General features: G+C 40.8%; 46 protein-coding genes and 1 pseudogene. 19 read left to right on the top strand and 28 right to left on the bottom strand.

Annotated elements, in window-relative coordinates; translation table 11 throughout:
* The first annotated feature begins 248 nt into the window (after positions 1–248).
* A complete protein-coding gene (locus tag F8S12_RS29145; protein WP_196519757.1) occupies positions 249–1,118 on the top strand; it encodes a DUF5895 domain-containing protein in 870 nt (289 codons plus the stop codon).
* A gap of 99 nt (positions 1,119–1,217) precedes the next feature.
* Here F8S12_RS29145 and mltA read toward each other — a convergent pair whose 3' ends face one another.
* Together mltA and F8S12_RS29135 are read right to left on the bottom strand one after the other, a co-directional pair.
* Positions 1,218–2,477: a murein transglycosylase A gene (mltA, locus tag F8S12_RS29140; RefSeq protein ID WP_196519758.1), complete on the bottom strand. Its 1,260-nt coding sequence runs from the start codon at positions 2,475–2,477 to the stop codon at positions 1,218–1,220.
* Between the two features lie 3 nt (positions 2,478–2,480).
* The gene (locus tag F8S12_RS29135) at positions 2,481–2,735 is read right to left on the bottom strand and encodes a hypothetical protein (protein ID WP_196519756.1); all 255 of its coding nucleotides are present in this window, start codon (positions 2,733–2,735) and stop codon (positions 2,481–2,483) included.
* A 339-nt stretch (positions 2,736–3,074) separates the two neighbouring features.
* On the opposite strand from F8S12_RS29135, the gene F8S12_RS29130 reads away from it, so the two are divergent.
* Positions 3,075–4,436, top strand: coding sequence for a serine/threonine-protein kinase (locus F8S12_RS29130; protein WP_196519755.1), 1,362 nt, complete (start codon positions 3,075–3,077; stop codon positions 4,434–4,436).
* 164 nt (positions 4,437–4,600) lie between these two features.
* Here the strand turns inward: F8S12_RS29130 and F8S12_RS29125 are convergent, their stop codons facing one another.
* Positions 4,601–5,515: a c-type heme family protein gene (locus F8S12_RS29125; protein ID WP_196519754.1), complete on the bottom strand. Its 915-nt coding sequence runs from the start codon at positions 5,513–5,515 to the stop codon at positions 4,601–4,603.
* Between the two features lie 181 nt (positions 5,516–5,696).
* Here F8S12_RS29125 and F8S12_RS29120 point away from each other — a divergent pair, with 181 nt between their 5' ends.
* Positions 5,697–6,551 carry a phosphate/phosphite/phosphonate ABC transporter substrate-binding protein gene (locus tag F8S12_RS29120; RefSeq protein ID WP_196519753.1) on the top strand — a complete coding sequence of 285 codons (855 nt, stop codon included), beginning with the start codon at positions 5,697–5,699 and terminating at the stop codon, positions 6,549–6,551.
* A 315-nt stretch (positions 6,552–6,866) separates the two neighbouring features.
* Positions 6,867–7,442, top strand: a complete 576-nt coding sequence (locus F8S12_RS29115) for a Uma2 family endonuclease (protein WP_196519752.1) — start codon at positions 6,867–6,869, stop codon at positions 7,440–7,442.
* A 78-nt stretch (positions 7,443–7,520) separates the two neighbouring features.
* On the opposite strand, the gene F8S12_RS29110 is transcribed toward F8S12_RS29115, so the two are convergent.
* From F8S12_RS29110 to F8S12_RS29100, 3 genes are all read right to left on the bottom strand, one after another.
* Positions 7,521–8,291, bottom strand: coding sequence for a hypothetical protein (locus F8S12_RS29110; protein WP_196519751.1), 771 nt, complete (start codon positions 8,289–8,291; stop codon positions 7,521–7,523).
* Between the two features lie 271 nt (positions 8,292–8,562).
* Positions 8,563–11,286 (bottom strand): GAF domain-containing sensor histidine kinase, encoded by a 2,724-nt coding sequence (locus tag F8S12_RS29105; RefSeq protein ID WP_196519750.1) that lies wholly within the window; start codon positions 11,284–11,286, stop codon positions 8,563–8,565.
* A 542-nt stretch (positions 11,287–11,828) separates the two neighbouring features.
* Complete coding sequence (locus F8S12_RS29100) at positions 11,829–12,305, bottom strand: NADAR family protein (protein ID WP_196519749.1); 477 nt, start codon at positions 12,303–12,305, stop codon at positions 11,829–11,831.
* A gap of 212 nt (positions 12,306–12,517) precedes the next feature.
* Between F8S12_RS29100 and F8S12_RS29095 the strand changes: the two genes are divergently transcribed.
* On the top strand, positions 12,518–13,321 hold the full coding sequence (locus F8S12_RS29095) for a prohibitin family protein (protein ID WP_196519748.1): 804 nt from the start codon (positions 12,518–12,520) through the stop codon (positions 13,319–13,321).
* A 216-nt stretch (positions 13,322–13,537) separates the two neighbouring features.
* Here F8S12_RS29095 and F8S12_RS29090 read toward each other — a convergent pair whose 3' ends face one another.
* A complete protein-coding gene (locus tag F8S12_RS29090) occupies positions 13,538–13,954 on the bottom strand; it encodes a hypothetical protein (protein WP_196519747.1) in 417 nt (138 codons plus the stop codon).
* 386 nt (positions 13,955–14,340) lie between these two features.
* On the opposite strand from F8S12_RS29090, the gene F8S12_RS29085 reads away from it, so the two are divergent.
* A complete protein-coding gene (locus tag F8S12_RS29085; RefSeq protein ID WP_196519746.1) occupies positions 14,341–15,132 on the top strand; it encodes a sulfite exporter TauE/SafE family protein in 792 nt (263 codons plus the stop codon).
* A 101-nt stretch (positions 15,133–15,233) separates the two neighbouring features.
* Here the strand turns inward: F8S12_RS29085 and F8S12_RS29080 are convergent, their stop codons facing one another.
* From F8S12_RS29080 to F8S12_RS29070, 3 genes are all read right to left on the bottom strand, one after another.
* Positions 15,234–15,812: a pentapeptide repeat-containing protein gene (locus tag F8S12_RS29080; protein ID WP_196519745.1), complete on the bottom strand. Its 579-nt coding sequence runs from the start codon at positions 15,810–15,812 to the stop codon at positions 15,234–15,236.
* Positions 15,813–15,887: 75 nt separating this feature from the next.
* Entirely contained in the window at positions 15,888–16,559 is a 672-nt protein-coding gene (locus F8S12_RS29075) for a cadmium resistance transporter (RefSeq protein ID WP_196519744.1), read from the bottom strand.
* Positions 16,560–16,954: 395 nt separating this feature from the next.
* The gene (locus F8S12_RS29070) at positions 16,955–17,614 is read right to left on the bottom strand and encodes a cadmium resistance transporter (protein ID WP_196519743.1); all 660 of its coding nucleotides are present in this window, start codon (positions 17,612–17,614) and stop codon (positions 16,955–16,957) included.
* 96 nt (positions 17,615–17,710) lie between these two features.
* Between F8S12_RS29070 and F8S12_RS29065 the strand changes: the two genes are divergently transcribed.
* Positions 17,711–18,388 carry a cadmium resistance transporter gene (locus tag F8S12_RS29065; RefSeq protein ID WP_196519742.1) on the top strand — a complete coding sequence of 226 codons (678 nt, stop codon included), beginning with the start codon at positions 17,711–17,713 and terminating at the stop codon, positions 18,386–18,388.
* A gap of 23 nt (positions 18,389–18,411) precedes the next feature.
* Here F8S12_RS29065 and F8S12_RS29060 read toward each other — a convergent pair whose 3' ends face one another.
* Complete coding sequence (locus tag F8S12_RS29060) at positions 18,412–19,347, bottom strand: LysR substrate-binding domain-containing protein (protein ID WP_196519741.1); 936 nt, start codon at positions 19,345–19,347, stop codon at positions 18,412–18,414.
* Between the two features lie 262 nt (positions 19,348–19,609).
* On the opposite strand from F8S12_RS29060, the gene F8S12_RS29055 reads away from it, so the two are divergent.
* The 3 genes from F8S12_RS29055 to F8S12_RS29045 all read left to right on the top strand — a co-directional run bounded on the left by F8S12_RS29055 (position 19,610) and on the right by F8S12_RS29045 (position 21,903).
* On the top strand, positions 19,610–20,362 hold the full coding sequence (locus F8S12_RS29055) for a cadmium resistance transporter (protein WP_196519740.1): 753 nt from the start codon (positions 19,610–19,612) through the stop codon (positions 20,360–20,362).
* A gap of 182 nt (positions 20,363–20,544) precedes the next feature.
* Positions 20,545–21,102 carry a hypothetical protein gene (locus tag F8S12_RS29050; protein ID WP_230968351.1) on the top strand — a complete coding sequence of 186 codons (558 nt, stop codon included), beginning with the start codon at positions 20,545–20,547 and terminating at the stop codon, positions 21,100–21,102.
* Between the two features lie 375 nt (positions 21,103–21,477).
* Positions 21,478–21,903: a YidH family protein gene (locus tag F8S12_RS29045; protein WP_196519738.1), complete on the top strand. Its 426-nt coding sequence runs from the start codon at positions 21,478–21,480 to the stop codon at positions 21,901–21,903.
* A gap of 105 nt (positions 21,904–22,008) precedes the next feature.
* On the opposite strand, the gene F8S12_RS29040 is transcribed toward F8S12_RS29045, so the two are convergent.
* Positions 22,009–22,782 carry an SDR family oxidoreductase gene (locus tag F8S12_RS29040; protein ID WP_196519737.1) on the bottom strand — a complete coding sequence of 258 codons (774 nt, stop codon included), beginning with the start codon at positions 22,780–22,782 and terminating at the stop codon, positions 22,009–22,011.
* A gap of 306 nt (positions 22,783–23,088) precedes the next feature.
* Here F8S12_RS29040 and F8S12_RS29035 point away from each other — a divergent pair, with 306 nt between their 5' ends.
* Together F8S12_RS29035 and F8S12_RS29030 are read left to right on the top strand one after the other, a co-directional pair.
* Entirely contained in the window at positions 23,089–23,286 is a 198-nt protein-coding gene (locus F8S12_RS29035) for a hypothetical protein (RefSeq protein ID WP_196519736.1), read from the top strand.
* Between the two features lie 833 nt (positions 23,287–24,119).
* Positions 24,120–26,981, top strand: a complete 2,862-nt coding sequence (locus F8S12_RS29030; RefSeq protein ID WP_196519735.1) for a choice-of-anchor D domain-containing protein — start codon at positions 24,120–24,122, stop codon at positions 26,979–26,981.
* Positions 26,982–27,048: 67 nt separating this feature from the next.
* Here the strand turns inward: F8S12_RS29030 and F8S12_RS41095 are convergent.
* Positions 27,049–27,390, bottom strand: a pseudogene (locus tag F8S12_RS41095) (hypothetical protein); the annotation flags it as partial.
* Between the two features lie 491 nt (positions 27,391–27,881).
* Positions 27,882–28,115 (bottom strand): hypothetical protein, encoded by a 234-nt coding sequence (locus F8S12_RS29025; RefSeq protein ID WP_196519734.1) that lies wholly within the window; start codon positions 28,113–28,115, stop codon positions 27,882–27,884.
* A gap of 253 nt (positions 28,116–28,368) precedes the next feature.
* On the opposite strand from F8S12_RS29025, the gene F8S12_RS29020 reads away from it, so the two are divergent.
* From F8S12_RS29020 to F8S12_RS28995, 6 genes are all read left to right on the top strand, one after another.
* The gene (locus tag F8S12_RS29020) at positions 28,369–29,427 is read left to right on the top strand and encodes a thiamine phosphate synthase (RefSeq protein WP_230968350.1); all 1,059 of its coding nucleotides are present in this window, start codon (positions 28,369–28,371) and stop codon (positions 29,425–29,427) included.
* Between the two features lie 16 nt (positions 29,428–29,443).
* A complete protein-coding gene (locus tag F8S12_RS29015) occupies positions 29,444–29,590 on the top strand; it encodes a hypothetical protein (protein WP_196519732.1) in 147 nt (48 codons plus the stop codon).
* 6 nt (positions 29,591–29,596) lie between these two features.
* Positions 29,597–30,106, top strand: coding sequence for an aminoglycoside 6'-N-acetyltransferase (aac(6'), locus tag F8S12_RS29010; protein ID WP_196519731.1), 510 nt, complete (start codon positions 29,597–29,599; stop codon positions 30,104–30,106).
* A 103-nt stretch (positions 30,107–30,209) separates the two neighbouring features.
* The gene (gene thiS, locus F8S12_RS29005) at positions 30,210–30,422 is read left to right on the top strand and encodes a sulfur carrier protein ThiS (protein WP_196519730.1); all 213 of its coding nucleotides are present in this window, start codon (positions 30,210–30,212) and stop codon (positions 30,420–30,422) included.
* A 155-nt stretch (positions 30,423–30,577) separates the two neighbouring features.
* Positions 30,578–31,204 (top strand): type I restriction endonuclease, encoded by a 627-nt coding sequence (locus tag F8S12_RS29000; RefSeq protein WP_196519729.1) that lies wholly within the window; start codon positions 30,578–30,580, stop codon positions 31,202–31,204.
* Between the two features lie 5 nt (positions 31,205–31,209).
* Positions 31,210–32,448, top strand: coding sequence for a cysteine desulfurase family protein (locus tag F8S12_RS28995; RefSeq protein WP_196519728.1), 1,239 nt, complete (start codon positions 31,210–31,212; stop codon positions 32,446–32,448).
* Here F8S12_RS28995 and F8S12_RS28990 read toward each other — a convergent pair.
* The 6 genes from F8S12_RS28990 to F8S12_RS41800 all read right to left on the bottom strand — a co-directional run bounded on the left by F8S12_RS28990 (position 32,396) and on the right by F8S12_RS41800 (position 40,341).
* Positions 32,396–33,352 carry an aldo/keto reductase gene (locus F8S12_RS28990; protein WP_196519727.1) on the bottom strand — a complete coding sequence of 319 codons (957 nt, stop codon included), beginning with the start codon at positions 33,350–33,352 and terminating at the stop codon, positions 32,396–32,398. The two genes, F8S12_RS28995 and F8S12_RS28990, sit on opposite strands and share 53 nt — an antisense overlap.
* Positions 33,353–33,482: 130 nt before the next feature.
* Positions 33,483–34,526 (bottom strand): cyanophycinase, encoded by a 1,044-nt coding sequence (locus tag F8S12_RS28985; RefSeq protein WP_196519726.1) that lies wholly within the window; start codon positions 34,524–34,526, stop codon positions 33,483–33,485.
* A gap of 282 nt (positions 34,527–34,808) precedes the next feature.
* A complete protein-coding gene (locus F8S12_RS28980) occupies positions 34,809–37,346 on the bottom strand; it encodes a family 16 glycoside hydrolase (protein ID WP_196519725.1) in 2,538 nt (845 codons plus the stop codon).
* A 707-nt stretch (positions 37,347–38,053) separates the two neighbouring features.
* Positions 38,054–39,244 (bottom strand): glycosyltransferase family 4 protein, encoded by a 1,191-nt coding sequence (locus tag F8S12_RS28975; RefSeq protein ID WP_196519724.1) that lies wholly within the window; start codon positions 39,242–39,244, stop codon positions 38,054–38,056.
* Between the two features lie 505 nt (positions 39,245–39,749).
* Complete coding sequence (locus tag F8S12_RS41805; protein WP_196519723.1) at positions 39,750–40,058, bottom strand: transposase; 309 nt, start codon at positions 40,056–40,058, stop codon at positions 39,750–39,752.
* Positions 40,045–40,341: a transposase gene (locus F8S12_RS41800; RefSeq protein WP_196519722.1), complete on the bottom strand. Its 297-nt coding sequence runs from the start codon at positions 40,339–40,341 to the stop codon at positions 40,045–40,047. The genes F8S12_RS41805 and F8S12_RS41800 overlap by 14 nt, the downstream gene beginning before the upstream one ends.
* A 566-nt stretch (positions 40,342–40,907) precedes the next feature.
* Between F8S12_RS41800 and F8S12_RS28960 the strand changes: the two genes are divergently transcribed.
* A complete protein-coding gene (locus tag F8S12_RS28960) occupies positions 40,908–41,489 on the top strand; it encodes an NADPH-dependent FMN reductase (RefSeq protein ID WP_196519721.1) in 582 nt (193 codons plus the stop codon).
* Positions 41,490–42,470: 981 nt separating this feature from the next.
* Here the strand turns inward: F8S12_RS28960 and F8S12_RS28955 are convergent.
* The 8 genes from F8S12_RS28955 to F8S12_RS28920 form a co-directional block, all read right to left on the bottom strand.
* On the bottom strand, positions 42,471–43,436 hold the full coding sequence (locus tag F8S12_RS28955; RefSeq protein WP_196519720.1) for an acetamidase/formamidase family protein: 966 nt from the start codon (positions 43,434–43,436) through the stop codon (positions 42,471–42,473).
* 86 nt (positions 43,437–43,522) lie between these two features.
* Entirely contained in the window at positions 43,523–45,751 is a 2,229-nt protein-coding gene (locus F8S12_RS28950) for a GumC family protein (protein ID WP_196519719.1), read from the bottom strand.
* Between the two features lie 149 nt (positions 45,752–45,900).
* Positions 45,901–47,001 carry a glycosyltransferase gene (locus F8S12_RS28945; protein WP_196519718.1) on the bottom strand — a complete coding sequence of 367 codons (1,101 nt, stop codon included), beginning with the start codon at positions 46,999–47,001 and terminating at the stop codon, positions 45,901–45,903.
* A 288-nt stretch (positions 47,002–47,289) separates the two neighbouring features.
* A complete protein-coding gene (locus F8S12_RS28940; RefSeq protein ID WP_196519717.1) occupies positions 47,290–48,603 on the bottom strand; it encodes an NAD(P)H-dependent oxidoreductase in 1,314 nt (437 codons plus the stop codon).
* A 191-nt stretch (positions 48,604–48,794) separates the two neighbouring features.
* A complete protein-coding gene (gene rfbC / locus F8S12_RS28935) occupies positions 48,795–49,352 on the bottom strand; it encodes a dTDP-4-dehydrorhamnose 3,5-epimerase (protein ID WP_196519716.1) in 558 nt (185 codons plus the stop codon).
* Between the two features lie 76 nt (positions 49,353–49,428).
* Positions 49,429–50,280 (bottom strand): phytanoyl-CoA dioxygenase, encoded by an 852-nt coding sequence (locus F8S12_RS28930; RefSeq protein WP_196519715.1) that lies wholly within the window; start codon positions 50,278–50,280, stop codon positions 49,429–49,431.
* A 50-nt stretch (positions 50,281–50,330) separates the two neighbouring features.
* Positions 50,331–51,338: a glycosyltransferase family 2 protein gene (locus F8S12_RS28925; RefSeq protein WP_196519714.1), complete on the bottom strand. Its 1,008-nt coding sequence runs from the start codon at positions 51,336–51,338 to the stop codon at positions 50,331–50,333.
* Positions 51,339–52,199: 861 nt separating this feature from the next.
* The gene (locus F8S12_RS28920; RefSeq protein ID WP_196519713.1) at positions 52,200–53,228 is read right to left on the bottom strand and encodes an NAD-dependent epimerase/dehydratase family protein; all 1,029 of its coding nucleotides are present in this window, start codon (positions 53,226–53,228) and stop codon (positions 52,200–52,202) included.
* Positions 53,229–53,621: the final 393 nt, after the last annotated feature.

The raw sequence follows: 53,621 nt of genomic DNA, 5'->3' as shown, positions 1-53,621 counted from the left end.
CAACTTCCGAGTTCAAAGGCTCAACTTCCGAGTTCAGAGTTAGTAATGAACACAAAACTCACCTTGACATCGCTAGTGCTGAGTGCCTAGCACTGTTTCAATGAGGATCTGTTGTTACAAAACGAAACAGAGATTGCAACATAGATTGATTCTGTCTTACTCTGGAAAAACGACTACACCAGTTTGACGGCACATTCGCACTCCTGCCGATAAACTTGTTAAATAAAACACTTTGATAGCCTAAAACGATGAAAGCATCTGCTAATTTCGACTTTGAAGACGAGAAATTCAATGCACCGCCTTCTCAAGTCATCCCCTGGTGTCAGATGATTAATCCTCGGTATGGCACAGATGGCATACAATCCCACGGTTTGGCGATTAAGGTGGATAATGCCAATGCTGTCGGCTTTGTACCAGATGATAATTGGCAGCAGGTAGAGCATGAATTTAGCTCTGAAGTCGAAACGGTCTTTATTACCACTACTCCACACATAGTTATAGTGCGTCGGGGGCCATTGTCTGTTAAAGACCGGGAAAGTGGTTTAAAACTGGGTACGCTCAAAGAGAATTATGATGCTTTTTTAGCAGACAAACTTAAATTTAAAACCTTTACTCGCTATCTAATTTTTATAGTGGGAGAGAATAAAAAGTTTTTACATGAATCACCATTACAACTAACTCTTAATGGTGCGGCTGGAGCAAGTTTCAGTAAAACCTACTGCGAATACCAACAAGGTAAAGTAGTTAGTGGATTCGTTGCTGAATTAGAAAAAGCTTATGCTGTCTACCGCAAACAGCCCTTGACACCAAAAGGCCCTTTGTTCCACGCTCACGGGATTTTTTGCCCCATAATTGAGTGTGAAGAAAGAGGTATTGAACCAAATACAGTTCTGGTAGCTTCAACTGTAGATTACAAACATCCGACGGTAGGGACTTTAACAGAATACCTAATTGCTTCAGATTCTCTTGAGTCTGCAATGATTTGTAAGACTTTTGAAGAATACAAAGATTTTGGCAAGGAACCTGTAAAAGTTGAAACGCCTAAATTGGCAACGGCAGGAGTTTCCAACTCTTATGTTTACGCTGATGAAGATGATTTTGCTTATCCGCCGTATTAAGGAGAGTGCTGAGTTCCCAGTGCTGAGTGCTGAGTGGGGAATCTTACTTCTTTACTCGGAACTCAAAACTCGGAACTCGGAACTGTTTTGCCCCAATACCTATTCTTTGAGCAATAAATAATATAGTGAACCATTGCCGCCTGTGATGCCAGCGCGATCGCCTGCTAGTTTACCAGAACCGATAAAATAATCCACCCGTCCTGGCCCTTTGATGGCGCTTCCTGTATCCTGATCAAGCACAAAGCGGCTGACAGTACGGTTCTCTAGCTTGCCACGAGGGGCAGGATAGGGAAATGAGTTGTAAATCAGCGCTAGCGCTCCCGGTGGCATGAGAGACTTATCTGTAGCAATGGAACGCTCTGCTGTCACTGGTACATGAATACTGCCTGTAGCTGGTCTACCGCTTGTTTCTTGGAAGAAAATAAATCGTTCCCAGCGTGGCAGATAATTGCTCAACTCCTGCGGGTTTCCCCGGAAATAACTAATCAGACGTGGCATTGTCAAACCTGACAGTGGCAGTTTGCCATCTTTCGCTAGTTCTTTGCCGATACTAGTCCAAGGGTAATCAGTTCCACCTGCATAGCCAACTGACGTTGTTCTGCCATTAGTTAACTTAATTTGGGCAGAACCTTGGATATGTACCATGTATGCGTCTAAGCGATCGCGAAACCAAAGCAGTTCTAAACCGCGCAACTGAGTCTTATTTCCTTGTAAACCATCCTTCCCTTCCAAATCAATTCGTTTTGGGTGGGGTTTAGTCCATTGGCTGAAATCCGGTGGTAGCCGATAAAGGGGATACTTGTATATTGAAGTCCTGACACGGCTAGCAGTGTAAACAGGTTCGTAGTAAGCAGTGAACTTAACAGTACCCTTGCCATCGTTGCCCACGGATTGGTAGAAGACAAACTCACGGCGGACAGCAGCTTGTAGTTGCGCTGCTGACTTGGAACTGACAACTAGTTGGCGGAAACGCAGCAAACTCTGGCGGACGCGATCAAGGGTGATTTCTTTGATGGGATAATTTTGATACGCTGCGATCGCCTCACTCTTTCTTAGGTAACGCAGACTGTTATCAATTGAAGCCAACAGCGCGTTGCGATCGCCTGTTTTACCTCTTTGACCCCAAATTTGGTCATCCCAACCCAAGCAAGTCTGCCGGAGCGTACAATAGCTTCCTATGGCGATTGGTTTTAGCGGCGGCGTTACCTCAGAAGTTGTTGGTATTGGCAGAGGCGGTAGATCACGAGTTGTGGGTACTGGTGAGGGCAGTAAATTGGGAACCTGAGCAATAGCTGCCCAGAGAGGGTTTACAAGGGCAATTCCCAGACTCAAGGAAAGCAAAGCAAGGGTTTTTCTTATCATTTAGTTGAATCTTTCAACACTGGAACTAAAAACCGGTTCTACCCGGATTGCCACGATCCGAGAAGGGCGTACTACCATATATTCCCCTTGAATATTTTTGATCGGCACACTAATAAAGTCATTGGAAGCAGATTTTGGCACAAGTTCGCCACTATACCACTTCTGAAACTCTTGAATAGTCGGAAAACGTATTTCTTCCCGATGACCGCTTTCCAGTAGGAGGTATACGGCATATTCATTTGCAGTTCTAGGCATAAGGTTGAATCATTTGAAAAACATTCAACCCATTGTTAACCACGTAACCCCCGAATGAAAAGGGTAAGCATACGGGAGGTGAGGGCAAGGTGCAACAAATGCCCAATTGCCTAATAATTCTTTACCCTAGACGCCTAATCTTTTAACCAGTTCCTGAAAAAGTGTAAATTGACTAAAGTTGCAGCACTGCCGATTTATAATATGGCAGCAAGCCGATCTGGAGTCGAGAAAGTCATGAACTTCTAGTACAATCCTCAGAAAACACTTTCTTTCTCAATAAACCTTGCCAAAGCTAGTAGTTGTGCCAAGATTAATTTGAGGACTTAGGCAAGTAATACAATGTTAGGACATTTATTAGACGGACGTTACCAAGTCCTCCAAGTCTTAGGTGGAGGTGGATTCGGTCAAACCTACATAGCCCAAGATACCCATCGTCCAGGTTTCCCCAAGTGCGTTGTCAAACACCTAAAGCCCGTCACTCGTAGCCCTGAATTTCTCGAAACTGCTAGACGGCTATTTACCAGTGAGGCAGAAACATTAGAAAAACTGGGAAACCATGATCAAATCCCTCGGCTTTTAGCCTATTTTGAAGATAACCAAGAGTTCTTCTTGGTGCAAGAATTCATTGAAGGGCATACTCTGAAAGCAGAACTGTTCCCCAATCAAGCTTGGACAGAAGAGCAAGTTATTCAACTCCTCCAACAGGTGTTGGGTGTTCTGCAATTTATTCATAGCCACAATGTTATTCATCGAGATATTAAGCCGGACAATATAATCAGGCGGCAACAAGACGGCAAGTTAGTGCTAATTGACTTTGGCGCAGTTAAACAAGTCCAAACTCAACTGCTTACAGTTGCAGGACACACAGGGGCTACTATTATCATTGGCACCCCAGGATATATGTCTACAGAACAGGGACAAGGTAAGCCCCGCCCCAACAGCGATATTTATTCCTTGGGTATTATTAGTATCCAATCGCTGACAGGGTTACATCCGATAAACTTTGAGGAAGATCCAGACACAGGAGAAATTTCTTGGCAACATCAAACTAACATCAGTTCTGAGTTGGCATCTGTGTTATCTAAAATGGTGTTACACCACTTTAAACAGCGCTATCAGTCTGCGGCTGAGGTTCTACAGATGCTTAAGCATTTGGATACCAAAGTAGAAGCAAAATTACCTCAACCACCATTTTCTACACAACCGCTTCAAGCTTCACTTTCTCAACAAACTGCTTCTATCCTGTCTCCAGAAAATTACAACCGCTTGGAAAAGATTCTCTTGGAATTTGTCGGTCCCGTCGCCTCAAGATTACTACGACAAGTTACTGAATCAGCGACCAGCTGCGAAGAATTAATTAGTCAATTGGCTCTTCATCTTCGAGGAAATCAACAAATTGATTTTCAGAAAAAAACAACGTTCCTACTAGAAAAACCTACCTTACTACAGAAGGTTATTGTTAAGTCTGAAATTAATACAAATAATTTAACAAGCCAAGAACTTCAAGGAATCAGCGACAGCTTTGTGCATCAGTGCGAGAGAGAGTTGGCTGATTTAATTGGCCCAATAGCTAAGTTATTAGTCCAAAAAGCTGTCAGGTCTTCTGGGCAAATTTCTCGTGCAGAACTTGTGAAAGTTTTAGCATCACAAATTCCCGAAGCTCAAAAAGCTTTGCAATTTCAGCAACGCCTACTCTCTTGATTTTTTCAATATTGCATTTTTGGCGTTGCATAAATGCGGGATGAATTGAGATTTTTGACTAAGGCTAAAGATTGATTCTTTGCGTCTTTGCGCCTTTGCGCGAAACAAAATTCATCCCGTCAATCAGCAACGCCGCATTTTTCTATCCACAACTTACGAATTATTTAGCTTTGGTTATTCAGCATGTCCATAGCTATTTTTAAGCTAGCTTTCATCCGATTAAATGCTTGTGCTAACCCACCAATTTCATCATTAGAACTTTCTTCAAAATCGGCGTTCATATCACCAATGCTAACTTTTTGGGCTATTTTCTCTATTCTTCTGATGCGCTGAATCACATATTTTGTGATTAAAAAGTTAATTAAAAAAACTACGATCGCAAAGATAGTAATTAAAAGTATCATTATCAATATCCAAGTCCGCTTGGCATTGGCAAAAATATCTTCAGAAGGAACAGAGATTATTTGGGCAGAAACAATCTGATTGAGTTGCCAGCCAAAACCATTTTCCGAGCCATAAGTTGCCAACTGACTTTTAGGAGCCTGATCTGGTGTAGAATGACATCGCAGACATTTCTGTTGTGTAATCTTTAGGGGTCGCGCAATGTAAAATACTTCGCCTTCTGGCAAGTTACGAAAGCCAGTAATTTCTAGAGTTTTGGAGTCGTTGCGAAAACGCTCTACAAGTTGAGTTTCAAAATTATCAGCTTTATCCACTAAATTAGTTGGATTCAGTGTTGCATCTTTATGGAAAAAGTTTTTATATTCAGCCTTTTTACGAAAATTCTCAAAAACCTCTTTAGAGGAAAAAGTTGGTACTATTTCAGGCATGAATGTTGGGTTAGTATCTAGTCTAGGTGCTAACAGGGGATCTATTCGATTTTGTGTATAATCTCTAACTGCGTTCACCATTTGGATAAGAATCTGTGCTTGAGATGCCACTTCATTTTGCGCTCTCCCCTGAAGTACACTAGATAAGGCAACGCCACTTCCCAAAATACTGACTATGAAAACTAATATTAAAAGTAAGTTAAATTTAGCACCTATTTTTAAGTTTTTTAACGTAATGTTGTTTAACATAACCTAAGCAACGAAGGTGGTATATGAGTTTGTCTAATATTTATTTATACCTGTTAGAAAGCATCTCAACAATATTTAAATAAATATTAATTTTATGCTGTAATATAACCCATTTAAGCAGCAGTCAAATTTATCTAAATTAGTCTTGAAGGTCAAGTTATTTTCTTAACCATAATTAGTGATGTTTTTGCGATTTCCCCGGCGTTTATTTCTGTTTCATCTGTTAGGTTTGACATTTGCTGGTTGCCAATCACCACGAAAGTTTGAGGGTACGTTAACTGTTGGTGTTCTCAACTATGGTGGAGGCGAACAGATAATTAACCAGTATGCTAAATTCAATAGTTACTTGGGTGAAAAGACAAAGGCATATATTCAGCTAGAGCCTGCTTTTAATGAAAACAAAGCCGTTGAGCGCCTTAAAGCTCGTGCTTGGTCATTGGTATTTGCTCCGCCAGGTTTAGCAGCGATCGCGATCGCCCGCTACCAATATGTTCCTTTATTTCCTTTAATAGGTATTAGTAATTTGCGTTCAATCTTCGTTGTTCGCAAAGACAACCCAATAACCGATTTGAAACAGCTACAAGGTCAAACAGTGGCTTTAGGCCAGTTAGGTTCAGCAACAGGATATTATTTTCCTCTTTACAATCTTTATGGTATAACATTGGCTGATATCCTGTTTGCACCCACACCTAAAGCGGCACTGGAATTGGTTGCTCAAGGCAAAGCGATCGCCTGTGCCATCTCGGAGGCTGAATTTAGTCTCTACGGTTCACAGTTTAGCCCGACTGAATTTCGCATACTATTTAAAGACCCTCATTATGTACCACTGGGTGTAATCTTGATTGGGCCAGATGTAGAACGTAACCGTCAAGAGTTCATCCGCAAAGTGATGAGTGATTCGCCTTCAGGTTTAGCTCAAGAAGTGGGATATGTACCCAATGGACAAGTGCCAGATTATAAATACATGATTTCTGTGGTTGATCGGGTAAACTCAATTAGTTCCAAGCTGCAAAAAAAGCCTATTCAGTTATTTTAATCTCACATATAGCAATCCGATTTGATTTTTGAACTTATCTGGGTAGGCAGGCAAGAGGCAAGAGGCAACGGGAAAGAATGCTCTTTGATCTGTACGGAGTTTTTTCAGAAATCAAATCATAGTCTTATAGCCTTACCCTTTACCTAAAGGCATCTAATTTCCTCTTCTCGTTCTTTATTTAAGCTTTTTCCCATTCCATTCTGTAATATTAGAAAATTCTAAAAGTTTTGTAATATTCAGAGGTAACCAGTGCCTCATTCTAAAATCAAACTAAACCTCTTGTCTAATTGGTAGAAAAAAGGCTAAATAAGGGTTATGACCGTAACTACCTATAAATGGACAATTAAACGTTATCACCGAGCAATAGAAGCAGGCATCTTTGACGATCAGCCCATTGAACTATTGCGCGGCGACCTCATTGTTATGTCCCCAGAACGAGAACCTCATGCTTACTACAATACAGAATCAGCTGATTATCTTCGCACACTGCTCGGTAAACGGGTAAAAATCCGCGATGCCAAACCAATTACCTTACCCAACGATTCCGAACCTGCTCCCGATGTTGCAATTGTCAAACCTTTAGGTGAGGTCTACTTAGAACACCATCCTTACCCAGAAGATATTTTCTGGGTTATTGAATTCTCCAAAGCTACACTGAGCAAAGATTTAGGTGAGAAAAAAGATATCTACGCTGAGGCTGGTATTGTTGAATACTGGGTTGTTAACCTGAAGACTCCGCAGTTAAAAGTATTTCGCGACCCAGAAAATGGGGAATACAAAACCGAACTGACACTAACCACAGGTACTATTTCACCTCTAGCCTTTCCTGATGTATCCGTCCAAGTTGAGCGCCTCATAAGCGTAGCAAAAAGACACAAAGAACCATCATAGAAAAATTCTTCTTCCAAACCAAATTTGCTTGGAATAGTATCGTGCCTCCTGCCTTTTTTCATTTTGTATTATCTTTGCTCAAAAAAACAATTTGAATCGTGCTAACTGGTTTTGAATCGTCCCTGTCAGGATTTCATTCAGTTCTGTACTGTCTTGGAATTGCAAAATTTGCTGCGTGGGTAAGTCGAAGGGAAATTCCCCTTCAAAGTCTGGGCGTTGCATTTGCGCTAATAGAATCTGTTCAGATCGTTTACTTTGGATAGCATAGCCAATTTCAATACAGACATTCGGGCTAGGAATTAGTTGGGGGGTTTCCTTACCGTCAATACTAGCAATGGGTGTGGTGTCGGCTATGAATAACAAACTCTTACGAATTTTTCGCATAATTGTGCGGTTAATTCGTACAGCAGCACCACTGGGACGAGAGGATTCTACTAATGTTAGGGGAAGACGCGATCGCAAATTTAAAGTGTCCAAACTTTTTCGCAGTTCTTCTCTCAGAACATTAGTCGCTGCGGCATACTCAGTTTGATAGGATAAAAAAATCGTTGGTTCTAACTGAGCCAACAGTGCTTGTTTGATAAAATAAATTTCATGACTGATTAAATCAATGTTAGCTACGCAATAGCCACCACTACCTTCAATATAAAATTCAATATTTTCCCCTTCCAGATAGCGGCCAAACCAAGTTGATTTCTTAACTTCGTCAGTTTCTTCCAAAAAGTCCGCTCGCAATGCTGATCTCAGTAGGCTCTTTTTGCTTAAGCGAATGTCTGGCGGACGTTTTTCCAGTTCTGGAATCGGCTCGTAATCCTGTAGATACCACGCTCTGAGCGCAATTATTGACATAAGGCGCTATTTCAACTGTTTCTCGCTATTCAACTTCGTATAATCTTACACCCAGAGTAGTCCCTATTTCGGACTTTTCTTTAAAATACAACAACGCATTCAAAGCCGTAGCATGGAGCATCTCTCAATACGGTTCGGATTAGAAAGATCCCCCCGCCTGTGGCGACCCCCTTAAAAAAGGGGTAAAAGAGGAAAATAGCCCCCCTTTTTAAGGGGGGTTGGGGGGATCTTCCCTCGATAAACAAGCTAACCGAACCGTATTGGGGCATCTCTAGTTAACTATTTTAGCTGGAGGCTTGAGGGGAATCTCAATCCAGAACTCTGTACCTTTGCCAGGTTCTGAAATGCAATCCATTATTCCACCATGTTTTTCGACAATAATCTGATAGCTAATTGCCAGTCCCAATCCTGTACCTTTCCCCACAGGTTTGGTAGTGTAAAACGGGTCAAAAATTCGCTTTTTCACCTCTTGAGTCATTCCAGGCCCATTGTCACTAATCCGAATTAACAGACGAGCGTTGTCTACTGAGACTTTAGTAGAAATGTGGATAGTGGGTATTGGGCATGGGTTATTCTCCTTACCCCCATTCCCCATTACCAGGGCATCTATAGCATTGCTGAGAATATTCATGAATACCTGATTCATTTGGCCGGCATAACATTCTATCTGTGGGATGTTGCCATAGTCTTTAATTACCTCAATGCGTGGAAATTCAGCATTTCCTTTCAGCCGATGTTGCAAAATTAATAAGGTGTTGTCAATGCCTTCATGCAGGTCAACGCGCTTGTTCTCAGCCTCATCCAAACGAGAAAAATTTCGTAATGACAGCACTATTGAGCAGATGCGTTCGGTTCCTATTTGCATTGAGGTCATGATTTTCGGGAGGTCTTCTACCAAAAAATCAAAATCCATCGCTTTGATTGCGGTGTGAATTTCACTATGAGGGTGAGGATAATGTAACTGGTAGAGGCGTAAAATTTCCAGCAGTTGTTTGGTGTAGCCACTAGCGTGGCACAGATTACCATAGATAAAGTTAACCGGGTTGTTGATTTCGTGTGCAATACCTGCTATCAACTGTCCTAAGCCAGACATTTTTTCGGTCTGAATTAATCTTGCCTGTGTTTCTTGGAGTTCATGTAGGGTATATTCTAACTGTGTAGCTTGATTTCTGGCTTCAGTTTCGGCATTACAGGTTTGTTCGTAGAGTTGTGCTTGTTGAATAGCGATCGCAGCCTGATCTCCTAGCTGTTGCAATAAATCAATTTCTGCATCCTGCCAAGTTCTGGGAGTTTCGCACTCATGAGCAATTAGTAATCCCCATAGTTCCATACCTATATTAATCGGAACGATTAAGTTTGCTTGCACTTGGAGATTCTGCAAAAACTCTCGATGACAATCACTTAAAGAAGCGGTTGAAACGTTGTTAATTGCCCGTACCCTGCCCTGAAAGTTTAGATGGCTATACTCATCAGGAAAACATTCTGATGGTGCAATCACTCCCAAAACTGACTGCCAATTGCCATTAATCTCTTCTACAATCACCGATTTACTCTTCAGTTGGAAAATCAGCACCCGGTCTGAATTTAGCAGGGGACGTATTTCCCGAACGATGGATTGCAGAGTTGTCTGCAAGTCTAATGTAGAGCGGATATGCTCTGTAACTTGCTTGAGTCCCTTGGTAAGCAGTAATGATTTTTCGAGTTCAGCTGTTTGTTCTTGCACCCGAACTTCTAGGTTAGCATTCAGCGCCTTTACTTGTTTATACATTTGATGCTGCTCAATTGCCATTGAGAAATGATCGTACAAGGCTTGCGCCAATGAGATTTCTTCCGGTTTCCACTCAGACGCTTGTCCCTTTTTTTGCTCTCGCCAAACCTCAAAGGAGAGTTGAGGTGCTAGTTGTCTGCGATTCTCATCACACCGTCCCGCCCATAAAACTTCCGTGTCAAATTCGCAGCGAAAAATGCTTAATACACCGATAAATTTTTCGCGGTAATGTAGGGGAATTACCAGAAGTCCTCGAATTTGAGTAGATTGGAACCATAAAGCCAAAACTCGCAAAGGCGCTTCTTTGTAGAGGTCAGCAGTTGCCAAAATATTACCTGGTTTACACTCAGCTATCCAGTTTTGCCAGATGGGATGCTGTTCGATCACATTATTTTCTAACTCATGGGGCAGTTTCGGCTGGTCGCCCCAAGTGTATAATTTTCGACTCTCTTCAATATAAAGCCTGCCACCTACTCCATTTAAGGCGGTAATAACTTCTTCTAGCGCCCCCTGTAATTGAATTGTTGGCAGTTTGTGTAATAGTGTGGTGACTCGGTTAATCGTAGCTTCTCGCTCTTGTTTGGCACGGGCTTCGGTAAGTAGATTACTTTGAGCGATCGCGATCGTTACCTGGTCAGCAACTTGTTGCATTACTTGTAGTTCCCGCTTCAAAATCTTTCGCGCTTCACTCTGGTGAGACACCAACAATCCCCACAATTTAGGCTTGGCTGATTGTTCTTGTAGGTCGTAATGTAAAATTGGCACTACTAAAGAAGACTGCACACCCATTGTCTTTAGGTATTGAATATGGCACGGGTCTACCTGCCGATAGTAGATATTAGTTTGTAGACGTTTGCCAGTTTCCTTTGACTGTAGAGGCGATAGCCCAATCTTCCCGTTTGTCACATCCACAATCGAACGTTGCCCCACTAACACAAACATCTCTCTGGCGGCTTCTGGAATATCATCAACTGGGAAACGTAACCCCAATAAGGATGGCAAACGCTGCTCATGGATAGATTCAGCTATGACTTCACCACTACCATCAGCATTAAACCGATACACTTTCACCCGATCTGCACCCAAAAATAAACGCACTTCAGTAACGGTAGTCGTTAATATTTCTTGGAGATCGAGCGATCGCCTGATCTGTTTTGTCATCCTGTGCAGTAAACTTTCTTGGTCTAATCTTTGCTGCAACCCGTTTGCTTTATCGGTAAATGTCATTGCTTATGTACACCAGGACTGAAGTATAATAATTTTTTATAATTGCCTTTAATCAAAATTTTTAACTTACTATCCCTTGATTTTTATAAAAGAGATTGGGTACTAGGGAGATTTTGGTACAAACTCTAACCTTTGTGGGTAGAATTGTTCTTCTTTGAAGTCGGTAAAAACCCCACCCTCAAGTGGTACATATTTGTTATCCAATACCTTTCACTTAGGCAGATATTAAAGCATTTGGTGTATCATCAAAGACTTTCTAACATCCTCTCAGGTCTACAATTAATAAAATTTTAATCATTCACATTTATTAATCTTATACTCGCAGTTATTAAAATATTGCAGTAATATCACTCAAATCGATGCCTGAATAATTGCATTGAATTAATAATATTTTTTTACCATTTGTTTGCATCAAGTCAAACTAATTAAGATTTTTTCAAAAAAGTAGCTAATTATTGGCGATTTGTTTAAAGGTTTTTGACTAGGGAATTTTACTATTCCCCGTCTAATTACTGATTTTATGTTGAATGTGACTATTTTGATTAAATTAGTCGTAAATTACCGTTAAAGATAGTGTAATTACGGATTTCTTCACGCACACTTATGAGGACTTTACCGAGATGGTTTTGACCAGTTTTATTAGCACCACAGCCCCAAAAATAATCGGTTGGAGAATTCTCAACCAACATCTCATCGCCTGTCGTCAAGAGAACTTCTCTAATATCAGCATGAGTGAGAAACTTTTTGAGTACAGCTTCTCGCATAACTTGAATTTTGACCAAATCCCAGTCTCGACGGAGTTGACGAGTACTACATCTTCCCAAAGCGGCAGCTTCTTCTGGTGTGGTTGCGGCGTGAATGAGGGGTATAATTACTGCATCTGTGCCGCCTACAAACTTTTGCGCTTGATAATAATGCTCAACTGTTGGCCAGTAAGTACCCTGGATGTGGATTCCGTGAAGAGAAAAGTTAGAAAAACAGCCATAAGGCTGCGAAACCTTATAAAAGTCAATGGTCATTTGAAAATTGCTTTTTTATATATCAACTTTACTCTAGCTGAGTACTTGACCTCTCGTTAACCTAAGCATGGGAGTTACCTATTATGCTCGCTTTCAGAACTGGATATAAAAGTTTGCTCTTAGTTGTTAACTAGCTTATTCCTATCAATTTAATGTAGTATAAAGAAATATTTATTAAAAAACTTCACAGGATAACAATTATCTTGCTAAATATGAAACAAATCAAGTTTACAAATGGTGCGGGTAAATTAACTGCACTTTTATTTTTAATCACAATTTTGCTGACACCTTTTGTAGTGATAAATGCTGGAGAACGCGGCGTATTAATGCAGTTTGGCGGAGTCCAACAAACAGTGTTGCAAGAGGGAATACATATCATAATCCCTATTGTTAATACAGTTAAAAAAATTAGTGTAAGGGTTCAAAAACAAGACATTGTTTCTGAAGCTTATTCTAAAGATTTGCAAGATATATTTACAGATGTGGCGTTAAACTGGCATATTCTACCTGAAGAAGCCAATGTGGTTTTTCAAGATATTGGTGATGAAAAAGACGTAGTTGGAAAAATCATTAATCCTGCCGTAGAAGAAGTTTTAAAAGCAGTTATGGCAAGGTATACAGCAGAAGAAATAGTCACGAAAAGAGGAGAGGTAAAATCTGGAGTTGATAATTTATTAACAACAAAGCTGCATAACTATCATCTTGGAGTTGACGATATCTCACTAGTTAATGTTAAGTTTTCGCCTAAGTTTGGTGAAGCAGTAGAGGCGAAACAGATTGCAGAACAAGATGCAAAACGAGCAGATTTCGTTGCATTGAAAGCGGTAAAAGAAGCAGAGGCTAAGGTCAATTTAGCTAAAGGAGAAGCAGAAGTAAACAGATTACTACATGATAGTTTGACTAATGAAATTTTAGAAAGACAGGCAATAGAAAAATGGAATGGTAAATTACCTTTAATTATGACTAAGGATGCTCCTAAACTTTTAAATATGAGTGAGCTTTTAAAACTAAAATAATTGAACAGTAAGACGGTGGTAAAGCCTATTCCTGCAAGAGATGGGATGAACCAGCGTCTACAGCTTTGCGTAAAATCGTAACGTTTTTAAACGCAGAGGAACGCAAAGTAAACGCGGAGTAACGCGAAGTTTTACTTAATTTAATTAGCTACGAATTAATAATATATTGTACTTAGTACACGTCACCGAAAATCAGAGTTTTTTTTAACTAGCAGACTAGAAATTAGGAGTATCAATAATTTTAAACTGGATTAATGCCAGAATTAAAAAGGTATACAAAGTTGAAGAAAGTAAACCTGTAAATAATTCTTTTTTTAAGTTGCGCTCTTTGGGTTCTTTTTGTAAAACATCTATTGCACCCGCTTGCATCAAGAGAATACCAATAATATTAGATAACCAGTAAGCGATAATGACACAAGGCGTAACTAATTTAGGAGCAAAAAGACTACAGATATAACCAAATAAATAAGCAATTGGTAAATTGAATACCAAGTCATTCCACCAGCATAATGGTGATAATAAATATCCAATAACTAAGAAAAATCCACCTCTAATCTTTTGCAATAGTGTTTTGGGTGAATTTTCTGTAGTTGGCAGCAATAACTCTTGACCACTTTTTTGGATGTCAATCATGATAGTGCAGTAATTCTATCGATTTATCGTATTTTAAAACGAAAAGTCATAAAAGTCTAGGAAAATAAACTCCTAAATAGAGGCATGTCCAGCCAATAGCACTGTGGATATAAATTTTAGCAAGGCTTTTCTAAGGAAATATCCTGATTTGTTCGTGTAAAGATATACAGAGCTTTTGTAACACCCACACCAAACTGGACTTTTACTATTTTTAAGTTTAAAATACGGTAAGTCGATGGGATTTAGTGTTTATTAGGCAGGCAATTTTTAAGCCGTTGGTGAAAAGTTGAAGTTCGTGAGACGGGCTGCACAAAGGCTTTACAACCAGTCTTTTAGTTTCAGCTAAAGAAAGCCGTATTTACAAAACCCCGGTTAAGGACAGGAGTATGGACTTTTTATTGTTGCCTCTCTTCAGCTTTATAGTTGGTATTGTTGTTGGCTTAACAGGAATTGGTGGGGCTTCTCTGATCACACCGATGTTAATTTTTGTTTTTCAAGTACCACCTGCGATCGCAGTAAGTTCTGATGTTGTTGCTGCTACACTCATGAAAGTCGTTGGTAGTATCAAACATTGGCAGCAACAAACCCTTGATGTAGAGGTGGTAAAATGGTTAGCTTTAGGAAGCGTTCCTGGTTCTCTGTTTGGGGTAGCAATACTGCACCTGATTAAACAGAATGGAGAGCAGAGCTTGAACAATATCATGCTCCACTTGTTGGGTGTAACGATTTTGTTGGTTACAGTTTTGGCATTAGTGCAAATGCTGCTGTTGACTTTCTTCCCACAGTTACAATTACCTGAAATTCCCAAATTTGACTTAACAACTCAACTAGGATGCTTGCAGACGATAAGTGTAGGAGCATTTCTAGGTTGTGTTGTAGGTCTAACAAGCGTCGCCTCCGGCTCAATGTTTGCCTTAGTACTGATTGCATTTTTCCGCTTGGATGCAAAGAAGTTAGTTGGTACAGATATTTCCCAGGCAGCAATTCTATTAGTATTTACTGCCCTTGGACACCTCACCTTGGGAACAGTTGATTGGAGTTTAGTTTTCCCGATATGGCTTGGTTCAGTACCAGGGGTATTAGTAGGGGCAAAAATCTGCGAAGTTGCACCGCAAAAACCATTGCGGTTTATGATTTACTTTATATTAATGATAGTGAGCTTAAAGCTAGTTTATTAGAGAATCTTTAGAGAATATTAAATATTGAAGGAGGCAAAAAAAGCAAATTAGAAAAGTAGTAACGCCCCATCTTCGTCTTAAAGGTGCGTTACTACTGTTAGTTAATGAATCGTAATTCCAACAAGTCCGATTGCATCTTCAAAATCAGCCCCTTGCAAGTTAGCTCCCTCTATATTCGCATTTGTGAGATTTGTTTTCTGCAAGTCTGCTTTTTGCAGATTTGCTCCTTGTAAATTTGCGCCTTCTAAGTTAGCTTTTTCTAAGTCAGCATCAAAGAGATTTGCTTCTTGCAGGTTTGCTTGTGCTATGTTTGCTTTGCCTAAATCTACTCCCTGCAAGTTTGCTGATTTTAGGTTTATTCCTTGTAAATTAGCATTTTCTAATTTTGCATCTTGCAAGTTTGCACCCTCCAAGTTAGCGGCTTGTAGGTTTGCATCCTCAAAGGATACCCCACTCAGATTGCACCCGACGCATTCATTGGTTTCTAATAAATGTCTAACGTTTGCTGTTATCGACTCCGTAGTTAACGCTACTGGAACAGATGTAGATTGGGTAGGTATCGATGATGTTTGTTGAGCTAGAGCGCTGGGTTGGTCAAGCAGAGAAAATACCATTGCAAACGCTAGAAATGCGGCAGTTAAAATCCAGGAAGTGATTTTTTTGGAATTAGGTATATTCATTAGTTTCTTCTTGTGATTATTTGTGGTTAAAACAACAGCAAAACATTAAAACAAAGCACGTGGATGATTTTACGCTTAATTAGAAAACATTGCAATGCTAGGTAACAGTAGATAGGTTTCACTCTTCATCAGAATGGATAATCCTAACGAGATTAATACCAAGGGAAAGACTTTGCGACCATAGCGAGCTAGAACGGTAGCCATTAGAGGATTACGAGTCAGGTTGTAAGATAGAAAACACCACAGCCCAACTGTGAAGTAGCAAACAGACAAAATTACCCCTAAACTTGGAAGATTGCTACTAGCAAATAACGGCACGTAGATACCAATATTATTTCCTCCATTGGCAATGGTGACAGCAGAAACGCGATAGGTTTGAGGGTCGCGGATAGTCGCCAATAGCGATTTATTCTGGCGCTGATGTTTTACATGATTTAGGTTAATTGATACAGCTTGTACTGCCTCTTCCTCGTTTTCTCGACTCATGAGATGATTAATACCAATGGCGATTGGAAGAAAACCTAGTAATCCAATCCAGGTATGTGGAATGATGAGACCACCGAAAAAACCAGGAAGACTAGCAAATACCAAAGCAGTGAATCCCAGAAATTCACCGATAATAATGTGTTTGGGACGAAAGGCATGATTAACTTTGCCAAAGAATGCCGTCAAATACAAATTATCATCAAAGGTAGTTGCAATAGCAGCAGAAATTCCGATAAGTAGAGTACCAATTAACCAACTCATGTTTGTTGCTCGCAAAGATTTAATTCTGGTTTTTCTAGTCCCTCTCTAATTTTTAACGTGAGGGCATATTAGGCGTTTGTTCCACTGTTTTGCCTAGCATCAGCAGACAGATAAGTTTTGGATGTTATGGAGGCGATCGCTATTAAATCAAATAGTGATTTTTTTCTCAGTAAGATACTTTAACTTTGTCTGAACTCAGTATATTTCCTTTGACTCAATAAAAGCAAATATTCTTTCTTTTCAAAACGATAAACAAAATTTATGGATAGTTGTAAAAGCTTTTTGGGCTATTTAAAATTCTGTTTAGTGGTAATATTGTTCCTTATATTGAAGCGAATTTAAGTAATTGCAGAGGAAAAAAACTGATTTAGAAATCTTAATAGATAACAGAAAATCTATTTTATCCAAGGTAATAGGGCAAATGTGCCCCTTTCATACATAATGTACAAACCTAAGCTAATCAATATAAATGGTACGGCAGTTTGACCATAACGAGTTAAAATATAGACCATTGTAGCTTGACGAGCTAATAAGTAAGCAACAAAATACCAAACTCCTGTCATAATCAGAAAAACTATAACCATTACCAGTAAGCTGGTAAGACTTTGACCAGAGAATAGGGGAATATAGATGCCAATATTATCACCCCCATTAGCAAAGGTAACTGCCGCGACTTTATAAGTTTGGGGACTTAGAATACTCAAGATAAAAGCTAATACAGGATTACTATTAGTCAAGGGCTTTAAATTAGTTGTAACAGTCTGAACTTCTGGATTTTCTGTTTCTTGATTCAGTAATTGCTTGATACCAATTGCTATTGGCAAAATTCCCAATAATCCTATCCAGGCTCTTGGTACTAATAAACTCCCAAAGAAACCCGGTAAACTGGCAACAACGATGGCAGAAAAACCAAGATACTGTCCGACAAAAATATGCCGACGGCGAAATTGAGTATTTATCTGTGAAAAAAATAGCAGTAGTATAACAATGTCGTCAATATTGGTGGCGGCAAAGGCAATAATTGCTTCAGCAATAGTTGTACTAATTTTACTCATTTGGGGTTGTCAGAAATACAGCTTAACTAATAAAATACTAATTTAAAGTTGCATATCATAGTTAGGTACTTAAAAACCAAATCAGGATATATTGAAATGAGTGAGTTAATTACTACACTCTTGGTTGGAGTCTCAGCCTTCATTGCCACTAATATTGATGATATCGTTATTTTATTACTGCTGTTTTCGCAAATAAATTCTAACTTCAGGTATAGACACATTGTTGCTGGTCAATATTTAGGCTTTACAGTGTTAGTGATTGCCAGTCTTCCTGGGTTATTCGGTGGGTTAATCATACCACCCAATTGGATTGGACTGCTAGGATTACTACCAATAGCAATGGGCATCAGCAGTTTAATCAATCGAGAAGAAGACGAAACTCAAGAGGTTGCAGTTGCAACAACAGAATATCAAGATTCAAATACCACAAGTCTTTTTAACGTACAAACTTACAGTGTTGCAGCTATCACTATCGCTAATGGAAGTGATAATATTAGCGTCTATGTGCCATTATTTGCCAGTAGTAATTTAGGCAAGTTTCTGATTATTATTGGAGTATTTTTTATATTAATAGCAGTTTGGTGTTATTTAGCTTATAAATTGACTTATCAAGCAAAAGTTGCAGATATTTTAAGCCGATATAGTAGTTATGTTTTACCTTTTGTGTTGATAATATTAGGAGGATTGATTATTTTAACAACTGAAGCTTTAAGCCTGATAAAACTAGCAGCAAGTTGTGTTTGTTTAGCGATTTTAGTGAAAAAAAATAGTTAAGCGAAACTAAATATATCGAGAAATTAAGCAACTTGTACATTCTCTTGCATCAGAAGATTTTCAAAAACTATCATCACCCGTGTATCAAAACGTTGACGGTTTTTTACTTTCCAAACAGGCTGAAAAATTTCTAATTTCTTCATAGATTTTTTTTGCAACTCGATAATTTGCACTGTATGTAATGTCCCCAGTTGCAATTCTTTTTTTACCATAGATTCTGGAATTGCAGCCGCACCAACACCAGTTTCTACAACTGCTTTGACCATTTCGCTAGTGTTCAGGTTAAGTACAACATCCAGGTTGCTGGGTTCAATTCCCCAACTTTGCAAGGCTTGGTGAAATGTCTGCTGTGCGCCGGAACCAGACTCACGCATCACCCAACTTGTGCTAAGTAATTCATCTACATAAATCTCGGTACGCTGGAACCAAGGGTGAGATTTGCCTACCACAATATGCAGGCGATCGCTTCCTACTTGTTCTTTGTCTAAACAGTGTTGCAATGATAATTTAATGTCCCCTGTAACCAAGCCTAAATCATACATACCCACAGCAGTCCCTTCACAAATTTCTTCAGCATTTCCTAGCTTACAGTTGATAAGAATACCGGGATATAACTGCTTAAACTGGCTAATTTTTTCGGGCAACCAATAGTTGCCAACTGTGAGACTTGCACCTAACTTTAACTCTCCCCGTTGCAGATTATTTAATTCCTTCAAGCCACGTTCTGTTAACTCTACATGATCAAGAATTGTCTGCGCCTCACCCTGCAATAATTTACCAGCATTTGTAATTTCAATATGACGACCAATGCGATGAAATAACCTTACACCATATTCTGTCTCTAAGGTTTGAATAGCAGCACTCACTGCTGGTTGGGTGATATAAAGTGCTTCAGCCGCGCGGGTAAAGTGCAACATTTCTGCAACTGCTAAAAAAATTCGTAACTGCTCCAGCGTCATTTTGGCTATATACAGGCTTCGAGATAGTAATTTTGAACATAAACACTGTTACAATATTATACGTTAACCTGGGCGGAAAACTGTAGATTTTTGTAGCTGTTCTTGATTACGTATATCTACTTGTTTACAATCAATAAATTCTGTCTATGGATTTGACAAGAAAGACTGTTTGCTTTTATTGATGAGTAACCATAGAGTGAAACTATGCCTTTTAACACAGATGGTTGAGAGTAACTACCATTGATGGAGATACGACACACACATGAGCGGATTACTGACTGCTATTCCTACAGGACTCACTGCTTTTGCTGCCACAAATCTTGATGATATTGTCGTACTATCGCTGTTTTTTTCACAAATAAATACTTGCTTTCGCCGTCGCCACATCGTTATCGGTCAATATCTGGGTTTTAGTGCCTTAGTAATTGCAAGCTTACCTAGCTTTTTTGGCAAGTTCATCTTACCAGCGTCCTGGATTGGTTTACTCGGTATTATTCCTATCATGATCGGTATCAGTCGTTTACTCAATCAAGAGACTGACGATGGAGAAAATCTGAATACTCCCGAACCTTTTCAAGGTTGGTGGTGTAACTTTCTTTCACCTCAAACCTACGGTGTAGCAGCAGTAACGATCGCCAATGGTGGTGATAACATTAGTATTTATATGCCGATGTTTGCTACCAGCACATGGGATAGCTTACTTGTGATTTTGACAGTGTTTTTCGTCATGGTGGGTGTGTGGTGTTATGCAGCCTATTGTCTAACTCAAGTAAGTGCGATCGCTTCTGTAATTACTCGCTACGGTAATTCCCTTATTCCCTTTATTTTAATCGGATTGGGTGTTTCCATTTTGATGGAAAGCCACACTTTAGAAACTCCGTCCTTAGTTGTCATCACTTGTACAAGTATCGGTTCTTACCTGTTAATTGTAAGTAAGAGTGCATGGCAAGAAACTTACGGATTGTCTTTGGGATCACCGAAAGCTGATGTTCTGTCTAGGGTAGAGCATAAATGAATTCTCTGTGGACATTAGTTACATCAACAGATAGATGAAAAAATGCTGACATCATGCCTTAATTTAGGTAGTCAGTAGCTAGTCAAAAAAGATTTCTATTTCACAAGGAAAAATACATGAAATTGTTCAGAATCAATCTTGTTAAAATCACTCTTGTTTGCTTATTGTTATTAGTAAACTTGATGATTGCTCAACCATCTTGGGCAGGTAAAAAATACACTGCTGATCCAGACTATATAGAAGTTACCAAAGCATTAGAATCTACCTTAGAGAATCAACAAACTCAAGGAAATACACCAGAGATTAAGCAAGAAATTTCTGAATTAAAATTCCAAAAGTATATCCTTGAAAATAGTGAAGATTCTTATGGAGTTTGTCGTAATGAAACAGATAAAACGCTGTTAGTCTACGGTGAGAAACCCAAAAAATCTACTTCAACCTACGACAATGAATTATATCTGCTACCTAGCGGTGCAGAAACTGACGATGAGTGGAACTGTGAAGGCGTTTATATCCCTGGACAAGCTGCTACAGAAGAACAAGGAGCCACACTTCCTAAAGCTTTTAAGATTGTTCATGGAACTCACTTAGTTGCTACAAGTAACCTCCAAACTGGAGAAATTGAATTTAATGTTCCACCTGCAAAAGTTATTCAGGCTGGCGAAGATAACTGGTTTATTCCTGAGAATCTACAAGCTGCACTTGATGCCGGAATTATCACTGCAAAAATTGATGATTAACTAACTAATACCGCTTTGCATAATTCGTAATTGACTTTTTGCAGGGGTTTCAGACGGGTGGCTTATTTACCCTGTGCTGTACTATAGTAATCAGATTTGATTTTTGACCTTATCTGCGTAGGCAGGCAAAAGGCAAGAGGAAAGAATGCTCTTTAAGTTGTACGGAGTTTTTTGAAAAATCAAACCATAGTCCCATAGAACTAATTGAATAGGTCAATTAAGTAAGCAAAAATCCTGAATAAAAACTAAGAGTCAGAACTGATCTTCTGGCTCTTTTTTAAAAAATATACTATTATGAGATTAAATTTATGATATGTTGATGTTTTATCATAAAATATTAATTATTTTGAATATTTAATTTAAGACGTAAGTCCTATGAAGATGGAAGCAGAAAAATTAGAAGTCAAGAAATTAGAAAAAAAGAAGTACAGATCAGACCGAATTCGAGATCACTTGGCGAATGAACGTACTTATTTAGCATGGATGCGGAGTGGTATTGCACTCATGGGTTTTGGTGTTTTAATTGTGCGGTTACGTATTATCAGCCCTCCATTAGCACCACAACCTCCTGGTAATGGTTGGAAGTTGGGTTTAGCATTCGCGTTGGTAGGTGTGTTAAGCGTGCTACTTTCAACTCAACATTATTTCGCTGTTCGCCGAGACATTGACGAAGATACTTATCAACCTCCAGACCGTTGGATACTTCTTGCAAGTTTAGCTGTGGTTCTCCTTGGTATAGGAGTCCTCTACTATGTCTTTACAGTTCCTTTAGATTATTTGAGTACTTTTATACTGGAATAATGGAGTGTAGAAGAGGCATAGAGAAAACTCTTGCCTCTTGCATTCTTGTCTAGTGAATGTAATCAATTCCGTAAGCTTACTTAATCTTCTTAAAAAGGGTTACTTTTAGGTTCGACGGTTAACTAGGGTGGCGCTAGCTTGATCAACGGGCATCAGCACAACTTCATTAATATTGACATGGGGCGATCGCGTCACACAAAAAAGTATCACATCAGCCACATCATCTGCCGTCAGGGGGGTAACTCCCTGATAGACTTTATTGGCACGTTCAATATTCCCGTGAAAGCGCACCTCACTAAATTCCGTTTCTACCATCCCCGGATCAACTGAAGTCACGCGCACAGGGGTGCCCAACAAGTCTTGTTTTAAACCTTCAGAAATTGCCCTCACAGCAGCTTTCGTAGCACAGTAGACATTACCACCAGGATAGGTTTGATGTCCGGCAATGGAACCTAAATTTACCACATGACCGCGATCGCGACTTACCATTCCGGGAACAACACAACGGGAGAAGTAAAGTAAACCCTTAATGTTAGTATCAATCATTTCTTCCCAGTCTTGAAAGTTGCCTTCGTGCAACTTGTCTAAACCGCGACTTAGACCAGCATTGTTAATTAGAATGTCAATGTCAGACCAGGAGGAGGGTAGACTAGAAATGGCAGATTCAACAGCAATGCGATCGCGCACATCTAGCTGTAACAAATGAATTTCAACACTAAATTCTTGACTGAGAGTATCTGCTAGCTCCTGCAAACGTTCTAACCGTCGTGCCGCTAAAATCAGTTTTGCACCCGCACCAGCGAAAATTTTAGCACAAGCAGTCCCAATACCACTGCTGGCACCAGTAATCAAAATGATTTGATTTTCCAGGGAAGTCATTGTTAGTCACAAGTCAAGAGTCCAGTGTCAATTGTCCAATAATTTGGAACTCATTACTTATATTATGTCAGAAGTGACATCAGGGAGAGTTGTATACTTACAGAGCTAAACCTAAGCTCGACTTTATCCATCTGCCTTCTTCACAACAACCTCTCAAACTTCTCTCCGTATCCTCATGTTGATTTATCTTAGTGCCATTCGACCATAACCAGTAAACCACAAACTTTTGGAAAGGAACGTAAAAACAAGGGTTATAGCCCAATACAGTTCAGTTAAGCCTAAAACTCAACTTCTACGTAGGTTGGGTTGAGGAACGAAACTCAACACTTCCGTGACTTTGTTGAGTTTTACTTCTCTACGAGACGCACTCGCGAACGTTCTACCCAACCTACAATTTTCTTAAGTGAACCGTATTGGGTTATAGCGATCGCCTGTATGTTGCTAGTGACATCGGCTGAAATGCTCAACTTAAGGTTGTTTTGTGGTATCCCTGCATTTAATTGAAATGTTCACATAACAAGGCTGATAAAAAACTTTTTGGTTTACTGATAACCAATGTCTTGTGATCACTGCCGACTAAACTTAAGATAAACTTCATCAAATCCTTGCCTAAAGCGCCCTCCATTCGCGGATCACCCGAAGGTTTACAGGACTTTACCACAACAGTTCCATAGTTTTTCTCGTTTTGTTGTAAAAAAACGAACCATAAACCGGGTATTTACTGATATCAATTGCTATTTGTGAAGGTTAGTGTAAATGAAGGAAACAAACCTCGGTTACACAGATGAGAACAGCTTCAATTAAGTTGTTACATTAGTCCCCTTAACTTAAGGGGTTAACCTACTAAAGTTTCAACCAATTCAACTTTGACCACTGTGACTTTAAGTCCCCAGTTATCAGCCAGGGATGTATTTTACCATGCCAATTTGGCAACCTCCTGACCTAAGACAACGGATAAAGCTCCGCGAAATTACCATGACAACTATAGATCAACCGTATCGAATATAGCAGCCGCTATCATGTCTGCTATCGATGGAGATCCGATTCAATTCGCCTCTAGCTTTGCCATCAGACAATCGTCCGATCACCCTTAACAAAACCCTGACGATTGATGGTATCGACATCTTTAGTTTAACCATCAGCGGTTGACAAGAGAAAAAGTTTCCAGTTTTACAACAGTGTTTCTACAATCGGCGCGATTTCAAGTTGCGATCGGACAACTGTGGCTGCCTTGAACAGTTCACACAGATGACCCATTCAAATAACTACTTAGTAACTGAGGAAAGTTGCTGAGAGTTTACTACCAATCAACCTTACACATATTCGGAGTTAATCTCATGGCTGGCAAAACATACTACGTTTCCGGAACAGGCAATGATCAAAATAATGGCTTGAAAGAGGGAGCTGCTTTTCGCACCCTCCAAAAAGCTGGAGACTTAGTGCAAGCTGGGGACACAGTTTACGTCATGAACGGCACTTATGAGCAAACTGAATACTTTAATAGCCCAGTTCTCAATATCAATCAAAAAAATGGCACATCTGATGCACCAATCACCTTTACTGCCTATCCTGGACATGACCCACTAATCAAGTCAGCTAACTTTCAAGCTATTCAAGTAATGGCCTCGTCCTACATCGTCATTGAGGGTCTGACACTGGTCGGAAACAACGACCAAATTACATTGAAATATGCACAAGAACAGCAAGGAAACAAAAACAATCCTACTACTAATGGGAGCGGTATTTATGTTGTGTTAGACAAAGCTGGAATAAAGTCTCACCATATTGTGATCAAGGACAACACCATTTCTAAGTTTCCAGCGTCTGGCATCGTCACAAATCAAGCTGATTACATCACTATTGAAAACAATTTAGTCTATGAAACTTGTTTCTACAGCCCTTGGGGAGCAAATGCTATTAGTCTCCTTTTGAATTCTGATGTTGATAACAACACCACTGACTACAAAATGATTGTCCGTGGTAACATTTCTCACAGCAATTATACTTTCATTCCTTGGTGGGAAAATGACGAAGGGAAAGCTACTGAGGGTAGTGGAATCATGATTGATTTGGCGAATGGACTGGGAAGTGATGGTGTGGCATACAAAGGAAGAACGCTTATCGCCAATAATGTTTCATACAACAATGGTGGCGCAGGAATCCAAGTTTTTAAATCGTCCAACGTTGATGTAGTAAATAACACTACATATAAAAATTCTAATCATCCAGATCAAGCAGGTTTCGGAGAAATCTTTTTAAATTCTGCAACTAAGATTCGTGCTGAGAATAATATCATGTACGCCAAATCAAATGGCGAATCATTTGCTGGGTCTGACAAAGAAAATACTATCAATAACAACCTGATTTACAACACAAGCAAATGGAACTTTACGGGTAAAAACGCAATCACGGGAAAAGATCCGCTATTTGTTGATGCAGCAAAGGGTAATTTTGCACTTCTTACTGGAAGCCCTGCGATCGACGCTGGTTCCAGTACTTTCAATGGCATTACTAAGAACGTTCCTCAGGATGGCGATGGCAACGGCACTGCTGCGATTGACATTGGCGCATACGAAGCCGCCACCAATAATACTCCTACCCCCGAAATTCAAGTTTTTGATGACACAGTTGACATTGTAGATGACAGCACCACCGCCATTAACTTTGGCGACGCCATTGTTGGCAGCATCCTGACCAAAACTTTTACCATTAATAACACAGGTATAGCTGCGCTCAACCTGAGTAATCTCAAACTCCCCGACGGCTTTAGTTTAGTAGGAACTCTTCCAGCTACCTTGGCTGTTAAGGCTACGACGAGTATAACGGTGGCACTCAATACGAATACACCTGGAACCTACACTGGCAACTTCAGTTTAAGCAACAACGATATTAACGAAAGCCCCTTTAACTTTGCTATTAGTGGTAGAGTTACTGCTCCCGAAATTCAAGTTCTCAATGGCACAGTTGACATTGTAGATGGCAGTAGTGCTGCCATTAACTTTGGTGATGCCGCTTTCGGTAGCACCGTAACCAAAACTTTCACTATCAAGAACACGGGTACATCTGCACTCAACCTGAGTAATCTCAAACTCCCCGACGGCTTTAGTTTGGTAGGAACTCTTCCAGCTACCTTGGCTGTCAAGGCTTCGGCAAGTATAAAGGTGGCACTCAATACGAAGACACCTGGAACCTATGCTGGCAGTTTCAGTTTGAGTAACAACGATATTGACGAAAGCCCCTTTGACTTTGCCATTAGTGGCACAGTAAAACCTGCTCCTGCCCCCGAAATTGAAGTTCTCAGTGGCACAGTTAACATTGTAGATGGCAGCACTACTGCCATTAATTTTGGCGATGTTGCTTTCGGCAGCACCGTAACCAAAACTTTTACCATCAAGAACACGGGTACAGCTACGCTCAACCTGAGTAATCTCAAACTCCCCAACGGCTTTAGTTTGGTAGGAACTTTTCCATATACCGTGGCTGCCAAGGCTTCGAAAAGTATAACGGTGGCACTCAATACGAATACACCTACGCCTGGAACCTATGCTGGCAGCTTCAGTTTGAGCAATAACGATAGTGACGAAAACCCCTTTAACTTTGCCATCAGTGGCACAGTTAAACCCCCTCTTGCTAACACAATTTATCTTCTCAATGGCACTGATAGTTCTGAGTACTTAAAAGGCAATGCCCCAGCTAACAAGATTTATGGGTTTGGGGGTCAAGACACCATCATAGGTAATCTAAAAAATGACCAACTTTTCGGAGGCGACGGACACGATACTCTATGGGGAGGCAATGATGATGACCTGCTCTATGGTGATAGCGGTAATGACAAGCTTTCGGGTGATAACGACAACGATACCTTATTTGGTGGTATCGGCGATGACCAACTATTGGGGGGCGCAGGTAATGACTGGCTTTATGGGGGCAATGACAAAGATGTACTTACAGGGGGTTATGGTGTTGATACCTTTGTATTCGCTTCTGCTGAGGGTACGGACTCCATTACTGATTTTGTAGTAGGTACGGACAAACTTGCGTTGTCAGGTGGCCTCAACTTTGGTCAATTGTTAATACAGCAACAAGGAAGTCAAGCCTGGATTGTGGATAGTTCTGACAATCAAGTGTTAGTGAAGTTAGATAATGTCACTTCAACAACGCTCTTGGCTCAAACTTCTACAACTTTTATCACTATTTAGCTCCGTCTTTCGATAATTAAGCCTCTTCAGGACGGGTCGGGAGAGGTTTGCAGGGTGACAAAAAGGGCTAGGATAGGATGCAGATAGAATAAGCCTTATTTATAGCCCTCTCCCCTTGCTGGTAGTACTTACGTTCGTTAGAACTTAGTCTCAATAACTTCCTGACTAACTTGTAGGAATCTTCCATAAAATTGACCCAATTAGACCCCTTTAGATTCGCAGTCACCTATGGAGGGAAACCCTCTGTAGCGCTGTCTCACCATATAAGCCAATATAAAAACTGCTATGTCGGCGTCAATATCGCCGACATTTTTTAATCCGTCCGACATATTTTTGGATACCTATAGGTTTAATTCTTTGGTCAGATATTATGGCGCTATTGTGTATAGGCGAGTGATATTAATAAAATTGGTTCTTCAGTACTTGTTATGCCAAATTATTAAGAATAGGCATCAAACAATGTCAAAATATATCAATTATTTGCTAAAAATACTGTAGGGATTGACATATGAACAATATTTCTTGTTAACTGTAAATATTATCCTGACTATTTTTATATAAATTTACAGTCATGAGTAGCAAAATAGATATTAAAAACATACAGGAATTATGACATGGTTGAGGGGAAAAGATTATTGGAACATAGATAAATTGGTGAGTTATTTAGATGAAAATTGTGGTGTGATTTATCAATCTAAACAAAGCTACTATAAGCTGCTGTAATCGGCAAAGATTAGCTGGAAGAAATCTCAGAAAATCAACCCGAATTCCAATCCAGATTTGGTCAAAATCAAGAGGGAAGAAATCATGATTTTTTTGAGTGATAACAAAGCTGAGATTGAGTCTGGGCAACTAGTTGTCTTTTTTATAGATGAGTGTCACTTATTTAAAGTTGTTTCTCTAAAAATCTTTAATCAAACTTCGATATACTACAAAATTTTTCTTATAAGTTGCTTTTTGAATTTGCTTTGTTCGCATTTTCCAGTCTATAGACTCTTCCGATAATTCCCCTAAATTACGGAGTAATTTAGCTATAACCAGTTGAGTAGTTGTAGCTAATTGCTGGATATTCAATGACTTAGCTAGGCTAGGGTTAAATAATTCTTCGTTTGGGTAACCAAGATTAGCTCGCATTTGTCATGCTATTGCTTCTACCCAGTGTCATTACCATAAAATACTTGACTAAGCTTAGTGCTAAAATATAGCCTCAAACTACCCTGATCACTGCCTATCGGAACATGGGATAATTTACCGTAACTCTTACTAATACGTTCTTTGGCGTAGATACCAGTAAAAATCTAGTAAAAAAAAGCAAATTAATTAACTTATGGTTACTAGGGCATATAATAATTCACATTTCGATGAAAGCACTAACAGGGTTGTTGTAATGGTCGAGCCATACAGCCAAAAAGAGCAAATACAGCAAGTTGTTTACCGGATTTTAGATGCCAATTTAGATCGCGCTCGTGAGGGCTTGCGAATTATCGAGGAATGGTGTCGCTTTGGGTTGAATAATGCCCAGTTAGCTCTTGAATGCAAGCACCTACGACAAGAGGTAGCCAAGTGGCATACCTCTGAATTGCGGGCAGCGCGAGATACACCAGGCGATCCTGGGACTGAGTTAACCCATCCTCAGGAAGAACAGCGAGCTAGCATCAAGTCGGTGTTGCAAGCTAACTTTTGCCGCATAGAAGAAGCATTGCGGGTGCTGGAAGAATATGGCAAGCTTTACCACCCAACGATGGCTAAAGCTTGTAAGCAGATGCGCTATCAGGTTTATACCCTGGAAAGTAGTTTAATGGGTCATCAGCGCCATCAATTGTTGTGGCGATCGCGTCTGTATCTTGTTACTTCCCCTAGTGAAAATTTGTTGAACACTGTGGAAGCTGCACTCAAAGGTGGATTAACGCTCCTACAATACCGCGACAAAACCACCGATGATTCTTTGCGTCTGGAACAAGCTAGAAAACTCCGGCAATTATGCCACATCTACGGTGCTTTGTTCATCGTTAACGATCGCGTGGATCTGGCTTTAGCTGTCGATGCAGATGGAGTGCATCTGGGACAACAAGATATACCCATTGCCATTGCTCGGCAATTACTCGGTTCCCAGCGTTTGATTGGTCTTTCCACCACAAATCAAGAAGAAATGCAAGCAGCAATTGCTGAAGGTGTAGATTACATTGGCGTGGGGCCAATTTATGAAACTCCCACGAAAGTAGGTAAGGCAGCCACAGGGCTAGAATATGTCAGCTATGCTGCCAAAAATTGCTCAATTCCCTGGTTTGCCATTGGGGGAATAGATGCAAATAATGTCAATGATGTGATCGATGCCGGAGCCGAACGTGTGGCGGTAGTGCGATCGCTCATCCAAGCCGAACAGCCAACCCTGGTGACGCAATATTTGCTCTCCCAGCTTAATCGCATCAAACCAGAAACTTTTTAACAATTTAAAATTGGCGATGATTCAGGTTTTAGCAGAGTTCTCGAAACGCAATGCATCTAACGAGTTTCAACCTAGTATGGATATTTATACAGCTAGCGCTCAACCGTGGGATAACATTAATCTAGATATACCTAAGTTTACCAAGTTGCCATCACCTAAGTGAATGTGAATGAAAATTTGCAAAGTTACCCAAAATGATTTTCAAGAGTGGCTAAACTTAGCACTGGAGCTATGGCCGCATTGCTCTTCTGCCGAAATGGAAGTTATTCTCACCAATATTCTGCATTCTGATCGAGAACAAGGCATTCTGGTTAGGGATGATCATGGCTGTGCGATCGCGTTTATGAATCTATCGCTACGTTCTGATTATGTTCCAGACGCAACTAAAAGCCCTGTAGCCTACGTAGAAGGAATCTATGTCAAAGCTGAATGCCGCAATCAAGATGTTGGCAGAACGCTAATTCAGTATGCCGAGCAGTGGGCATGTGAGCAGGGATGTATCGAACTTGCTTTGGATTCCCTCCTTGATAATTCTGCAAGTCATGAGTTTTATACAAAAGTCGGATTTCGAGAAGTGGAACGAGTTGTATTTTTTATTAAGTCTGCTGTTGCTGTCAATCTCACAGCATCTCCAGAAGAGAATCGACCTATTATCGAAGCACGCAGTCTAGAAGAGTAGCAACTTTTGTGATATTCTCCCTCAACTGTTCCCTTTGTCAATACTCTGCCACCTGAATCCTTACTCAGTACAAGTGCCCCATGTCCAATTTCAAACATAGCTTATGTCTAATGAGATTACGGTTCAGGTAAATGGGGAAACCCATAGTTGCTTATCTCAAACTTCTTTACCCGATTTGCTCCAACAGTTGGGTTTTAACCCTCGCTTGGTGGCTGTAGAGTATAACGGCGAAATTTTACATCGCCAGTTTTGGACGCAAACAAAAGTACAGCCAGGCGATCGCTTAGAAGTGGTAACTATTGTTGGTGGTGGTTAGTTCAATAAACTGTTAAATGGATTAAGTCAAGCTAAGTAATTGAGTTAGCAATCCGATTTGATTTTTGAACTTATCTGCGTAGGCAGGCAAAAAGCAAGGGGTGGTCAAATCGGGGAAAATGTCATACTAGTTATAGTATATATTTTGAATAAACTATGGTTCAAGTCATCCAAGCCCATAATATCAGCCTTGCTTATTTAGAAGCAAGATTTGGTCTGCAACAAAGTGAAGGTGAAGATTTTTTTCCAGAATGGTTTGACACTCTACCAGAAATCACAGATATAGAAAAACAATATCTAGACCGAGTTAAAACTAATTTTATGAGATTGGTTAAACACCCACCAATCTTAGAAAATGCAGTCAAAATGGTAGTTGTTTCTCCTTTATTAGACTTGGCCGGATTCTATCGTGAGCCATTTTTTCTCGCTACTGAAGAATCTATAGAAATTTCTGCGGAAGATGAAGGAGAAATTATTAGAGGTAGAATTGATATTTTAGTTATTCAAGAACAATTATGGTTGTTAGTAATTGAATCTAAAAGGTCTAGCTTTTCTCTTTTAGAAGCCATACCTCAAGCACTTGTTTATATGTTGGCTAATCCTAATCAAGACAAACCTACTTTTGGATTAGTAACAAATGGGAGTGATTTTATTTTCCTGAAACTTACTAAACAAAATCAGCTGAAGTATGCTATGTCTGACCAATTTACACTTTTGAAACGCAAAAGCGAACTGTATCAGGTTCTAAGTGTATTAAAAAATTTGAGTCAAAGTTTGAGTTAAAAATTATGTCTATTCGTCCTATCTACCTTGATTGCCACGCGACTACGCCTGTAGATGAACGGGTACTATCAGCAATGCTCCCCTATTTTACAGAACACTTTGGCAACCCATCAAGTATTAGTCATATTTACGGTTGGGAAGCGGAAGCTGCTGTCAAACAAACACGAGAGATATTAGCAACAGCAATCAACGCCACACCAGAAGAAATTGTTTTTACGAGTGGTGCAACAGAAGCGAATAATTTAGCTATTAAAGGTGTTGCTGAAGCTTATTTTAAAAAAGGTCAGCATATTATTACTGTTGCCACTGAACATAGTGCAGTTATTGATCCTTGTAATTATTTAAAAAGTCTCGGTTTTGATATTACTATTCTTCCTGTCCAAAAAGATGGATTGATTGATTTAACTGAGTTAAAAAAAGCTTTCCGTCCTGAGACAATTTTGGTATCGGTGATGGCTGCAAATAACGAAATTGGTGTGTTACAGCCTTTGGCAGAAATTGGGGAAATGTGCCACGATCGCCTACACTCCGCCGGAAGCGATCGCAATATCATTTTCCATACCGACGCAGCCCAAGCTATTGGTAAAATTCCCTTGGATGTGCAAGCAATGAAAATTGATTTGATGTCGCTAACTGCACACAAAGTATATGGCCCAAAAGGCATTGGGGCGCTATACGTCCGTCGGCGGAACCCCAGAGTCCAACTGGCTCCCCAGCAGCACGGCGGCGGACATGAACGGGGAATGCGTTCTGGTACATTATATACACCGCAAATTGCCGGCTTTGGGAAAGCTGTAGAAATCGCTTTGGCAGAACAAGCGACAGAAACCCAACGCCTCACTCAATTAAGGCAAAGATTGTGGGAACAGCTTTCTCAAATAGAAGGAATTCATTTCAACGGACATCCTCAAGAGCGGCTAGCAGGAAACTTGAATGTCAGTGTTGAGGGAGTGGATGGAGCCGCACTTTTGCTAGGATTGCAGCCAGTGATGGCCGTGTCTTCTGGTTCTGCTTGCTCGTCGGCAACTACTGCACCCTCCCATGTTCTCACAGCATTGGGACATTCAGAACAGCTAGCTTACGCTTCAATCCGGTTTGGTATTGGCAGATTCAATACTCTAGAGGAAATTGATCAGGTAGCGAAACATGCGATCGCTACCATTCAAAGTTTACGTAATCCCATGAAAGATTTTATGGATTCTCGCCAAGGAAAGCGCCAATCTGATCTAGCTCCTGCTGATTGAGGCGAAATTCACTTGCACCGATGATTCCTTCCACCTGCTTTGGATTGCGTCCGCCAACGATGGCAGCTGTCACCGCCGGATTGTTTAAAGTCCAAGCGATCGCCACCTCACCCGCCGAGCGATCGTGTTGTTGACCAATGTGCTGCAACACTTCGACCAGCTTTAGATTACGAGATAAACGTGGCTCTTGAAATTCACTGCTGTTTTTGCGCCAATCATCATCTGGGAAATTTGCAACCCGCTCAGGTGTCATTGTCCCTGTAAGCAAGCCAGATTGCATAGGTGAATAAACAATCACACCTATGTTATTTTCCTTACAAAAAGGCAGAATTTCGTTTTCGACATTGCGTTTAACCAGTGAATAAGGCGGCTGCAATGAGGTAACTGGTGCAATCTCCTGAACACGTTTCAACTGTTCCACATTGAAGTTTGAAACCCCGATATAGCGAACCTTTCCCTCATCCTTGAGCTTGGCAAGAGTTGTCCAGCCTTCTTCAATTTCTGAGTCAGGGTTAGGCCAGTGGATTTGGTAGAGGTCAATGGTTTCAATATCGAGTCGGCGCAAACTAGCTTCAACCTCCCGCCGCACCGAATCCGCCTTGATACTGCGATTAATTTCGCCCTTTTCATCCCAGATCATTGAGCATTTAGTGAAAATGTAGGGGCGATTAGATTGACCTTTAAGCGCCTTAGCAACAACCTCCTCCGAATGCCCCAGACCATAGATAGCTGCGGTGTCAATCCAATTAATGCCGAGGTCGAGAGCGCGATTGATCGCTGCGATCGATTCCTGGTCATCCTGCGCTCCCCAACCAAAAGCCCACTCAGATCCACCAATTGCCCAAGCTCCAAAACCGATTGGGGTAATATGAAGCTCCGAATTGCCGAGTTGTTTGGTTTGCATATCTACTTTCTCCAATAATTTTTGAGCCAATAGATATACTAGTGCACAACACTTGGCGATAAATTGCGTCTTTCCGATCTAGAATTTTCATCAAAAAACCTTAACCAAACCGTATTGCCCCATTCCCCATTCAATAAGGATTTGAATCAATCCGTCCCCTTTTGACACTTCTGAGATAGTACCCAGAAGTTGGTCTGTTTTTCAGGTTAAAGGTGTCGCCACTGCGAACTTTCCAAATTTTGTAATTGGAAAAGGTCAAAGGCGATCGCGGTTCGCATACTTCCGGCAGATGATTGCCAAGTACAAAGTACGCTGCGCCTCTACCGATAACTTTCACCAGACCGTTTTTATCCACAAGAACCGATGTACTCTCACTAATCGCTATACCTAAAACACAGTTAGATACACCATCTTTAATTTGACGGGCAATAAAAGTCATAATCCGCCCCATTCTTTCCCGCCTGTCGAAGTGCGTATCTACGATAGTTCCCTTCAAATGACTCCAATTGAAAAAGTTGTAAGTAAAAGTAATGTCTCGGTAGGGATCTTCAAGTGCATCTCTAGTTTCGATGCCTTTTTCGGAAGAAGCGCAAGCATCATAGACATAATCACTTTGGATCATTGCACCCGCACTAGTGCCACCAATACCGCCTCCCTTAAGGTAAACTGACTTAACGGCAGTTTCCAACTTAGTATTTTTCCAGTTGCGGATGTATTGACATTGGTCGCCGCCAGCAAAAAAAATTACATCAGCATTTTTGACTTTCTCAACAATCTCAGATTTGTTTGCGTCTTGCTTATTGCTAATAATAAGAGTTTCTACAGAGTTTACGCCCTTCATAGCATAAATTAATCGGTTGTAATCGTGATTACCATTAGTGCGGATAACTACAACATTAACTTTAGTGGCGGAGTCAATACCTCCTCTAACTTGGTTAATTAACCACTGGATAGCATCATCGACGTCGGGGCCACCCCCACCCAAGCTAAGGACTGGGCCCGCTAAGGAAGGACGGACATCAAAGGAGGGGGAGGGGTGGACATCAACAGTGTCGCCCAGGAAGTAGCGTTTCCAACTGGCGATAAAACGGGTTATTAGGAAGGTTCCCATGTTCAACAATTTGATTCCTGCACTCTTCAAGCCCTCTGCTATATTTGGGAATGCCTTTGTCATATCAAAAATGTGCAATTTAGACGCGCATTAGCTTAACTCTCGCACTAGAGAGGGTGAAATTTCCAGCGTACAGGGCTTGTACTGTTTTTTAACGCAAAATAACGCAGAGTAATCATTAACTCTCTGCGTTATTTTGCTAAAATCTGTGCGATCGCATTTATAACGGTTCTCAGTTGGATAAAAAGCCTCCAACAGAGTTCTCTATAAGTTACCCTCTCCTCGCACGAGAGGGGCTGGGGGAGAGGTCAGTTTATATTGCACGAAAGTGCCGCAATATTCGGATTAAAGTTCCTTAATCCGAATGTTGCGAAACTGAACTACTTCGGTATGGCACTGCAAACCAATGAAACCTTCTGAACGCTTCTTTTTACCGTCGCTGGGATCGGCAAATCCCAAGAGTCCGGGGAAAGTTCCTTCACTAACTAATTGACCATTGAGTTTGACCGAAATCTCATTACCTTGGACTCTGATTTCATAGCTATTCCAGTATCCTGGGTTAGCAGAGTTGCGTGGGCTGATTACCTTAGCAGCCCATTTTTGAGCGGGGAAAACTTCGTATACTGCACCCGTTTTGTGTAAGGGACTACCGTAAACGTTATTAGGAAAGTCGTAACCATGCTCATCGATTTGGATTTCGGTGCTGGAATGATAGAAGCTATCATCAAGAGCCTTAGGTTCTGGTGTTCGCAGGAAAATACCAGAGTTAGCTTTGATGTCGAAGGCTTTCCAGTCCAACTTCAGGATAAAATTCTGGAATTTTTTTCGAGTAAACCAGAGAACGCCCAGCGCGACGTTCTGATTACCAACACCTGCACCCAGCACTGGGGAATTCTGATTTTGGACATCGAAGAAGTTTTTGCTACCTGATGCCACAATTTCCCAACCATCAGCCTTGAAGTTACCCCGATAAAGAGTTTCAAAATCTGGTTCGTCATTAATAGTTTGAACTTGGGAATAGCGTTCAATAATCGAGCGAGCAATCTTACGAGATAGGGCTAGTCCTGTGGGTACTGGATTCGCTGAACCAACGGTAGTAAAAATAGACTGAGCTACGCAATAGGCATTAGATACATGGTGGAAACGACCATTCACATCTGTAACTGATGTGGTGAAATCAGTGCCAATCCACAATGTTCCTGATTCGTGATAAGTGGTGCCTATTCCATCTTCCCCTCCGCCAAAGAACTCAATTGGTGCATTGGGGTCTTTCTTCGTGGCAGCGCCTTTTGGTTGATTAGCTAAGGACTCAATGAAGGCAAAAGCTGCTTCCGACTGAGCGTCTCGAACTTGTTTGTCGGCGGGTGTTTCAATCAAGTTTACAAATGCTTTAGGTACGCGCAGTTGCCGTCCATTCTCAAAGTACACATCATCGCCAGTACCACCGAAGGGATTGACGCTGATCCAACTACTCTTAGGATTTCCGATTGGGGTCGTCCGATCCCCAAAGGTTTCACCACAGGTGCGAATGCCAATCACAATCTTGTTCTCAATCGTCCCGGAAGTTTGAGCGGCGAGAATTTTATCAAACTCCTCGATGTTCGGTACTACGCGGTAGAGGAACTCTTCGGGATTATTGGGGGCATTTGCAAAGAATGGGGTGAATACATTCGGGGCAGCATAAAACTGAAAGTGGAACTGTCCCGGACCTTTCGCGGTTTGCGTTGAGCCTGGGATGTGCAGAGCAGCAGTTTGCAACTCTTTTTTCAATTCTGATGGGACACCCAAGGCGGTGCGGGTGATCTTCCAAATGAAGTTACCCCGAACGTGAACCATCAAGTTCCGCCCGATCAATTCAGAGTTCGGCTGCAACGCTTTGGGGCGTGGGAATGAGTTCAAAGCCAGCCGTGTTGAGTTGACGGTATTGCCTGCCAGTACGATCGCAGCGCTGGGTTTGACATCCAAACGCACGACGCGAGCTTGGCTCTTGTTGTTGGGGTCATAAAGATTTTTCAAAGCCACCACGATTTGGGTGACGATACCATTACTGGTTTCTAACTTGATCACCTCGGCGTTGGGGACGAGAAATAGCCGTCGGTTGGCGTCATTTTGACCACTGGCTTCGCGGATGGCATCGAGCAACAAAGGCAAGCTGCTAAACTTGTCCATACTGAACAAACCAGACCCTGGTGATTGACCTGCCACTGCGATCGGGGGATCTTGCACTGTTGTTAGTGAGGGTACTTTGTTCAGCACATTCTTGGCACGGCCTTTGAGAATATCGAACAGCTGTCCGTTGATAAAGTCGGCAACGGGCCAAGTGCCGATTTCACGCTCTACGTATTCATAGCCGTCGGGCTGGCCTTTGAGCCGGAGATATTCCACAACATCGGCGGGCCACTGCTTGAGATCCTCTTCGGTCAGGCGCGGTGTCCAGCCGCCCCAAAACAGTGATTTGCCACCCACACAACGGTGATGGTCATTCAGCCTATTGGCACCGGCATAGTTTGAGGGTTCGCCGATGTTTCTTCCCTGCGAATTTGGCTCAACCAGCGGTTCCAAAACTGAGTTAAATAAGTTACCAACGCGAGTGAGATTTTGGAAATGTTCGCTGATCAGGAATGGCCCAGCTTCCAAGACTAGAATGCGCGGTTGCTGGTTTGGTAAGCCTTTGCCGAATTCAAACAGCTTGCTAGCGGTGTATGCACCATACATACCTGAGCCAATTACTACAGCGTCAAACTGACCACCTGCTTGTGCTGCTAAAATTTCTTCCCAGGTATTGCAAACCAAACGAGCGACTACATCTAATGCGAAAGTCGTTCTTTGCACATCGGGTATTGGCAAGGACTGTCCTGAATCAACGAGTCTATTTAAGGGCATGACAATTTTCCTGAATTATGATTTATTTTCAATAAAATTTGAGTGCAATTTTTCTGTGCGCCCAAGTTCTATTTAACTATTTCATTCATCATTCACTACGCGGCTATTTATTCATAAAATGCCGCCAGAAAGTTAGGACTTCCGCATTGATAAAAAGATAATTGCGTGCATCAGCTATAGCTTCTTTCTCATCTGCTTCTAGCGATATTTCCAGTTGGCTTCATAACTTAAAGAATAGATATAAGTCAGATAGAAAAACATCGTCATAAGCGGAAACTACATTTCCAATTTGGGAAATCGGAGCGAGGGAGAACTTCTTAACCCTACAAGGATTGCTCATGCACACTACTGTCTATTTCTAGAGTGCGTAAATCTTAAAAGTAGCGCTTTCAAGGTTAATCGAATAAAATGAGAGATCGTCTCACCACCTTAAAAGGGCTAGTCCTATAGTGTTACTGATGACGTAATTGAAAAAACGGCATCGTAAGCCAGCTAAATTTACTCTGCTCAAGAAATTAAAGAAGTTATTAGTTATTCACTTTCTCCTGAAGCACTGGCTGCTGTGGATGTATCATAAGTTTTTTCAGTATTTATGCAAGTTCATTGAATATTTATATTTCTTCACTTCATTCCCTGATTCAGTAATGACATCAAGTCCAACTAAATTTAGCTGAACTTGATGTTAGATTTAAAACATTTTAATCTAGTTAATACCACGCGATTTGCGATCGCTCTTGCACAACTCGCTGATAAACTTCTTGAGTTTGCTTGGCTAATTTCGGCCAGCTAAAGCGCCGCTCTAGATCCTCATAAGCGTTATCCACCAGCCATTGCCGATATCCTGGATTTTTCAACACTTGCAAAATTCCCCAAGCTAAAGAATCGGAATTGTTCACCCAAGTAACAATACCTGTTTTGGTGTGTTGCACTACTTCCGGGAAACCACCTGTATCAGAAACTACTACGGGTACACGAGAAGCAAAGCTTTCTAAAGCCACAATTCCAAAGGGTTCGTAAAGACTAGGAAACACAGCACAGTCAGCGACAGTTTGAAATTTATCTAAGTATTTATCAGAGAGAAAACCTGTAAAGTAGCAATGATGCCAAATTCCCAAATTCCAAGCTTGGCGCTTGAGATGGTCAGTATTGCCGCCACCAACGATCACAAACTTAACATTACCTCCCATTTCCCAAAGTATTTTGGGTGCGGCATTAAGTAATACAGGTACACCCTTTTCGTAGGTCATGCGACCGAGGTAGTAGACGATTTTCTCATCATCTGTAGCAAATTGGCGGCGAAAATCCAGAGGATGAAAATTTATGTGATGTTGTTTCTTTTCGGCTCGGATACCGTTATAAATAACATCAATTTTGTCCCAAGGACTGTGCAATGCTCGTTGTACTTCTCGGCGCATATACTGACTGCAAACAATAATCCGCCAAGCGTTGTAAGCCAGCAAGGTTTCTTTGCTATTAATATAGCCTTGGATATCTGTGTGAATACCGTTATGGCGTCCGTATTCCGTAGCGTGGATGGTAGAAATTAGTGGTATTTTAAAATTATGCTTCAGAGCGATCGCAGCATCTCCTACTAACCAGTCATGGGCATGAATTAAATCAAAGGTTCCTTCCTCCAGGATCAACTTACCACCGTGATGTCCCATACTCAGGTTGAGATTGACTACCCAGTGGAAAAAATCGTTACTATGGGCGACTGGCACCCGATGCACGTTTACTCCTTCAACTACCTCATACATCGATGCCTGACCAAACTCCGCCGTGATCAGGTGAACTTCATGCCCTAGTTTTATTAGTTCCGGGTACAATTCTGCTACATGACGCGCAATTCCCCCAACAATCCTTGGCGGAAACTCCCAACTCAGTACCAGTATCTTCATGTGCTAGACTCCCCAAAACTTTACAAATATATCTAAAAAACTATATTTATCTAAAAATACAAGGGTGGTGAATGCAGTGAGTATTTTTACTAAAATTTTTAGATTTTTTAACAGTTATTTTGTTAAAGTTTATCAAAGGTTAACAACTGCGGGCTAGCAATAGGACGCAAAGTACAGCTAATATTATCTCCGTTTCAAGACTTATCCTTAAAAAGGCAGGAGGCATAAGGCGGAGAGAAACACTGCTAAAGCCAGTCTCGAAGCGCCAGAAGCGCTATGCGTCAGCACTCAGCACCAAATAATTTCTTACTAAGGCAATAAAAATTGCTTCTTGAGTACTTAGATACCCAACGATAGGACTCCTGTTTGATTTTTGAACAACTAAGCTGTCTAGAAGCCCGCCATCCAAAGATTTACTTCTCATTATACTATAGCGTTTCCTAGTCTAATGAGGTACAGTAACAACAATGAGTAAACCAGCCTTGGATATCTTTTAAAGACACTTTTAGGACTTACGCAAAACTACACGCTGTAGGGGCAATTCATGAATTGCCCCTACCTGAAAATCAAGGTTTCGGCTATTGTTTGCGTAAGTCCTGACTTTATTAAAAGCCTCTTCAATTGCTTTGGCTAAAGAAGGATAATTTCTGGCACCAATAGAACGTAGTATACTCTTGATTTTTGACCAACAGTTTTCAATGGGTGAAAAATCAGGAGAGTAAGGCGGTAAATAAATAAGACTTGCTCCCGCCGCTTGAATCATTGCTTCAATTTCTTTACCTTTATGAATCGAGCAATTATCAATCGACTTCAACTGCCCCTTTCCATAGCTTGGGAAGTAACTTTTGGGAAACAAATGCCTCAAAGGTAAGTCCATCTGTAGCGCCAAGAAGACTGATTTGAGTAATTACGCCTTTGAAACCAATTGCAGCAATTAAGGAGACGTTTCTTCCTCGTTTGATAGGACGTTCGCCTCGCGCTCTTTTTCCTTTTGGGGCACGCGCAAATAATCGTACTAAAGATAAATTAATACCAGATTCGTCAATGAAGATAAGGTTTTCAGCTAGAATCCCCTGAACTGTTTTCCAAAATCCCACCCTTAATAATTAGACCTCTTGCAAAAGTCCTTCTTTTCGCTTTCTTCTTTGCGCCTTTGCGCCTTTGCGTGAGACAAAAAATTATTTATGCAAGAGGTCTATTGAACTCTTTCAGTCTCTTTTTCGGTGGGGTACAGTGTTTTTTTTTAGTTTTAAGTCTAGAAGACGCAACATTCTATCTAGGGTTGAGCGACCTATCAAAACTCCGGTTTTTTGTTCTAAAAGTATACGCAGTTCATCCAAGGTTGCATCATTATTATCAGAGACAAGAGGTAGCAATATAGCAATCTTAAATAATTAATGAGAAAATACTGTTAAAAATTAAACGTCAATATTGAAACTAAGTATAGTGGGGGAGAGGAATGTAGATGCGATCGCCCTTAAGAGTTGATCGAAAAAAGCCAGTATAAACTGTAAATCAAACGAGCGTTCGCTGTCAAGATGTTGCTTTCTGGATAAAAACATAAAGCGTTTATAAAGAAAATCTAAAGGTAGCCAAAAGCGATCGCCTAAAAATAGGATAATACAGATGAATTAGCAAATCTTTACACATCAAACCGACAACTATGACATCCACACCCAAAATCCTAGCCTTTGCTGGCAGCACCCGTATTGATTCGTACAACAAAAAATTAGTAAAAATCGCGGCAGCTGGCGCTCAGGCAGCAGGTGCAGAAGTGACTTATATAGACCTACGTGATTTGCCCTTACCTCTTTTTGATGAAGATTTGGAAGCTCAAGAAGGACTACCTGCCAACGCCCGGACTTTTAAAGACTTGATGATTGCTCATCAAGGATTGCTGATTGCTTCGCCTGAATATAACAGTTCGCTCACAGCAGTTTTGAAGAATGCCATTGACTGGGCATCTCGTCCAGCAGATCCAAATGAAGCACCGTTGGCTGCTTTTACAGGTAAGGTTGCTACTATTATGAGCGCTTCCCCAGGTGCTCTTGGTGGTCTGCGGGGATTGGTTCATCTGCGGTCTATTCTGGAAAACATCAAAGTTTTGGTACTTCCTGATCAGATAGCTGTACCTAAGGCTTACGAAGCCTTTAATACCGATAGCACGTTAAAAGATGCTAAACAGCAGGAATCTATTCAAAAGTTAGGGTATACCTTAACACAAATATTAGTAAAGCTCAACTAAGTTATTCTTTGTGATGTATTGGTGCGTGGCAATGACTAAGAAGGTACAACTTTTTTATTCTGAGTTGAATGAAATGGAGTGAAGAACGTAAGGCTTTAGGTACATAACGAGATACTTCACTCCATTTCGCTGCGTTTAGAGGATGTTTTAAAAGTCTCGCAAGATATAATTTTGCTGTTCTACACTGGCTTAAGTGCAAGGAAAAATTCAGGTTTTAGCCATGTAATGAGAAGCATCAGTGTGCTAAACATGAGAGCAAAATACAGTTTTAAAACATCCTTTTAATAGGATGATCGCTTTGAGTTAAGTTTAAAATTAAACTAAATTACACAACGACCTCGAAACTTGCAGCAGTTAGAGCGGGGTTAGTAGGTTCTTCAACCAACCTACGCTTTGCCTAAAACACTGAAATAAGAAAGCAAACTGGGATTTGAATAAGTAAAAGCTCATTTGACTTGCGGAAAACACCAAAATGAGAAAGCAAACTGGGGTTTGAATAAGTAAAAGCTCATTTGACTTAAGTCGAATGAGCTTTTACTTGCGGAAAACACTGAAATAAGAAAGCAAACTGGGGTTTGAATAAGTAAAAGCTTATTTGACTTGCGGAAAACACCAAAATGAGAAAGCAAACTGGGGTTTGAATAAGTAAAAGCTCATTTGGAGTAAGTAATTAGATATTTTGAGAAAGAAATTAGGTATTTTGATAAAGCAATTAGGCATTTTGATAAAGTAGTCAGCAAATATACCTGATAATTATAAAATTGTGGCTGCACAAATAAAGTCAGCGCTCAAATATGTCCGTGAGTTCGGCTATGATGCAACGGTTCAGTTAACTTGTTTATTGAGCGGAGATCCCCCCAAACCCCCGATAAATTGGCTTGCTCATATCTCTTTTACCCCTTTAAAAAGGGGGTCGCCACAGGCGGGGGGATCTTATCCGAACGGTATTGGGCTATGGTGTACACACAAGTCAGATCCAAATTATAAATTAATATTCTTGGGCAAAATTGATTTAGGTAACATTCCATGCACACCCTTCTGGGGACTGTTCACAACTTGAGTGATATGAAAATTCACAGCTAAACTACACAATACATAAGCATCTTCTGGCGACAAATTGATGAAGCGTTCCAGAAAATCAATCATGTTTTTTAAAGCCCATTCTAAGGCTTCATCTAAAGTTTGAGCAAAGCCCATTGTGATGATATGAGTTGGAGTTTCGGCGATTGGTGTTGTTAGTTGTAAATCCTTGCGAAGTTTCAGGGTAATTCTACCGTTCATGGAAGTTTCAATGGCGGTAACATTTACTTCGCCGTCTCCCTGTGCAGAATGCCCATCACCAATAGAAAATAACGCACCTGGTACGAAAATTGGCAAAAATAAACGAGAACCTGCTTGTAGTTCGCGGTTGTCGATATTACCGCCGTAAGAGCCTGGTGGGACAGAAGTTCGAGACGTTTCTGAGGTAGCAACACCAAGAATACCAAAAAACGGTTTGAGGGGAATTTTTATGTCAGCACCCGCCGGAAATTCAGCGATATTGTTTACTAAATCAAGAGGAATGAATCTTAAGGCGGGTTGAGGAAACTGATGTGGCAAAGCTCCCCAACCTGTACGAATTGCATTGAAGCCTATAGGTAAACGAGGTGCGATCGCTTCTAATTGTACTTCTAAAACATCCCCTGGTTCTGCATCCTGCACATAAATTGGCCCTGTGAGTAAATGCGGCCCCCCAGCAACTTTGCGTTCTGGTAGAAGATTTTGGCAGATGTCAATAAATTCTGGTGTGAGAAACTCTGGTGGTGCTTTGTCGTAAACGTAGTAACCACTATAAGTTTCTACGTCAACAGTGTCGCCAGAATTAATCGTAAGTGCTGGTTCTAGCAGATGAGAAAAACCACCCAGATGCACGGTTTCTTTTGAGGCTTTTAAAATGTAGTGAGTCATCGCTGTTGTTGCTATAGCTGTTTTAGTTGTGTGCAATACAGAAGCCAGTCGTGGAAACTGGCGTACTGTATGCCCAATCTACTTAGCTATTTTTCCACAACTTGTCGCAAGGCTAATTGCTGTTGTTTGATATAAGGTACGTAATTACTGCTAGAGTTTGATACGCCGTTAGCGACAACTCCAATCAGGTTTAACTTACTCAGCATGGCTGTCGCTTGATTAAGCTGGCTTCGCGTTACAATACCAATGCTTGCTACCATGACCACGCTACGACAAGACGATGCCGTAAGCATAGCATCCACCAAGCCGAGAACCGGCGAAGCATCTATGAGTACCAAATCATAGTTTTCCTCAAATGCTGCCATCAATTGCATCATCCGAGGGGAACTCAATAGATTAGCTGGGTCAGCAGGTTTTGGGCCGGCGGTCAAAATATCGATGTAGGCTGACCCTGAGTATTGAATACTAATCTGGTTGGGTAAAGTTGCATCACTAGCGAGTAGAGTTGAAAGCCCCTGTTCATTAGGAAGATTTAGCTGTTCGTGTACACTGGGATCGCGTAGGTTGGCATCAATCAGCAATACCCTTTTGTGTAAACGAGCAGCACTCATTGCTAGACCCAACGCCAAAGCTGACTTACCCTCATCTGGTAAAGCTGAGGTAATCATCAAAGATTTCAAGTTAGTGACAGTATTTAAAAGTTCAATGTTTTTGTAAATCAGATCCAACGATTCCCAACGCGGTGGAGATTGCAATACCTGAATTGTCCAGGGGGCGAGAACTTCTGGCTTGCCAAAAGGCAACTTGATCATTGATTCTTTGGGTTTGGCTGGTGGTAATTTGGGAGTTGTTCCCAACAACGGCATGGCCATTTGCTTCTCTAATTCAGCAGTGGTGTGAACTGCATCATCAGCCGATTCCCGAATAAAAGCAGCAATGCCTCCTAACATGAACCCAACCACAGCACCTAACAGCAAGTTCTGTTGAAGATTGGGGCCTAATTGTGCGCCTATTTGGGGATCTTCTACAACTTCCCAATTAAATCCACCCTTGGAAAGTTCTTGCCGCAATTGCTGTTCTGCTCTTAAAAGCTGCTCTAATCTTTCACGACTAAATTGCAACTGTGGTAGCATCCGATTGTAATAAGCCAACAGAGGCGGAAAACGTTTGATTTCAAAACGCAGCTCGTTTTCTTTCTGGGCCAAAGTTTGATCGCGAGCAGTTAAAGCAACTATATTGGTCTGGGTTTCTACTAGCTGACCGGCAAGGCTGAGATCAATTTCACCGAGCTGTCCTTTTTCGAGGAGAGAATCTTTGGAAGTGAATGCACCGGCAGATTTTCCGCCTAAAGCTCTTCCTACTTCTTGTTGCAATAATTCCTTCTGGCTTTGAAGTTGTTCTTTGAACTTTTGCACACTCGGAGTTTCATCTGTAAAGCGTAAGCGTTCCTGTGCTAATGCCAGTTCGGTTTTTTGGATTTCGTTCAGTAAGCTTTGATAGCGAGTAGACTGACTTAGACGAGAAGCAACTAAAGCATTTTGGGGAGAACGGTTTAGTTGTTCTTCCAAAGATTTTTGACGTGCTAAGGTTTCCCCATATTGAGCGCGAGTTGTCTGTCGTTCTTGAGCAATATTGTTCAAAGCTGTCTCAATTGCTTTGGCCTGTGACTCTGGATCAATTAAGTTCTGATTTCTCCGAAACCTTTGTAAATTTGTTTCAGCCGCGTTTACTTCTTCACTAGCTTTACTTAACTGTTCTCTGATAATTTGTAAACCTTTTTGTAAACGCGAATTCTGTTGTTGTTTGTTATATTCTACATAAACTTGTCGAATTGCACTCAGAATTTTTTGTGTCTTTTCTGGATCTCCAGCAGTGTATTCAACTTGAAAGATTTTAATAGCGATATTATCTTCTTTGCTCCTTAATTGAGTTAAGACCAAAGAAGCTTTAATTTCAGCTGTACTTATGTCTGGATAATCAGATTGAAGTTTATCAACTGCTTTTTGGATAAGTCCCGAACTTTGCATCAAGTTAAGCTGGGTAGCTGTATCTATCACAACATTAGAATCGGTAAACTGGTTGTCTAAATCAGCACCTTTTGTCTTACCTTGATAGTTAGGTTCTACTAATAGTTGCATCGAACTTTTATAAGTAGGTTTCGTTTTAAAAGTTACCATGCCTGCAATAGCAAGAGAACTAATAAATACTATTAAGAACCAAGGAAATCTCCGCACAAATACGGCAAACAATTGTCCGTAACTTGGTTCATTTTCCGAAGCTGGAGTTATATGAGGATTTAGACTAGTTTGAACCACTTTTATTATCCTTGTCTTTTCTACGAAAGGCTGCGCCAACGAGATTTACACTAAGAGAGACTCCGAAGAATACCTATTTTTTTAACAACCCACCGAAGAGGAGAGAGAAAAATAAATAGGTATTCTTATAGTAGGAAGGGATTAAGAAATCAAATGAATAATTGATGCACACCACAAACTTGGTTAATAATTTGCTCAACTTTACCAAAGAATGCATTCTCTGAAAAGTTTGCTACTGCATGATTACGGATGCGATCGTAATCCCAGGAAATGCCCTTCGCCTCTAGTAATGCAATTTGTAGAGATTCGGGTGTTTGTCTTTTGAAAAAGACTCCTGTTTCACCTGGTATTTGAGTATCTAATACTCCACCTGCTCCATAGGCGATGACTGGTGTGCCACTAGCATTAGCCTCTACTGGAACTAATCCATAGTCTTCCAAAGCAGCGACAATAATAGACTTGGCTTTGGAAAACAAGTCTTTGCGGGTTCTATCACTTACGTGTCCCAAGAACTCAATATTTTGTAATGCTTTGGATTTTAACCTTGCTTGTTCTGGCCCATCACCTGATATTAATAATCGCCATCCCAGCCAATTAAAAGCTTCGACTATTATATCAAGACGCTTATAACTGATCATCCGGGCGGAAGCAAGATAATATTCATCTTTTATATCTGAGAAAACAAATTTACTAGTATCAATGGGATAGTTCACCATCATTGCCTTTTTGCCATAAATATTTTCAATACGGCGGGCAACAACACTAGAATTGGCAATGTATAGGTCAGGTTCCTGTGCATATTTCAGGTCTACCTTTCTCATTACTTGGAATACTTGTTCGATTAAAGGAGCGAAATATCTATAGTCTCCATACTCTCTTAAATAAGTTGCTGTATCCCATAAAAAACGGGTGACATTATGGCAAAAACAAATGTGGTGGGCATTGGGGTTTTTTCGCACTGCTTTGGCGAAGCTGGTGCTACTGCTAATAATTAAATCGTAGTCTTGCAAATCCAAGGAACGAAAAGCAGGAAAATATAGCGGAGCCATCGACCTGAAATATTTTGCTGCATAGGGAATCTTTTGCAAGAAAGTTGTATTAACTATGCGATCGCCTAAATCAATAGTTTTTTGTGGATCGTACAAAGATGTGAAAATATCTGCTTCGGGATAGCGTCTACAAAGCAGTTCAAACACACGCTCTGCCCCACCACGCTGGGTTAAATAATCATGGACTAGAGCAATTTTCATCAATTTAACCTAAAGTTTCGATCAGGTTTGTTTGAACGCTCCCCAGCAATTTACTATCAACAACTTTAGGTTCAGCCGTATAACTTCCTATCCTCTTCACGAAATTATTGCGACAAATATGTTCGTAGGAGTTTCGGAGATCCCCCCAACCCCCCTTAAAAAGGGGGGCTTTTTCTCCTTCCTCTTTACCCCTTTTTTAAGGGGGTCGCCGCAGGCGGGGGGATCTGAATCCGAAGCGATACGCCCCTACAGCTAATTCATTTGTTGCAAATATTTTTGAAACCGATATTACCCAACTGCTACCAAGATTTTTTCTGGGGCGAAATAAGTGTTTTGCTCTGTTCGTAGTTGGTCGCAAAGTCTGCCTTCAGGTAATTCTACATCCGCGTATGTGAGGACTTGATCCTTAGAAATATCTCGTTTTAGGCGACACCCTTCAGCTAAACCGATTGGTAGAAGATTCTGCTGTTGGACGATATCGGAATTTTCACATTGTCCGTAGGTCATGTAGTAGCCGATGCCATCTAATGTTTCTCCTGCTTTCAGGTCGATTTTGGCGGTGGTGACAACATCTACTAGGGGGCCTGCGAGTGGAGACATGACGGCATCACCGAATAGGACAGCACGCGCTACGGACAGGGGAACTTCAAAATGACAGAGGTGATAAGGAGTATAGAAGCTGTAAAGGGGGCCTTCGCCTAATTTGTATAAGTTCAGATAGTGGCGTTGCTTGGGGTCGTCGTGAGTGGCAAATACATATACGCCTGGGCCAGGTTTTGCTCCAACTACATAATCGACAATACCGCCCAGTTCCTTGAGTTGTTCAACATCATATATCTGGGTCATTTCATCGACATGACCATTGAAGTCATATCCCAACATTCCCCGTTTGGCGACTTTCATGCCTGTGGCATTGGCAACGATCGCTTGCTCGAAGGAAATTTTGGTTCCGTCGGCGAAGCTAGTCACCATGTGGGACTTTTGACCCCAACGTTTAGCAAATCCTTCTTGAGTGGTGGGATTGCGATAGGGGTCTTGGAGTCCTTTTATGTTACCGCACAATAAGGGAGTTAAACCAATGCTTTTGACAAAGCGGTAAAGGTTCATTTGTACCCCTGGCTGATCGCCATCACAAGCGCTGAGAATGACACCTGCTTTGTCGGCATACACTTTCAGGATGGGGCCAATAGTGCCGTCGAGTTCGGCATTCATCATGATCACGTGTTTGCAATGAGCGATCGCTTCCATGACGATGTGAGCGCCAAATTCCACTGCACCTGTGACTTCGATTAAGGCATCGATGCCCTCAGCCCGACACAGTAGCTTTGCGTCTTCTGTGACTGCATATTTACCTTTCGCGATCGCATCTTCTAATTCGCTGACAGTTGCAACAACTTGAATATTCTCAATTCCTGCTTGCGAATAAGCTTGTTTTGCTGCCTCAATTTTGCGATTGGAGATAGCAACTAATTCCATTCCTGGCACTGAATTGACAATTTGGTTGGCAATTCCTCGACCCATAAAACCAGCCCCAATCATTCCCACTTTGATGGGATTGCCTGCTGCTGCACGGGTTTGTAAGGCGCGATCGATTATAATCATGAACTAAACTCCTTTTTGGAACTGTTTGTTGTGTTACAAATTCTCGATAATTTTGTACTTAATAATTTGTTACAACTAATTATTAAGTGGATTTTCATTTTTTTACCTCACGCAGAGGAGCCAGTGCGTTGGGCGGCTCCGCCGACTTGAAGCACCTGGCGTCACGCAGAGGCGCAGAGAGAGAGTTGAAATTATCTGGAAGCTGTACCGCCAACAGTCATCATTCTTAACAAAGGCCAATTTAAATCTTTCTCGGAGATTTCAGTTACATCTAGAGGCCAATCAATGTTGAAGAATGGGTCGTCATAGCGTAAACCTCTCTCATATCCTGGCGTGTAAAATTCACCTACTTGATATACGACTTCAGTCTCATCTGTAAGTGCTTGATAGCCGTGAGCAAACATTTCTGGAACATACAAAGCGCGGCGGTTTTCTGGAGTTAGTTCTACACCAATGTGTGATAAAAAAGTGGGAGATTCAGGACGCATATCAATAATTACGTCATAGATAGCGCCTTTAGTACAGCGAATTAATTTCGTTTCTGCGGCTGGCAGAACTTGATAATGCATTCCCCGAATAGTGCCTTTTTTGTAGTTAAAAGACAGGTTACATTGGGCAACTGTTGGCTTTAATCCATGTGCCTCAAATTCTTGAGCGCAGAAAGACCGAGCAAAAAAACCACGGTGGTCTGGTTTTTCTTCTAAGTCAATAATGAATGCGTCTTTGAGCGCGGTTTCGGTAAAAATCATATAATTCCTTTTAGATGAATGTTGAGTAGAGAAAATAACAGTAATGAACGTGGATTTAATAACCTATTAAAGGGTACTAAGTCAGCACTTTAACTGCATCTGATGAACAACGTAACTCTGCTCTGGGATAGGTATCATCCCAGTATTGGGTACAGAGGTCTGGCCGTTCGGGGGGGTTAGCGGTGTAACAAAAGAATAGCGCTAATCGGTCTTCTGTGCGGACTGTGCCATGATGCAAAACATTTTTCGTATCTACAATAATGACTGTACCTGCTGGGCCTGGGCAGGATTTCCAAGCTGATTTAGGGATGACTGATTTTACTTCTTCATCGTCGATACCCATATAGCCCGACTTCCAAAGTTTGTAGTAAAGTCGAAAATAATTCCAACTAAATAAGGAAGTTAAAGAGCGGGGAATGTATTCAAAAGGCCCAGTTTGTTCTTCTACATCATTCAAGTAAATAAAGATTTTGATAATGCGGCGGTCTTCTGAATCGCTATGCCATAGCAGCGTTCCAAACTGATGTTTATTGTTGAAATCTTTGCGTAAATGTACACCATGAAAAGCAATAGGAAGACCAATATAATTTTCGATGATGTTGAGAAGTCTTTTCTCTCTCGCCCAGGTATAAAATTCTGGTAAACCTGTAACTGTGGAAATTTGGGGCAACTTTTCATCTAGATGGTCGTTGTTGGGGTTTTCCATCTGAGACAATTGATGGTAAGCAGCATTGAGCAGTTCGGAGCTAGAGTTTAACCCTAAATCTGCCAGTGTTGTGACGCAAACGCCGTCTTTTTTGAGAGCATTCAGGATGTTGCGATCGCATCCTTCCAATACTGGCAGATTTCTGCTATGCTTCCAACGAGCTACATAGTATTTAAAGTCAGAAAACAGTGTAGCTATTTTGCTTTTAATTGCACTAAACATGACCTTAATACCTGCTAGTTTTGATGTGTATTTATCATAAATTTAGTAGCTTATGGTTTGTAGAGCCGTACTTCTTGAGTAGATATTTCACTTGATTCTGCTAACCCAAACTCTTTAGAAACCATCAGATCAAAAGCACATAAGCTGACTAAAGTCAAAAATGGAACTACTGTCTTGATGGCGGACATAGGCCATCTTCTTAAAGCACCTAAGAAAACTTTCAAGCTGACTTCTTTACGGTTCTGCAAAATCATCCGCCTGCAAAACTGCTTAGAATATCCACTTTTCTCCAACTTTAAAATCACTTCGGGTATGTGTTTGTATTGCATTAACAGTGCAGACTTTGGTTCTTTCTGCCAATAACTCACACCCACAATACATTCTAAATAAGTCTCTTTAGTGACAATTACAATACCATTAGCAGCACAATATCCGGCTAAATATGCTAAAGATATCCAGTTATTCTCAGCATCTGGCCAGCTTTGTAGAGCGCGTTTTATTAAGTCAGTGCGGTAAACTGTAGCACTCAGAAAAATAACTGCGCCGACACTTTTGGAGAAACAATGTTCAAATATGGCTTTACCATCACCATCACCATCTTCACTATCAACATCAAACCAGCGATTACCAACAATTGTTGGTGGATGAACTGGTTCACCAGTAATTTGGTTCCGACCAGAAAAGTTGAGGAACAATAATGATAAATCTTCATGTTGCTTGAGTTTGCTAATCACATAAGTAATGGCTCTATCTTGAATTGGGTCATCATCACCAATTGTCCAAACATATTTGCTATTTGCAGCTTTCAAACAACAGGCAATATTACCCATTACGCCTATATTTTTGTTATTTATGTTTGAAGTAAATGTGACATTGCTAAGAATTATCTGCCACTTTTTAATTATTTCTTGAGTATTATCTGTAGAACAGTTATCAGAAATAAAGATTTCACAGTCAGACTCAAAGCCTTTAATAGCTTTAGCTAACCAAGTAAGTTGTATATCTAAAAGCTGGGCACGATTGAATGTTGGAATGGCGATGGTAAGCAATTTATTCATATTAGGCTCAAATTTGTAGTTAATAAGAATCAGTATTAACATCAGCTTAGTAATCAGCAAGCTGTTTTTTAGTCTGATTTCTTGTACTTTAATCGCAAAAAATTTATGGAAGATAGGCTTTTTAATTACCCTTTAGATATTGTTTATTATTAAAACAATTAGTAATAAGAAGCATTTTTCTGCTTCTATTTAGTAATTACGAGGCGATGAAAAGCTTATCCGGAATAGAACATGGATAAATTTTACTTCAGTAATCGCCACTAAAAACTGTCCATACAACTCGCCAATAAATGCCATTTTTTCCATAATTCTCTCCTTGATATTCCAGGACAAAATTAGAATCTGGTTTTGTATCACAATACCTTTGCCAAAATAAGAGCCAACAAAAATTTGGGCAAAAATGGCAAAATGACCCATACATAAGCGTTTAGCTTATAAGGTAGCTTGGAATATCAAACCCTTGATACTACGGACAATACGTTAAAAAACCTTGTGGGAAACCTTGAAGGAATTTTTAGGACTTATTGTTTTTGCCAAGCCTCAGAGAAAAGGGAGTTCAGATATCAACTCACCCTCGTAAATTGGCAAAGGTATTGGTATCACGGATTTTATCTTTTATAAACAAAGGTTTTGTGCAGAGGTTGACTACTCGACCGATATTTTGCGATCGCCATAAATTTCAACGCACTGATTGCAAATAATTTGATGGATTAAATAAGTCCAAAAAAATGTTTTTGTAGTGCTATTAGTATGTAAATTTTGATTTAATAGGTTCGTAGTTAGCACCTTAGTACTAAAGCACAAACTACGAAAAACTTTTATGTTTGAAGTTTTTATTTACACACTAATAGCTAACTCTAACTACTTTTTATTCCAGAAGAAATCTTTGTCAATTTGCTCGGTACGAATCAGATACTCTAGCTGCTTCAACCGGGTAAATCCTCTAAATAAGAAAGTATCTTCAGCCATATCTATTTGACTGAATAAATCAAATAGCTGCTGGGCACCAAGTCGGGCATTCCAATCACACTTAAATCCGGGTAGGATTGTATTGATTTTCTCGAAGGATACCCGATAGCTGCGGTTATCTGAGCCGTTGTCACCAAAGGACAATTTACAATCTGGGAAAATATCAGCAATAATTTCCGCGATTTCTTTGACGCGATAGTTGTTTGCTGTATCTCCCACGTTGAAGATTTGGTTATGTACAATGTCCCGTGGTGCTTCTAAAGCGCAGACTATTGCCTTGCAAATATCCAGTGCGTGGACTAATGGACGCCAGGGTGTACCATCACTGGTCATTTTGATTTGTTTGCTAGTCCATGCCAATCCTGCCAAGTTGTTTAAAACAATATCAAAGCGCATCCTGGGGGAAGCACCAAAGGCTGTAGCATTCCGCATAAAGGTGGGAGAGAAGTCATCGTCAGCGAGTGGTCTGACATCTCTTTCTACGAGGGTTTTACATTCTGCGTAGGCTGTTTGGGGATTAATTGGGGATTCTTCTGTGACATCATCTGCGGTAGCAACACCGTAGACGCTGCACGAAGACATATATACAAAACGGCGCACACCCATAGCCTTAGCCAGACTAGCTAGGCGAACTGAACCTACATGATTAATTTCGTATGTAATATTAGGTGCTAATTGTCCGGCGGGGTCGTTGGAGAGTTCCGCCATGTGAACTATTGCTTCAACACCTTCCAAGTCATCAGGGGTGATGTTGCGGATATCTTTGTTGAGGGTTTTGGGTGTCACCGCATTAGCGTTGTACAGCCAACCAACTTTATAGAAACCGGTATCTAGACCGATAACTTCATGCCCCCGTTCAATTAATAGAGAAGGTAATAATGAACCTAGATAGCCTTCTGTTCCAGTTACTAATATTTTCATTGTGGTTAATGTCTTTGTATTGATGAGTTAAATTCTTCGTTTGGTAGGGGTACACGAATATTCGCCCTATAGGGTGTTGCATCTAAGAGGGAACCGCTATATTTTTCGTTTGTATGCAAGCAAATAACCTCTCTCCAAACCTCTCTCCTAAGAGGAGAGAGGCTTTGAATCTTACTCCCCTTCCCTTGTAGGGAAGGGGTTGGGGGTTAGGTCATTGGACTCAAACCAGAAGTGCTATATATATCGATACGGCTAACATTCATTACATAGTTTGCCGACTAAATATTATGTCCGCTTGATTACTTATTAAACCCGGAGAACCCCACCCCGCCAAAGCTGTGCTTTGTCTCCCCTCCCCGCCTGCGGGGAGGGGTTGGGGGTGGGGTTGTTTAA

Origin of the sequence: Nostoc sp. WHI (assembly GCF_015714725.1) — a bacterium.
Taxonomy (GTDB): domain Bacteria; phylum Cyanobacteriota; class Cyanobacteriia; order Cyanobacteriales; family Nostocaceae; genus Nostoc.
Note: the sequence above shows the minus strand (reverse complement) of the source record. Positions and strands in the feature narration are given on the sequence as shown.

Bases quoted from the DNA above. Each gene is read 5' to 3' on its own strand.
- F8S12_RS28980 (WP_196519725.1), bottom strand. From the start codon at position 37,346: ATGCCCTTAAATAGACTCGTTGATTCAGGACAGTCCTTGCCAATACCC.
- F8S12_RS29055 (WP_196519740.1), top strand. From the start codon at position 19,610: ATGAGCGGATTACTGACTGCTATTCCTACAGGACTCACTGCTTTTGCT.
- F8S12_RS29115 (WP_196519752.1), top strand. From the start codon at position 6,867: ATGACCGTAACTACCTATAAATGGACAATTAAACGTTATCACCGAGCA.
- F8S12_RS29020 (WP_230968350.1), top strand. From the start codon at position 28,369: ATGGTCGAGCCATACAGCCAAAAAGAGCAAATACAGCAAGTTGTTTAC.
- F8S12_RS28930 (WP_196519715.1), bottom strand. From the start codon at position 50,280: ATGTTTAGTGCAATTAAAAGCAAAATAGCTACACTGTTTTCTGACTTT.
- F8S12_RS29120 (WP_196519753.1), top strand. From the start codon at position 5,697: ATGTTTTTGCGATTTCCCCGGCGTTTATTTCTGTTTCATCTGTTAGGT.
- F8S12_RS29015 (WP_196519732.1), top strand. From the start codon at position 29,444: ATGATTCAGGTTTTAGCAGAGTTCTCGAAACGCAATGCATCTAACGAG.
- F8S12_RS28990 (WP_196519727.1), bottom strand. From the start codon at position 33,352: ATGCAAACCAAACAACTCGGCAATTCGGAGCTTCATATTACCCCAATC.
- F8S12_RS29125 (WP_196519754.1), bottom strand. From the start codon at position 5,515: ATGTTAAACAACATTACGTTAAAAAACTTAAAAATAGGTGCTAAATTT.
- F8S12_RS29050 (WP_230968351.1), top strand. From the start codon at position 20,545: ATGATTGCTCAACCATCTTGGGCAGGTAAAAAATACACTGCTGATCCA.
- F8S12_RS28945 (WP_196519718.1), bottom strand. From the start codon at position 47,001: ATGAAAATTGCTCTAGTCCATGATTATTTAACCCAGCGTGGTGGGGCA.
- F8S12_RS29000 (WP_196519729.1), top strand. From the start codon at position 30,578: ATGGTTCAAGTCATCCAAGCCCATAATATCAGCCTTGCTTATTTAGAA.
- F8S12_RS29070 (WP_196519743.1), bottom strand. From the start codon at position 17,614: ATGAGTAAAATTAGTACAACTATTGCTGAAGCAATTATTGCCTTTGCC.
- F8S12_RS29040 (WP_196519737.1), bottom strand. From the start codon at position 22,782: ATGACTTCCCTGGAAAATCAAATCATTTTGATTACTGGTGCCAGCAGT.
- F8S12_RS29045 (WP_196519738.1), top strand. From the start codon at position 21,478: ATGAAGATGGAAGCAGAAAAATTAGAAGTCAAGAAATTAGAAAAAAAG.
- F8S12_RS28940 (WP_196519717.1), bottom strand. From the start codon at position 48,603: ATGATTATAATCGATCGCGCCTTACAAACCCGTGCAGCAGCAGGCAAT.
- F8S12_RS29085 (WP_196519746.1), top strand. From the start codon at position 14,341: ATGGACTTTTTATTGTTGCCTCTCTTCAGCTTTATAGTTGGTATTGTT.
- F8S12_RS28975 (WP_196519724.1), bottom strand. From the start codon at position 39,244: ATGAAGATACTGGTACTGAGTTGGGAGTTTCCGCCAAGGATTGTTGGG.
- F8S12_RS29110 (WP_196519751.1), bottom strand. From the start codon at position 8,291: ATGTCAATAATTGCGCTCAGAGCGTGGTATCTACAGGATTACGAGCCG.
- F8S12_RS29025 (WP_196519734.1), bottom strand. From the start codon at position 28,115: ATGCGAGCTAATCTTGGTTACCCAAACGAAGAATTATTTAACCCTAGC.
- F8S12_RS29065 (WP_196519742.1), top strand. From the start codon at position 17,711: ATGAGTGAGTTAATTACTACACTCTTGGTTGGAGTCTCAGCCTTCATT.
- F8S12_RS29105 (WP_196519750.1), bottom strand. From the start codon at position 11,286: ATGACATTTACCGATAAAGCAAACGGGTTGCAGCAAAGATTAGACCAA.
- F8S12_RS29100 (WP_196519749.1), bottom strand. From the start codon at position 12,305: ATGACCATTGACTTTTATAAGGTTTCGCAGCCTTATGGCTGTTTTTCT.
- F8S12_RS28955 (WP_196519720.1), bottom strand. From the start codon at position 43,436: ATGACTCACTACATTTTAAAAGCCTCAAAAGAAACCGTGCATCTGGGT.
- F8S12_RS29030 (WP_196519735.1), top strand. From the start codon at position 24,120: ATGGCTGGCAAAACATACTACGTTTCCGGAACAGGCAATGATCAAAAT.
- F8S12_RS28995 (WP_196519728.1), top strand. From the start codon at position 31,210: ATGTCTATTCGTCCTATCTACCTTGATTGCCACGCGACTACGCCTGTA.
- F8S12_RS29130 (WP_196519755.1), top strand. From the start codon at position 3,075: ATGTTAGGACATTTATTAGACGGACGTTACCAAGTCCTCCAAGTCTTA.
- rfbC (WP_196519716.1), bottom strand. From the start codon at position 49,352: ATGATTTTTACCGAAACCGCGCTCAAAGACGCATTCATTATTGACTTA.
- F8S12_RS29075 (WP_196519744.1), bottom strand. From the start codon at position 16,559: ATGAGTTGGTTAATTGGTACTCTACTTATCGGAATTTCTGCTGCTATT.
- F8S12_RS29060 (WP_196519741.1), bottom strand. From the start codon at position 19,347: ATGACGCTGGAGCAGTTACGAATTTTTTTAGCAGTTGCAGAAATGTTG.
- F8S12_RS28925 (WP_196519714.1), bottom strand. From the start codon at position 51,338: ATGAATAAATTGCTTACCATCGCCATTCCAACATTCAATCGTGCCCAG.
- F8S12_RS29145 (WP_196519757.1), top strand. From the start codon at position 249: ATGAAAGCATCTGCTAATTTCGACTTTGAAGACGAGAAATTCAATGCA.
- thiS (WP_196519730.1), top strand. From the start codon at position 30,210: ATGTCTAATGAGATTACGGTTCAGGTAAATGGGGAAACCCATAGTTGC.
- F8S12_RS29090 (WP_196519747.1), bottom strand. From the start codon at position 13,954: ATGATTGACATCCAAAAAAGTGGTCAAGAGTTATTGCTGCCAACTACA.
- F8S12_RS29135 (WP_196519756.1), bottom strand. From the start codon at position 2,735: ATGCCTAGAACTGCAAATGAATATGCCGTATACCTCCTACTGGAAAGC.
- F8S12_RS28920 (WP_196519713.1), bottom strand. From the start codon at position 53,228: ATGAAAATATTAGTAACTGGAACAGAAGGCTATCTAGGTTCATTATTA.
- F8S12_RS28960 (WP_196519721.1), top strand. From the start codon at position 40,908: ATGACATCCACACCCAAAATCCTAGCCTTTGCTGGCAGCACCCGTATT.
- F8S12_RS29095 (WP_196519748.1), top strand. From the start codon at position 12,518: ATGAAACAAATCAAGTTTACAAATGGTGCGGGTAAATTAACTGCACTT.
- F8S12_RS29080 (WP_196519745.1), bottom strand. From the start codon at position 15,812: ATGAATATACCTAATTCCAAAAAAATCACTTCCTGGATTTTAACTGCC.
- F8S12_RS28985 (WP_196519726.1), bottom strand. From the start codon at position 34,526: ATGACAAAGGCATTCCCAAATATAGCAGAGGGCTTGAAGAGTGCAGGA.